Origin of the sequence: Sporosarcina sp. 6E9, assembly GCF_017921835.1 — a bacterium.
Taxonomy (GTDB): Bacteria; Bacillota; Bacilli; order Bacillales_A; family Planococcaceae; genus Sporosarcina.
Genome location: NZ_JAGEMN010000001.1, coordinates 115,344 through 170,697, shown reverse-complemented (window position 1 = coordinate 170,697; position 55,354 = coordinate 115,344). Strand labels below are relative to the sequence as shown.

76 protein-coding genes and 4 pseudogenes (1 of these 80 running past the window's edge) are annotated in these 55,354 nt (G+C 35.9%); 10 read left to right on the top strand and 70 right to left on the bottom strand.

Annotated features, from left to right (window positions below):
• Positions 1 to 778: the 5' portion of a GntR family transcriptional regulator YhfZ gene (gene yhfZ / locus J4G36_RS01065; RefSeq protein WP_210467976.1), read on the bottom strand. The gene continues 155 nt to the left of window position 1, outside the view; only the first 778 of its 933 coding nucleotides appear in the window; its start codon is at positions 776 to 778; its stop codon lies beyond the left edge, outside the window.
• A gap of 37 nt (positions 779 to 815) precedes the next feature.
• Positions 816 to 1,847, bottom strand: coding sequence for an amidase (locus J4G36_RS01060; RefSeq protein WP_210467975.1), 1,032 nt, complete (start codon positions 1,845 to 1,847; stop codon positions 816 to 818).
• A gap of 151 nt (positions 1,848 to 1,998) precedes the next feature.
• On the opposite strand from J4G36_RS01060, the gene J4G36_RS01055 reads away from it, so the two are divergent.
• On the top strand, positions 1,999 to 3,282 hold the full coding sequence (locus tag J4G36_RS01055; protein ID WP_368668705.1) for a serine hydrolase: 1,284 nt from the start codon (positions 1,999 to 2,001) through the stop codon (positions 3,280 to 3,282).
• Positions 3,283 to 3,511: 229 nt separating this feature from the next.
• On the opposite strand, the gene J4G36_RS18805 is transcribed toward J4G36_RS01055, so the two are convergent.
• Together J4G36_RS18805 and J4G36_RS01045 are read right to left on the bottom strand one after the other, a co-directional pair.
• Positions 3,512 to 3,610, bottom strand: coding sequence for a hypothetical protein (locus J4G36_RS18805; RefSeq protein WP_368668758.1), 99 nt, complete (start codon positions 3,608 to 3,610; stop codon positions 3,512 to 3,514).
• Positions 3,611 to 4,458: 848 nt separating this feature from the next.
• Entirely contained in the window at positions 4,459 to 5,946 is a 1,488-nt protein-coding gene (locus J4G36_RS01045) for an ATP-dependent nuclease (RefSeq protein ID WP_210467974.1), read from the bottom strand.
• 378 nt (positions 5,947 to 6,324) lie between these two features.
• Here J4G36_RS01045 and J4G36_RS01040 point away from each other — a divergent pair, with 378 nt between their 5' ends.
• Positions 6,325 to 6,561, top strand: a complete 237-nt coding sequence (locus tag J4G36_RS01040) for a hypothetical protein (protein ID WP_210467973.1) — start codon at positions 6,325 to 6,327, stop codon at positions 6,559 to 6,561.
• Here J4G36_RS01040 and J4G36_RS18800 read toward each other — a convergent pair.
• From J4G36_RS18800 to J4G36_RS01025, 3 genes are all read right to left on the bottom strand, one after another.
• Entirely contained in the window at positions 6,509 to 6,631 is a 123-nt protein-coding gene (locus tag J4G36_RS18800; RefSeq protein ID WP_368668757.1) for an SNF2-related protein, read from the bottom strand. The genes J4G36_RS01040 and J4G36_RS18800 overlap by 53 nt on opposite strands.
• 139 nt (positions 6,632 to 6,770) lie before the next feature.
• Entirely contained in the window at positions 6,771 to 7,079 is a 309-nt protein-coding gene (locus J4G36_RS01030) for a hypothetical protein (protein WP_210467971.1), read from the bottom strand.
• 494 nt (positions 7,080 to 7,573) lie between these two features.
• Positions 7,574 to 7,798 carry a hexameric tyrosine-coordinated heme protein gene (locus J4G36_RS01025; protein ID WP_210467970.1) on the bottom strand — a complete coding sequence of 75 codons (225 nt, stop codon included), beginning with the start codon at positions 7,796 to 7,798 and terminating at the stop codon, positions 7,574 to 7,576.
• Positions 7,799 to 7,949: 151 nt separating this feature from the next.
• On the opposite strand from J4G36_RS01025, the gene J4G36_RS01020 reads away from it, so the two are divergent.
• Positions 7,950 to 8,435 (top strand): hypothetical protein, encoded by a 486-nt coding sequence (locus tag J4G36_RS01020; RefSeq protein ID WP_210467969.1) that lies wholly within the window; start codon positions 7,950 to 7,952, stop codon positions 8,433 to 8,435.
• Between the two features lie 387 nt (positions 8,436 to 8,822).
• On the opposite strand, the gene J4G36_RS01015 is transcribed toward J4G36_RS01020, so the two are convergent.
• The 3 genes from J4G36_RS01015 to J4G36_RS01005 all read right to left on the bottom strand — a co-directional run bounded on the left by J4G36_RS01015 (position 8,823) and on the right by J4G36_RS01005 (position 11,854).
• On the bottom strand, positions 8,823 to 9,464 hold the full coding sequence (locus J4G36_RS01015; RefSeq protein ID WP_210467968.1) for a hypothetical protein: 642 nt from the start codon (positions 9,462 to 9,464) through the stop codon (positions 8,823 to 8,825).
• Positions 9,465 to 9,625: 161 nt separating this feature from the next.
• Complete coding sequence (locus J4G36_RS01010; RefSeq protein WP_210467967.1) at positions 9,626 to 9,982, bottom strand: hypothetical protein; 357 nt, start codon at positions 9,980 to 9,982, stop codon at positions 9,626 to 9,628.
• A gap of 489 nt (positions 9,983 to 10,471) precedes the next feature.
• Positions 10,472 to 11,854 carry a TcaA 3rd/4th domain-containing protein gene (locus J4G36_RS01005; RefSeq protein ID WP_210467966.1) on the bottom strand — a complete coding sequence of 461 codons (1,383 nt, stop codon included), beginning with the start codon at positions 11,852 to 11,854 and terminating at the stop codon, positions 10,472 to 10,474.
• Between the two features lie 158 nt (positions 11,855 to 12,012).
• Here J4G36_RS01005 and J4G36_RS01000 point away from each other — a divergent pair.
• Positions 12,013 to 12,387 (top strand): annotated as a pseudogene (locus J4G36_RS01000) (hypothetical protein); the annotation flags it as partial.
• A 147-nt stretch (positions 12,388 to 12,534) separates the two neighbouring features.
• On the opposite strand, the gene J4G36_RS00995 reads toward J4G36_RS01000, so the two are convergent.
• From J4G36_RS00995 to J4G36_RS00920, 17 genes are all read right to left on the bottom strand, one after another.
• Entirely contained in the window at positions 12,535 to 13,005 is a 471-nt protein-coding gene (locus tag J4G36_RS00995) for an RrF2 family transcriptional regulator (RefSeq protein WP_210467964.1), read from the bottom strand.
• A 73-nt stretch (positions 13,006 to 13,078) separates the two neighbouring features.
• A complete protein-coding gene (locus J4G36_RS00990) occupies positions 13,079 to 14,350 on the bottom strand; it encodes an MATE family efflux transporter (RefSeq protein ID WP_368668756.1) in 1,272 nt (423 codons plus the stop codon).
• Positions 14,351 to 14,447: 97 nt separating this feature from the next.
• Positions 14,448 to 15,008, bottom strand: coding sequence for a class I SAM-dependent methyltransferase (locus J4G36_RS00985; RefSeq protein ID WP_210467962.1), 561 nt, complete (start codon positions 15,006 to 15,008; stop codon positions 14,448 to 14,450).
• A 294-nt stretch (positions 15,009 to 15,302) separates the two neighbouring features.
• The gene (locus J4G36_RS00980; RefSeq protein ID WP_210467961.1) at positions 15,303 to 15,701 is read right to left on the bottom strand and encodes a hypothetical protein; all 399 of its coding nucleotides are present in this window, start codon (positions 15,699 to 15,701) and stop codon (positions 15,303 to 15,305) included.
• Between the two features lie 46 nt (positions 15,702 to 15,747).
• On the bottom strand, positions 15,748 to 16,032 hold the full coding sequence (locus J4G36_RS00975) for a hypothetical protein (protein WP_210467960.1): 285 nt from the start codon (positions 16,030 to 16,032) through the stop codon (positions 15,748 to 15,750).
• 133 nt (positions 16,033 to 16,165) lie between these two features.
• A complete protein-coding gene (locus J4G36_RS00970) occupies positions 16,166 to 16,567 on the bottom strand; it encodes a hypothetical protein (protein ID WP_210467959.1) in 402 nt (133 codons plus the stop codon).
• A gap of 55 nt (positions 16,568 to 16,622) precedes the next feature.
• Positions 16,623 to 17,030 carry a hypothetical protein gene (locus J4G36_RS00965; protein WP_246880360.1) on the bottom strand — a complete coding sequence of 136 codons (408 nt, stop codon included), beginning with the start codon at positions 17,028 to 17,030 and terminating at the stop codon, positions 16,623 to 16,625.
• On the bottom strand, positions 17,023 to 17,427 hold the full coding sequence (locus tag J4G36_RS00960; protein WP_210467958.1) for a hypothetical protein: 405 nt from the start codon (positions 17,425 to 17,427) through the stop codon (positions 17,023 to 17,025). Before J4G36_RS00960 ends, J4G36_RS00965 begins: the two co-directional genes overlap by 8 nt.
• Positions 17,428 to 17,470: 43 nt before the next feature.
• Entirely contained in the window at positions 17,471 to 17,638 is a 168-nt protein-coding gene (locus tag J4G36_RS18415; protein WP_246880359.1) for a hypothetical protein, read from the bottom strand.
• A gap of 49 nt (positions 17,639 to 17,687) precedes the next feature.
• On the bottom strand, positions 17,688 to 17,891 hold the full coding sequence (locus J4G36_RS18410) for a hypothetical protein (protein WP_246880358.1): 204 nt from the start codon (positions 17,889 to 17,891) through the stop codon (positions 17,688 to 17,690).
• 338 nt (positions 17,892 to 18,229) lie between these two features.
• Entirely contained in the window at positions 18,230 to 19,009 is a 780-nt protein-coding gene (locus tag J4G36_RS00950; protein ID WP_210467957.1) for an ABC transporter permease, read from the bottom strand.
• A complete protein-coding gene (locus tag J4G36_RS00945; RefSeq protein ID WP_210467956.1) occupies positions 19,006 to 19,911 on the bottom strand; it encodes an ABC transporter ATP-binding protein in 906 nt (301 codons plus the stop codon). Before J4G36_RS00945 ends, J4G36_RS00950 begins: the two co-directional genes overlap by 4 nt.
• Entirely contained in the window at positions 19,911 to 20,114 is a 204-nt protein-coding gene (locus J4G36_RS00940) for a PLD nuclease N-terminal domain-containing protein (protein ID WP_210467955.1), read from the bottom strand. Before J4G36_RS00940 ends, J4G36_RS00945 begins: the two co-directional genes overlap by 1 nt.
• A gap of 296 nt (positions 20,115 to 20,410) precedes the next feature.
• Positions 20,411 to 20,755 carry a YxlC family protein gene (locus J4G36_RS00935; protein ID WP_210467954.1) on the bottom strand — a complete coding sequence of 115 codons (345 nt, stop codon included), beginning with the start codon at positions 20,753 to 20,755 and terminating at the stop codon, positions 20,411 to 20,413.
• Positions 20,742 to 21,278, bottom strand: a complete 537-nt coding sequence (sigY, locus tag J4G36_RS00930; protein ID WP_210467953.1) for an RNA polymerase sigma factor SigY — start codon at positions 21,276 to 21,278, stop codon at positions 20,742 to 20,744. The genes J4G36_RS00935 and sigY overlap by 14 nt, the downstream gene beginning before the upstream one ends.
• A 90-nt stretch (positions 21,279 to 21,368) precedes the next feature.
• Positions 21,369 to 22,409 carry a serine hydrolase domain-containing protein gene (locus J4G36_RS00925; RefSeq protein ID WP_210467952.1) on the bottom strand — a complete coding sequence of 347 codons (1,041 nt, stop codon included), beginning with the start codon at positions 22,407 to 22,409 and terminating at the stop codon, positions 21,369 to 21,371.
• A 97-nt stretch (positions 22,410 to 22,506) separates the two neighbouring features.
• Complete coding sequence (locus tag J4G36_RS00920; protein ID WP_210467951.1) at positions 22,507 to 23,214, bottom strand: M23 family metallopeptidase; 708 nt, start codon at positions 23,212 to 23,214, stop codon at positions 22,507 to 22,509.
• Positions 23,215 to 23,543: 329 nt separating this feature from the next.
• Here J4G36_RS00920 and J4G36_RS00915 point away from each other — a divergent pair, with 329 nt between their 5' ends.
• Entirely contained in the window at positions 23,544 to 24,320 is a 777-nt protein-coding gene (locus J4G36_RS00915; RefSeq protein WP_246880356.1) for a hypothetical protein, read from the top strand.
• 28 nt (positions 24,321 to 24,348) lie between these two features.
• Here J4G36_RS00915 and J4G36_RS00910 read toward each other — a convergent pair whose 3' ends face one another.
• Positions 24,349 to 25,131 (bottom strand): alpha/beta fold hydrolase, encoded by a 783-nt coding sequence (locus J4G36_RS00910; protein WP_210467950.1) that lies wholly within the window; start codon positions 25,129 to 25,131, stop codon positions 24,349 to 24,351.
• Positions 25,132 to 25,319: 188 nt separating this feature from the next.
• On the opposite strand from J4G36_RS00910, the gene J4G36_RS00905 reads away from it, so the two are divergent.
• Positions 25,320 to 25,679, top strand: a complete 360-nt coding sequence (locus J4G36_RS00905) for a hypothetical protein (protein WP_210467949.1) — start codon at positions 25,320 to 25,322, stop codon at positions 25,677 to 25,679.
• Between the two features lie 57 nt (positions 25,680 to 25,736).
• Here J4G36_RS00905 and J4G36_RS00900 read toward each other — a convergent pair whose 3' ends face one another.
• The 42 genes and pseudogenes from J4G36_RS00900 to J4G36_RS00710 form a co-directional block, all read right to left on the bottom strand.
• On the bottom strand, positions 25,737 to 25,970 hold the full coding sequence (locus J4G36_RS00900) for a hypothetical protein (protein ID WP_210467948.1): 234 nt from the start codon (positions 25,968 to 25,970) through the stop codon (positions 25,737 to 25,739).
• Positions 25,971 to 26,013: 43 nt separating this feature from the next.
• The gene (locus tag J4G36_RS00895; RefSeq protein ID WP_210467947.1) at positions 26,014 to 26,772 is read right to left on the bottom strand and encodes a hypothetical protein; all 759 of its coding nucleotides are present in this window, start codon (positions 26,770 to 26,772) and stop codon (positions 26,014 to 26,016) included.
• A 45-nt stretch (positions 26,773 to 26,817) separates the two neighbouring features.
• Positions 26,818 to 27,219, bottom strand: a complete 402-nt coding sequence (locus J4G36_RS00890; protein WP_210467946.1) for a hypothetical protein — start codon at positions 27,217 to 27,219, stop codon at positions 26,818 to 26,820.
• A gap of 341 nt (positions 27,220 to 27,560) precedes the next feature.
• Positions 27,561 to 28,051 (bottom strand): annotated as a pseudogene (locus J4G36_RS00885) (GNAT family N-acetyltransferase).
• A 405-nt stretch (positions 28,052 to 28,456) separates the two neighbouring features.
• Positions 28,457 to 28,642, bottom strand: coding sequence for a hypothetical protein (locus tag J4G36_RS00880; RefSeq protein ID WP_210467945.1), 186 nt, complete (start codon positions 28,640 to 28,642; stop codon positions 28,457 to 28,459).
• Between the two features lie 51 nt (positions 28,643 to 28,693).
• Positions 28,694 to 28,819, bottom strand: coding sequence for a hypothetical protein (locus J4G36_RS18640; protein WP_256439535.1), 126 nt, complete (start codon positions 28,817 to 28,819; stop codon positions 28,694 to 28,696).
• Between the two features lie 143 nt (positions 28,820 to 28,962).
• Positions 28,963 to 29,262, bottom strand: a complete 300-nt coding sequence (locus J4G36_RS00875) for a hypothetical protein (protein WP_210467944.1) — start codon at positions 29,260 to 29,262, stop codon at positions 28,963 to 28,965.
• Between the two features lie 140 nt (positions 29,263 to 29,402).
• Positions 29,403 to 29,822, bottom strand: coding sequence for a hypothetical protein (locus J4G36_RS00870; protein ID WP_210467943.1), 420 nt, complete (start codon positions 29,820 to 29,822; stop codon positions 29,403 to 29,405).
• Positions 29,823 to 30,023: 201 nt separating this feature from the next.
• Entirely contained in the window at positions 30,024 to 30,899 is an 876-nt protein-coding gene (locus tag J4G36_RS00865) for a hypothetical protein (protein ID WP_210467942.1), read from the bottom strand.
• Positions 30,896 to 31,429 carry a general stress protein gene (locus tag J4G36_RS18400; RefSeq protein WP_246880355.1) on the bottom strand — a complete coding sequence of 178 codons (534 nt, stop codon included), beginning with the start codon at positions 31,427 to 31,429 and terminating at the stop codon, positions 30,896 to 30,898. Before J4G36_RS18400 ends, J4G36_RS00865 begins: the two co-directional genes overlap by 4 nt.
• Before the next feature lie 126 nt (positions 31,430 to 31,555).
• Entirely contained in the window at positions 31,556 to 31,732 is a 177-nt protein-coding gene (locus tag J4G36_RS00860) for a hypothetical protein (protein WP_210467941.1), read from the bottom strand.
• Between the two features lie 61 nt (positions 31,733 to 31,793).
• Positions 31,794 to 31,991, bottom strand: a complete 198-nt coding sequence (locus J4G36_RS00855) for a hypothetical protein (RefSeq protein ID WP_210467940.1) — start codon at positions 31,989 to 31,991, stop codon at positions 31,794 to 31,796.
• Between the two features lie 52 nt (positions 31,992 to 32,043).
• Positions 32,044 to 32,274, bottom strand: coding sequence for a hypothetical protein (locus J4G36_RS00850; protein ID WP_210467939.1), 231 nt, complete (start codon positions 32,272 to 32,274; stop codon positions 32,044 to 32,046).
• Positions 32,275 to 32,408: 134 nt separating this feature from the next.
• A pseudogene (locus J4G36_RS00845) lies at positions 32,409 to 32,891 on the bottom strand (nitric oxide synthase oxygenase); the annotation flags it as partial.
• A gap of 38 nt (positions 32,892 to 32,929) precedes the next feature.
• The gene (locus J4G36_RS00840) at positions 32,930 to 33,385 is read right to left on the bottom strand and encodes a hypothetical protein (RefSeq protein WP_210467938.1); all 456 of its coding nucleotides are present in this window, start codon (positions 33,383 to 33,385) and stop codon (positions 32,930 to 32,932) included.
• A 324-nt stretch (positions 33,386 to 33,709) separates the two neighbouring features.
• Positions 33,710 to 34,069 carry a hypothetical protein gene (locus J4G36_RS00835; RefSeq protein WP_210467937.1) on the bottom strand — a complete coding sequence of 120 codons (360 nt, stop codon included), beginning with the start codon at positions 34,067 to 34,069 and terminating at the stop codon, positions 33,710 to 33,712.
• Positions 34,070 to 34,353: 284 nt separating this feature from the next.
• The gene (locus J4G36_RS00830; RefSeq protein ID WP_210467936.1) at positions 34,354 to 34,824 is read right to left on the bottom strand and encodes a hypothetical protein; all 471 of its coding nucleotides are present in this window, start codon (positions 34,822 to 34,824) and stop codon (positions 34,354 to 34,356) included.
• A gap of 344 nt (positions 34,825 to 35,168) precedes the next feature.
• Positions 35,169 to 35,315, bottom strand: a complete 147-nt coding sequence (locus J4G36_RS00825; RefSeq protein ID WP_210467935.1) for a Fe3+ hydroxamate ABC transporter substrate-binding protein — start codon at positions 35,313 to 35,315, stop codon at positions 35,169 to 35,171.
• 69 nt (positions 35,316 to 35,384) lie between these two features.
• Complete coding sequence (locus tag J4G36_RS00820; protein ID WP_210467934.1) at positions 35,385 to 35,753, bottom strand: hypothetical protein; 369 nt, start codon at positions 35,751 to 35,753, stop codon at positions 35,385 to 35,387.
• 594 nt (positions 35,754 to 36,347) lie between these two features.
• Positions 36,348 to 36,518 carry a hypothetical protein gene (locus J4G36_RS00815; protein WP_210467933.1) on the bottom strand — a complete coding sequence of 57 codons (171 nt, stop codon included), beginning with the start codon at positions 36,516 to 36,518 and terminating at the stop codon, positions 36,348 to 36,350.
• A 65-nt stretch (positions 36,519 to 36,583) separates the two neighbouring features.
• A complete protein-coding gene (locus J4G36_RS00810; RefSeq protein ID WP_210467932.1) occupies positions 36,584 to 36,784 on the bottom strand; it encodes a hypothetical protein in 201 nt (66 codons plus the stop codon).
• Between the two features lie 150 nt (positions 36,785 to 36,934).
• Positions 36,935 to 37,093, bottom strand: a complete 159-nt coding sequence (locus J4G36_RS00805) for a hypothetical protein (RefSeq protein ID WP_210467931.1) — start codon at positions 37,091 to 37,093, stop codon at positions 36,935 to 36,937.
• Between the two features lie 143 nt (positions 37,094 to 37,236).
• The gene (locus J4G36_RS00800; protein ID WP_210467930.1) at positions 37,237 to 37,581 is read right to left on the bottom strand and encodes a hypothetical protein; all 345 of its coding nucleotides are present in this window, start codon (positions 37,579 to 37,581) and stop codon (positions 37,237 to 37,239) included.
• A 318-nt stretch (positions 37,582 to 37,899) separates the two neighbouring features.
• Positions 37,900 to 38,154 carry a hypothetical protein gene (locus J4G36_RS00795; RefSeq protein ID WP_210467929.1) on the bottom strand — a complete coding sequence of 85 codons (255 nt, stop codon included), beginning with the start codon at positions 38,152 to 38,154 and terminating at the stop codon, positions 37,900 to 37,902.
• 415 nt (positions 38,155 to 38,569) lie between these two features.
• The gene (locus tag J4G36_RS00790; protein WP_210467928.1) at positions 38,570 to 39,862 is read right to left on the bottom strand and encodes a S41 family peptidase; all 1,293 of its coding nucleotides are present in this window, start codon (positions 39,860 to 39,862) and stop codon (positions 38,570 to 38,572) included.
• 79 nt (positions 39,863 to 39,941) lie between these two features.
• Complete coding sequence (locus J4G36_RS00785; protein ID WP_210467927.1) at positions 39,942 to 40,415, bottom strand: hypothetical protein; 474 nt, start codon at positions 40,413 to 40,415, stop codon at positions 39,942 to 39,944.
• A gap of 126 nt (positions 40,416 to 40,541) precedes the next feature.
• On the bottom strand, positions 40,542 to 40,733 hold the full coding sequence (locus J4G36_RS00780) for a hypothetical protein (RefSeq protein ID WP_210467926.1): 192 nt from the start codon (positions 40,731 to 40,733) through the stop codon (positions 40,542 to 40,544).
• Positions 40,734 to 41,436: 703 nt separating this feature from the next.
• Complete coding sequence (locus tag J4G36_RS00775; RefSeq protein ID WP_210467925.1) at positions 41,437 to 41,982, bottom strand: hypothetical protein; 546 nt, start codon at positions 41,980 to 41,982, stop codon at positions 41,437 to 41,439.
• 437 nt (positions 41,983 to 42,419) lie between these two features.
• Complete coding sequence (locus tag J4G36_RS00770) at positions 42,420 to 42,689, bottom strand: hypothetical protein (RefSeq protein ID WP_210467924.1); 270 nt, start codon at positions 42,687 to 42,689, stop codon at positions 42,420 to 42,422.
• Between the two features lie 231 nt (positions 42,690 to 42,920).
• The gene (locus tag J4G36_RS18910; protein ID WP_483315875.1) at positions 42,921 to 43,115 is read right to left on the bottom strand and encodes a DUF6980 family protein; all 195 of its coding nucleotides are present in this window, start codon (positions 43,113 to 43,115) and stop codon (positions 42,921 to 42,923) included.
• Between the two features lie 86 nt (positions 43,116 to 43,201).
• A complete protein-coding gene (locus J4G36_RS00765) occupies positions 43,202 to 43,354 on the bottom strand; it encodes a hypothetical protein (RefSeq protein WP_210467923.1) in 153 nt (50 codons plus the stop codon).
• 444 nt (positions 43,355 to 43,798) lie between these two features.
• The gene (locus J4G36_RS00760; protein ID WP_210467922.1) at positions 43,799 to 44,029 is read right to left on the bottom strand and encodes a hypothetical protein; all 231 of its coding nucleotides are present in this window, start codon (positions 44,027 to 44,029) and stop codon (positions 43,799 to 43,801) included.
• Between the two features lie 147 nt (positions 44,030 to 44,176).
• The gene (locus J4G36_RS00755; protein WP_210470366.1) at positions 44,177 to 44,614 is read right to left on the bottom strand and encodes a GNAT family N-acetyltransferase; all 438 of its coding nucleotides are present in this window, start codon (positions 44,612 to 44,614) and stop codon (positions 44,177 to 44,179) included.
• A gap of 373 nt (positions 44,615 to 44,987) precedes the next feature.
• Entirely contained in the window at positions 44,988 to 46,472 is a 1,485-nt protein-coding gene (locus tag J4G36_RS00750; RefSeq protein ID WP_210467921.1) for a PH domain-containing protein, read from the bottom strand.
• On the bottom strand, positions 46,472 to 46,969 hold the full coding sequence (locus J4G36_RS00745) for a PH domain-containing protein (RefSeq protein ID WP_210467920.1): 498 nt from the start codon (positions 46,967 to 46,969) through the stop codon (positions 46,472 to 46,474). Before J4G36_RS00745 ends, J4G36_RS00750 begins: the two co-directional genes overlap by 1 nt.
• Positions 46,970 to 47,134: 165 nt before the next feature.
• A complete protein-coding gene (locus J4G36_RS00740; protein WP_210467919.1) occupies positions 47,135 to 47,326 on the bottom strand; it encodes a hypothetical protein in 192 nt (63 codons plus the stop codon).
• Positions 47,327 to 47,772: 446 nt separating this feature from the next.
• A pseudogene (locus J4G36_RS00735) lies at positions 47,773 to 48,303 on the bottom strand (DUF6584 family protein).
• 74 nt (positions 48,304 to 48,377) lie between these two features.
• Entirely contained in the window at positions 48,378 to 49,277 is a 900-nt protein-coding gene (locus J4G36_RS00730) for a M23 family metallopeptidase (protein ID WP_368668704.1), read from the bottom strand.
• A gap of 352 nt (positions 49,278 to 49,629) precedes the next feature.
• A complete protein-coding gene (locus J4G36_RS00725) occupies positions 49,630 to 49,935 on the bottom strand; it encodes a DUF3784 domain-containing protein (RefSeq protein WP_210467918.1) in 306 nt (101 codons plus the stop codon).
• 436 nt (positions 49,936 to 50,371) lie between these two features.
• Entirely contained in the window at positions 50,372 to 50,563 is a 192-nt protein-coding gene (locus J4G36_RS00720; protein WP_210467917.1) for a hypothetical protein, read from the bottom strand.
• A 113-nt stretch (positions 50,564 to 50,676) separates the two neighbouring features.
• Positions 50,677 to 51,414, bottom strand: coding sequence for a hypothetical protein (locus tag J4G36_RS00715; RefSeq protein WP_210467916.1), 738 nt, complete (start codon positions 51,412 to 51,414; stop codon positions 50,677 to 50,679).
• Between the two features lie 336 nt (positions 51,415 to 51,750).
• Entirely contained in the window at positions 51,751 to 52,092 is a 342-nt protein-coding gene (locus J4G36_RS00710) for an NUDIX domain-containing protein (protein WP_246880354.1), read from the bottom strand.
• A 346-nt stretch (positions 52,093 to 52,438) separates the two neighbouring features.
• On the opposite strand from J4G36_RS00710, the gene J4G36_RS00705 reads away from it, so the two are divergent.
• The 4 genes from J4G36_RS00705 to J4G36_RS00690 all read left to right on the top strand — a co-directional run bounded on the left by J4G36_RS00705 (position 52,439) and on the right by J4G36_RS00690 (position 55,194).
• Complete coding sequence (locus J4G36_RS00705; RefSeq protein ID WP_210467915.1) at positions 52,439 to 53,692, top strand: amidohydrolase family protein; 1,254 nt, start codon at positions 52,439 to 52,441, stop codon at positions 53,690 to 53,692.
• A 142-nt stretch (positions 53,693 to 53,834) separates the two neighbouring features.
• Complete coding sequence (locus tag J4G36_RS00700) at positions 53,835 to 54,254, top strand: organic hydroperoxide resistance protein (RefSeq protein ID WP_210467914.1); 420 nt, start codon at positions 53,835 to 53,837, stop codon at positions 54,252 to 54,254.
• Positions 54,255 to 54,268: 14 nt separating this feature from the next.
• The gene (locus tag J4G36_RS00695) at positions 54,269 to 54,745 is read left to right on the top strand and encodes a glutathione peroxidase (RefSeq protein WP_210467913.1); all 477 of its coding nucleotides are present in this window, start codon (positions 54,269 to 54,271) and stop codon (positions 54,743 to 54,745) included.
• Positions 54,742 to 55,194 carry a MarR family winged helix-turn-helix transcriptional regulator gene (locus J4G36_RS00690; RefSeq protein ID WP_246880353.1) on the top strand — a complete coding sequence of 151 codons (453 nt, stop codon included), beginning with the start codon at positions 54,742 to 54,744 and terminating at the stop codon, positions 55,192 to 55,194. The genes J4G36_RS00695 and J4G36_RS00690 overlap by 4 nt, the downstream gene beginning before the upstream one ends.
• Positions 55,195 to 55,354: the final 160 nt, after the last annotated feature.

The following is a 55,354-nucleotide window of genomic DNA, read 5'->3' as shown; positions in this document are numbered from 1 at the left end:
GTTGAGATTGAAAGTTAACTTGTTTAAATGCTTTTACAGATCGGCTTTCATCGGAATTCCAAACGGCCGCATCCAATGTGCCATTTTGTAGATTTTCAAATAGTTGCATATAGTTAATCGAGACAAGTTCGACGTCGATATCTTCACATTCAAGTAACGTAATTTTTAACTGGTCAAAAGAGGAGTAGTCAATGCCTACGCGCATGCCACGCTCGATTGCATTTTTCTTTGGATCGGCTAGAAACACCTTATGTGAGGATACATACGTGTTTGGGCCAAAATCCAAGGCGATCGTCAACTGATCATCATGCTTCATTTCTTCTTCGGCGGCTAATTGAGATAGCACTATGAAATCATATCTACGGGATTTTAACCCCTCTACTCGTTGCTTTGATCCACGCATGTATACGAGATTGATACCGTTCATTAATTGGTCTGAGACCTCGATTAATCCCGTAGCCAAACCTTCATATAAAGTCGAATATGGTAAAGGCATGGCGCCCATAAGATCTCCAACACCAGCAATCTCTTTTAACAAATGTAGATTTCTTTTAACGACAAACGTCCCCAAGTGACCACGTGACTCTAATTGAACGGCATGTAAACTTTCTAGCACTTTCAAAGCCCCTTGAACTGTGCCCCTTCCAATTGAAAGTTGGTTCTCAAAATCCTCTACACGTGGGATCCGTTCACCTTCATGAATGGGTATTAGCATTTCAGCAATTTGCTTAGCTGCTAGACCATTTTTCGAGAATAAAACTTCCCATATTCTGCTCATGTAGCAGCTCCTTTCTCACACCCCTGTTTTCTATCTCTTACGCTAAAAAGTAGCGTCGCCAAACTTCTGGGAGTTCAATGACTTGTTCAAACTTTTCAGCTAAGTGAATGGCCTTTGCACCATGTGATAAACCATTTTTTGCGACAATAACCAAGGCACTGGCTATATCAGTCGTTGGAATAGTTACCGCTGTTGCTTTACACATATTTGCAGCGCGTATTAAATATTTTCCGTGATCGTTGGTCAACTCTCTTCCCGCTTGACCAAACTGTTGCGGAATTGTCTCTCCATATCCGTAGACATCAACAGGTCCTTCACAAGTTAGGACAAAGTCTACTTCTTCAAAACAAGTTTGCAAGGTTACAATGGCGCGTTTTCGTTCATCAATTCCCGTCATATCCACTTCTTTAATTGTTACGTGTTTTAACTTAATTCGGTTGAGATAATTCATGATTACCGCATGCATATCTTGGCCATCTGGACGCATCACAGTTCCTTTTTGCGGAATGGCAATGGTTATTGGTTCGTCCTCATCTGTATCCAGTTCTCTTGCCAACATAATTTCAGTGATTTGTTTCAGCAAAGGTACACTTTTTCCAATCACCCCAATACTGCCCATAAATTGAATGCCATCAGTTGAGGTTTTATCTTCTTTGACATGTAAACCTAAACCCGCAGCCATAATCGATGGGAGTTGACAGCTAATCGCCGGAGCTAATACTGAGCCACCCCCATCCGTGCCAATTGCAAAATCAGTAATCCCTTTTAAAATATTGACTGGACCCCCACTTGTCGAACCAGTCATGACGCGATACGTTAAAGGATTTAATAAATCCGTATCAATCGCTCTTCCTTTATTGGCTGCTTTATCAGTCGTTAACCAACAAAATCGTTTGTGAGCACTAAGCCTGTTTAGGAAAAGGGCTGGAATCTGATCCGTATCTTTAATGCCGTAAAATAATACGCCCTCAGGAAGTTCTGTTTTATCGTTGATTTCAGCATTTATATCTATGACCGATCGACGAAGTTCCTTCTTTGCTAACTCAAGTCTTTTTTCTAATCGCGACAAGCTCACATCCCCCCTTACTATGTAACCTAATCCTATGGCTTGGATGTTTACAATATTCTGATTATACTTGTAATGAATCTACAGAATATGGTATATTGTAATTATAACGCTTACATTTAGAATTTTCAACTATAACTTAGGAGGAGAATGTGTGAGAAAACTAGTTTTCGGTACGATTATCCTATTCTTAATGACCGCTGTTATCTCATCACCGGTCAGTGCGAAACAATTAGGAGAAAAACTTAGTCAAGGTTCACCAAATGCAGTCGGGATGGATCAAAACAAACTGAATGAAATCGATCAAATTGTAGAAGATGCGATTCGTAATGGGGTTACACCAGGAGCTGTCGTCCTTGTTGCAAAGGACAATAAAATCGTCAAAGAAACCGCATATGGACATGCCCAACTCTATGATATGGGCAACAAACTACAGCAACCTGTAAAAATGACGAAAAAGACCATTTTTGATTTGGCATCGGTGACGAAAGTCATGGGGACAACACAAGGGATTATGAAACTGGCTTCTGAAGGGGTAATTGATATTCACGAACCGGTTGCGACATATATTCCCGAATTCGCGGAAAATGGAAAAGATGCAGTGAAAATTGCACATTTACTCACACATACATCTGGGTTAACACCTTGGGCACCGACCTTCTTACATGCAACCAATCCAGCAGAAGTACTCGATTATATCAATGAACTACCGCTCGAATATGAGACAGGCACCAATCGCAAATATAGTGATTTTAGCTATATGGCTCTTGGTTTTGTAATCGAGGCAGTTACTGGACAACGATTGGATGTCTATCTAGAAAACAATATTTACGAGCCTTTAAATATGAAAGATACAATGTTTAACCCGCTAGAAAAAACGAACAAAAAAATTGCGGCCACTTCATGGGGCAATCCATATGAATATAAAATGGTAGATGATCCGAACTTCGGTTATTACGTCGAGGAAGATGCGGATGACTTTAAGCATTGGAGAGAGTATACGTTAATCGGTGAAGTAAACGATGGAAATAGCTTTTATGCCAATCAAGGAGTTGCAGGACATGCCGGTCTGTTTTCAACTGCGCGCGATTTAGCCGTACTCGGTCAAACGATGCTGAACAAAGGCAGTTACGGAAAAGTTTCCTTATATAATGAAGCGATTGTCGATCAATTTACTTCCCCTCAACAATTCGGCCAAGGATACGGTTGGGAACTAAACCAAACCTGGTATATGGGCAATCTTCATTCTGGACAAGCATTTGGCCATACAGGTTTTACCGGAACACAAGTCATCTTTGACCCTGTCAACAATCTACAAATCATTGTATTAGCCAATAAACAAAATAACGGTCCTTTAGCAAGTGGTTCTTACTCAAGCACAGGACTTTTATCGAGAACGATTGCGAATACAGTTTATGAATCTATTATTAATGAATAAAATAGCGTTCGAAAAAAGCAGCACCATATTTTAGGTGCTGCTTTTTGGTGTCGGATTAATGGCAACTAACTAAATTTAAGTTATGGGGTCAGCCGTTTTGGAATCCATTTATTTCAGCGTAGCCATACTTCTCAACCGTAATTTTCTTATACTTCGTAAACTCTTCACGGATGGTTTGATCCGCCACGTTTGTTAACATCTGGTTTCGTTGGAATAATTTATTGATATTCTAATTTGATGGGAGTTTGCTGCCTTTCCTGCTATTTAACGAAGGCGTCGTCAAAACAAAATTCCAGAGGTTGTCACTATGTACAAAATTCCAGGGGATAAAATGAACCTGAAAATCATTTCTTAAATTTAAGTAAAAACTTATACGCCGAAGGATTGAATTGTAGTATTTTATCCTTTTTATTGAACCAAATATTAACCCGTCTGTATCTTTATATAATGCGCCCGTGTTTACTTGGTTTATTTATGAGCATAGCTATTCTTTTGGTTTTGGAGGTGAGGAGCGAGGAGGCTAAGCGAAAAACACCCATTTTAAAATAAGTGTTTTATTGCTATAACATAGATGTAGATTTGAATGCGTTAAATTCTGGCTAAGTATATTTATTATAAGTGTAAAGTATTGAATTTCCTGAAATGAGTGTAACAACCCAGAACTCCTTATCAGAAGCAACTGATTGTTGTGACTCACTTTTATTTTAAATTATTCATTTTAAACTTATTTTGAAATAAGTGTAAGTGGGTAAATGTAATACGAAATTTGATAAGAGGAGAAAATGATATAACTAATTTAAATAACTATATGAAACTAAAGGGGTTCATGACGGTTAAATCATATGTTGCGAAGGTTATTACGTTTGCTATGAGCTGAAGTTATATTGATATCAATATAAATCCAATTGATCTGGTTGAAATTCCAATCGATAAAAAAGTATCACATTTGATGAGTTAATTTATGAAAACTTCTATACAAAGGAACAGCTAATCGAGTTCCTAGATTGTCATAAACAAGAAAAGAATTTACGACTCCATGTTTTCTCTTTCATTTACTTGCGTATTCTGATATGCGAAAGAGTGAGGGTGAGGGTCTGGCACTTATGTGGAGGGGTATGAACTTTGCAACTGGCGAGATACGTATCAATAAAGCCGTTGCCCGCGGCGAAGAGAAACTTAATCAGTACCCTCGATATCTGCAACGTTCATGTTATTTGCGATTTTTCTATTGTTCTTCTTAGGATTTATCCCTATTTGATCTTCCAATTTTATAGTAGTGTCTATTGTACTAATATCTTGACTTATTTGTCCTTTAAAAACCTTTCTTAATGCTTCAATCGTAAAGTAGTTCTCAATAGCATATCTCTTTAATCTATGTACTGGTATATTATTATCAGTACAATTGTCAACAAAACGCTGCCTAATAACCCCACTTCCTGGATCCAAATCAATTAAGCCAATAATTTTATAGGATTCACTAAATACCGTAAGATCATGTTGATCCATGATGTCTCCTCCTAATGGCCATATTTTAATATTATAGTTTTGCATTAAATCAAACTTATATAAAAACTCTTCAATTACCGGCTTATCTGTTGGACCCTCGCAGAGGATAATTAAATCAGAAGTTAAATTATCTGAAACAGAGAATCCTAAATCATTAAGCAACCCACTTCTACTTGTTGCATCAACAATATTTATCTGATTATCAAAAGTAACATGAAATATTTTATTTACGAAAGTACTATCTAAAAATATATTGGAATGTGTAGTAATAAAAAACTGTTTACTACTTTCCCTTAAGGTATGTAATAACTTCCTTTGTAAATCTGGATGTAAATGCGTTTCTACTTCATCAATAAGAATGACATTACTATTGTCAATGCTATTTGCAAAGTACAAAATTATTAACAAATCACGTAATCCTAAACCATATTTTTCGGCATTAAGCCAATCTCCAGATGGATTAGTAAACATTAGGTTTAGAGTTCCATCACCATTTTGAATAATATCAAAATCAAACCCATCACAAATAAATTTAAATTGGTCTTTCATTCTAAGATATGCTATTAATTCTGGCGTACCTGCTAATTGATTTTTCATAAAAAAGACTTTCGATACAATTCCCTCACCAGTTGGTTTAATCTCATTTTGTTGAGTACTATAATTTACTCTCGGTTCTATAAACCTATTTGCAGGAATAGAAATTATATTATCTGGTTCTAAATAAGGGAAAATGTCATATTGTCCAATAATTTCTTGTATAACTTTATATATAGTTTCATATAGTCCTTCTTCTTTATTTTCAATAAATACTTGTTGCGTTAGTATAAGCAAATCATCAATAAAATAAAAAGGTTTATTATATTCCTCTAGTATTAAATAAAGAGAAGAGTAATATTCTTCTAATAAATTATCACTCCAATAATCTTCGTCTTGTAACTCCTCTCTTGCTTTAGTATTAACTTTAACAAAAAAAGACCATACTTCATCAAAAGAATATTCTTCCCCCAACATAAATTTCTCAGATCCACCCGATAAAGTATTTAAAATTGTGGTTTTACCTGCGTTATTTTTACCACAAAAGATATTTATTTTGCTAAGATTAAGCAATTCTACATTTCGAATATGATCACGATTAATTATCTTTAATGAATTTATCATAATAAAAATCATCTCCTCAACTCTATCTCAAACTAACTTTTTCAAGGCTATATAAACTCATTAGTTTGAGAAGTAGATAGTTTTATAGTCGTGTATAGAGTTTAGCACAATTATCCATTGAATAATTTTGTATAAATTTTATAAATTGTTGATGTATAGTATGGGGTCATTCCGGCCACACTCTAGTATTTATATTGGTCAAGCTTCTTCTTTCTCGAACTCAACGAGTTCGACCACACTGATGTCTCTTTAACCGTCATTTGAACGTAACCGCATCAATGATAGGACAGTATAGGGAAGCGAACGTTCCAAGTCACAGGAAAAACATATGAGAAGACTACGGGAAGCAAGGTTTAAAGAGTAGAAAACAGATTAAGTGTGAATGATATAGTAAAATTGAATGGCGATCTTCATTCAACTACATACGCGGATTATGCATTGTTCATGAGCGGGACACCGCTTGAAAATCGTTTGGAAGAAATGAAGCAGTTAATCGCGGTATTGCAACCTGATATTACGGAGTTATTGTCAAAGGAGTTGCATCTACTGCATCCGACAGAATTCAGAAAAACTGTTTCCAGTTCGCCAACACGCTTAAAGGACAAACAACGATAGAATACCTCTCATCATTTTGGAATAAATGATTGATCAGCGCCAATGCTTGAATCGTTTTCCCAAGTCCCATTTCATCCCCAAGTAAAGTCCGTTTATAATGCGAGGCATATTTCGCTTCGAATTTTTGAAAATGGCGTAAATCTAAATTCAACCCAGTCGTATCTAAAGGTATCGCTTGGATTTCCTCGATAATTTCATTCGAAAAATCTTCAGCTATCGCAGTAGCATCGAAACCAATTACTTTTTTCGATTTCAGTATAATAGGCAGCGTTTTTTTCGATAAAATGCTTCTTGAGTTGTTCAGGCCCCACTGAAAATTGATGTATATGTATGAGCTTCTTTTTCGCTTTATGTAAAGTTGAATGATATGTTTCCTGATTTAATGTTTTAAACGCAAGTTCCACTTGCTTTTTCTCAGCTTTTAATTGGAATAGTCCTCCTAAAAAACCTCTTTTCCTTTTCGCGAGTTCAATTTCGGTTCCAATCTGGTGACTTAATGTTACCAACGCTTTTTTCAAAGCTCGGACCGCGTCAGTAAGCTCCCATTTCCGATAAATGCTTTTCCAACAGTGCTAAAACATCAATTGATAATTGATCATAATTTCATTGAAGTGGTCTTCTGTAAAACGTTCAACTTTTCTTTGAATTCCTTTCAATTCTCGCTCATATCGCAGGATATCTCTTTTTGTTTAAATCATTCTACTCCTTCCTTTCGCTTCATCTCTTCATCGTGCTTAGTACCTGATTTAATTAAACCTTTCCCCTATGGTATTACTATGTCCATTTCTTAAGCCTGTTGTAACACAACATTGATAATTCAAAAAAATTGATCGTAATTATTTATAAGCAACACTAAAAAGATGCTTGAGGGAATTTCCAATTACTGTTCGTATCCATAACAATTTTGAAAAACATAATATTAACTTATGCTAGTTTGATTCTACTGCAGATAAATTTATTATTAAGTATAAAAAAAGAACAGCCTATATCTAAGCCATTCTTCATCCAACCACTATTTCCAATAATCATTCGCAGCAGCAACGGTTTGATAATGTGTTGCGATCACTTGTGATGACTGCGTTAGGCTATCGGCATTATTTGCGTACGCGTCTCTTAGCTGATTTCTAATTTCTGCGGAAGGTTGCGTGTAGGCGACACCTTTTCGTGCAAGTTGAATCGCGAGTTCGAATCCTTGTTGAGGTGTATCTGTTTGTAGACTCGTTAACCAATCGGACATGGTATCCCTCCTCTAATGACTCTCTTTAAATATAGAGTATTTTCCGACACTTATCAATGATGGCAACTTCCTATGAATACTAACACTCCCCCTTCATCTCGCATAACCTACATGAGGTATAATATTCATTATCATAGGAGGCATTAACAAGATGAACTTTCAATCTTTCAGCGGTACGGTAACGATGATCACTGATTTTCCAACCACTCCAAATGATGTAGGGGGTTGTTATCAATTATTTTCTGTTGAAGATGAGCGTGGGGATATGGTGAATTTCGTCGTCGCACCCGATACTTATTTTGTGGATCATCGGGTCGTGCGGGTGGGTGACCGGGTGACGGGATTTTACGATATAGATGTACCCGTTCCGATGATTTACCCGCCACAATATGCAGCAGTCGTGATGGCGAAAGATGCACCTGGTCAAAATGTGACTGTGGACTTTTTCAATCGTCAGTTGGTTAATAGTGATGGTGATCTAAGATTAAATATTTCACGGGAGACTAAGATTTTATTGGAAAACGGGCAAGTTTTTAACCGGAACCCTGCCAATCGCTTTTTAATCGTGGTTTTCGGAGCGACGACGCGCAGTATTCCAGCGCAGACAACGCCTTCTCAAATTATTGTTTTGTGCTAGATTTCATTCACAAAAAAAGCCTGGTTTCTCTTTGATAAAAGGGAAATCAGGCTTTTGTTGTTCCACAATCGCGCTCATTTATTGAGATAGTGTTTATTCATCTGAATCCCAATGTTCACTACCTACAGCAAAGTCAGCAAACTCGTCTATTTTCCTTTATCATTTTAATTAAATTAGTCTTCTTGAGATTAGATTTAGCGTACCTGTGTGACAAACAATCATGATTGTTTAAACTTTCACGATAGTTTCATGCACAGGTACGCGAATTTACGTTCGCATAAAAACTCCTTTATATTTACTTTAATTTACTGATTAAATATTATTTCTTCATAAAAAAGGTTTCTACAACAGATATTTCTGTTGTAGAAACCTTTTTTTGTACATCAACTACTCATCATAGACAGAAGTTCTCTTGAATTCTTCACCAGTTTTATCATCGACCAAAACTACTTGGAAATCAAAGTCTGCTTCACTTACACCATTCATCATTTGAAACATACTTGCATATAACGCAAAATCCATTAATACTAAGCCATTCATATATTCATCATATAGGTCTTGATTGATGCTTACAGTTAGTTCCGTTACATCTTCATTCATCGCAATCTCCGTTATCGATTCGATTTCCATCATTTCTACCATACCTTGAAGATCCGAATCAATATCATCTCTTAACTCTTGAAGATATGACACATGCCGTTCTTTTGACATCTTGATGGTATATGAACCGTCATCATTCGCGGTAACATCATCCATACCTTCCGCGTTCAAGTTAGCAATTACCTCATCTGAATCCATACCTTCGTAAAAAGATGCTGGAAAAATGATTTCAACAATGGAGGAATCTTCATTGTCTTTCTCATCTTTTTCAGTTGAATCGGATTCACTCTCCTCGTTTTCCTTAACTTCAGATTTTTCTTTTGTAATTTCTTGTGCTTCCACCTCTTTTTCATCGCCATCGTTTAATTTAACACCACAAGCTGACAACGCTAATATTGCGATTAGCAGTAACATTGAAAACTTTTTCATTTCCTATCTCTCCTTATTTTGATGTTCAAGACTAAGACCCTACCAACAATAATAAATACCAAAAGAAACGCTTAGTATTTATTCACAACCTTAGCTACCACCTTAAATAGCATGTTCCTTTCTTGCCATATAGTACGATGCTCCACCTAATAGTATAAGCATTAATCCCACCAACAGGATTGCGTGAAGAGATGTCGCTGTTTGTTGGAGTCATCGTTAAATTTAGTGACAACAGCAATATCCTTTGAGTCTTCTCTTTCTCTTACTTTTATATTTTCAGCTTCGACTTTTACTTCTTTTTCTTTAGCTTCTTCTATTATTTCTCCATCTTCGTCTTTCTCTACACCTTCATTTTCATCGCCACTACCTTCGTCATCGAAATCAACGACATTTACCCAGTAATTCAGTTTGTGATTTTGAGAATTCGTAATGCCATCCTTTAAAACAAATTCCCCACTGAAAATATATGGACCTACTTTATTTTTCTCATAAGCAGGCTCACTCGTTTTCTTCTGCATAAACCTGCCCCGTTGCTCCGTATGGACTGAACATTAATGCCATGCAAAATAAAATAAGCAAATTCTTATGCAATGGTTTACGCAATTTCTAACGATTTGAATTCAGAGCTAATTCTCCCTTCAATATTTTCTATTCAGGGATATGGGGTTGTTACGCCACTACATCTCCCTTTCCAAATAAGTGTACTCATCAAAGGTTAAGATGAGGTTAAATATTTAAAGAGTCAGTCTTTTACTTTCAGCTACACGATGACCGATAGTTTGACTTCTGCTATGCTATTTAGAAGATCACTAGATGGAGGTGAATCGATTTGAATTTAATTATGATTGTTTTACCTGTTTTCTTCATTTTTTTCATTGGCTTTTTAGGTCAAAAATTAATCGGTTTTGATATTAAATCAATTTCTACTGCTGCACTTTATTTAATGTCACTGTGCAAGGTTGAATTATGGCAACACATCAATTTCATAAGTAGTTAGACTACTTTTTCTACTCAACATTTGTCTTAACAAGCTGTTCGCCTGTTAGCTCTAACTCATCATTCCAAGCCTTTAAGTTTATTGTTTGTGCGGCAATAATCCACTGATCGTCTTCTTTTTTCAAATGAATAATTGGTTCTATATAATTTATGGTGTCTTTTGTAAGGCTTGATACGTCAGAGCCTTCTGGTATATAGAAGAAATTTGTCTTAAGCATAACTTTTAGGACTAATAGATCCTCACTTGTTTCTTCATCTATCGGATTTTCAGCATGTGAAAAGTCAATTATCGATTCTAGTAACCCTCCCTTATAGTGACCAACAAACCATGCCCCCGTCCCATATGGAAAACTTGATACAGTTAATTCACCTTTTTCCACTTGAGTTAAAATTTCAAAATCTGAGTCATACCCCGCTTTTGCCTCGTCCGTCGCCACAGCATCATCGAGATAACTAGGCTCATTTTCGGCAAGGCCTTTTAATAATTTTTCATTAAAACCCGTAATAATTTGAGCAATCTCTTTTTTACCCTCTTCATCGGTAAAAATATAGGGTGTTAAATCAACTCCATTAACTACCGAAAAGTCGCTGTTGTTATAGTTTTCCTGACCGATCATATCTTTTGTATATTCAAGTTCCTCACTTACTAATTTCCCCCACGAAAACTCATTTTCGGCTCGAAGGATCAATCCATCCACAAGCGGTTGAATACTGACTCCATCTTTTTCGCCGATATCCTGATTTATTTTGCTGTCATTAATATATAAATTTGTGTTCGGTTGACTAGAGAAGAATGTATCCGCCTCTCCCTTTAAATCCAATTCAATTTCCATGTTGAAATCCTTATCGTCAAACAATGCAACATCAGTAGTATCATCTAATGTCACATACCCATAGTCCGCGTGACCCTTTAAATTATATTGACCAGGACCAAACAAGCCGACGACTATATTTTCATCACTACCATCTTCTTTTCTAATCGCTTCATCCTCTCGAATAGAGACAAGTAATTCCTTAAATTTAACAAAACTTCCTTTATCCAATGAAACCTCATATGTTCTAACAGCTAACTTTTTTTCGTCATTGAAATAAAATAGACCTGTTTCATTTACAGGATTTTTCTTTTCTTTTAACGCATCTTTTTGACCATGAAGCAAACTCAACTGTTCTTCATAGGCTGATGTATTTTCAGAAAAATAATCAATTACATCTTCCGCTTCTTTCTCTGACCAATAAACCCCTTCCTCTATGCTGACTAACTTGAATAATTCCTCAACATCCTTTTCCGCAACAATATCTTCAAACTTTACTAAGGTTTTCGCCGGCGAATTTGTACACCCAGTAATGATAAATGCCGATAAAAGCAATAGTATTGTAAGAAATTTGTTCATCATGTCACCTCTCCCTTCTATTTAATTGACTGAAATACTAACCTTTAAATATCCTTACTTATTTACTAACAGTACAAGTTGAAGGTTTAGATTAGGTTAAGACTAGGTTTATATTAAAATGATTCACCACTTTGGATAAAAATCCACAAAAAAAGTGCCAGTCACTGGTGAATTTCGTCATCGCACCGGATACGTATTTTGTGGATCATCGGGTCGTGCGGGTGGGTGACCGGGTGACGGGATTTTACGATATAGATGTACCCGTTCCGATGATTTATCCGCCACAATATCAAGCCGTTGTGATGGCGAAAGATGCATCTGGTCAAAATGTGGATGTGGACTTTTTTAATTATCAGTTGGTAAATAGTGCTGGTGATCTAAGATTAAATATTTCACGAGACACTAAGATTTTATTGGAAAACGGGCAGGTCTTTAATCGGAATCCTGCTAATCGTTATCTAATCGTGGTTTTCGGAGCGACGACGCGAAGTATCCCAGCGCAGACGACACCTTCCCAAATTATTGTTATGTGCTAGATTTCATTCACAAAAAAAGCCTGGTTTCTCTTTTATATAAAAGGGAAATCAGGCTTTTGTTGTTCCACTATCGGGCCGTTTGTTGAACTAGGAAAAGGATTAGCTGTATAGGATTTAACCATAACTAGAAATAACACCGTTCACGTATTACGTATTACGGTCTTTTTTAGCCTTTTCTAAAATAGATTGTATGGTTTGATTCTCCAAAAATTGTTGTAAGACACCTTCCGCATTGTCCATGACCTCTTTAATTCTACAAACACGTTGATTTTCTTCTTGATTCATTAATTGGCCATTGCTTTCATCAGTCAATGACGTATGTTGTCTAGAATCTGAATTAGAACAATTAAACATGTCTTGTCTACCTTCAGTGGACAAAATAACATCCAAAAATGTGATATGACTAGCTGAACGTGATAATTCATATCCACCTTTTACACCAGGGACAGCCCTTATGATTCCATCTTTCCGTAACTGCGTCATAATTTTCGACAAATAACTCTCCGATACGTCTAGCTTATTGGCTAATTCCTTAATACCTATTTTGTCTTCGCTCTCTGAATTAGCCAAATATACTAAGGCGTGTAGCGCATAATCAGTGCTTTTCGCAAATTGCATGCTTTCAACCCCATTTATTATATTATATTAAAGTCTATCCATAATATCTATAATACACAAATGAAAACCCGCTTTATTCGTTTATGCCTTTAACTAGGATTGTAACTCTATCCCGATAAAGCATATAACTTGCTAGAATAAATGTTAATAAATCAGCGATAGGGAATGCAATAAACACCCCGTACACACCGAAATAAATAGGTAAAATTATCACTAACGGTACCAAGAAAAACACTTGTCTGGATAGAGAAAGAATCAAAGCTTGTTTAGGTTTCCCTAAAGCCTGATAAATACCTCCAGCAATAATTTGTACGCCAACAACAAAATAAAGAGAAAAAATGATTTTCATTGCATTTGACCCGATTTTTATAAATTCTGGATCACTTGTGAAAATACTCATGGCATACTCGGGGAATAATTGAACGAGAAGAACGACGACTATAGAAGTAAACACAACATATCTAAATGATAACCATATCGTCTTTCTCATTCTTTCATATAGTTGTGCACCGTAGTTGTACCCTACAATTGGTAACATCCCTTGCATGACCCCATTAATAGGTATGATAGCAAAGGCAATGACGCGTTGTGCGACACCATAGGCTGCCAAATGCATATCTCCTCCGTATTTTATCAACATCGTGTTGATCAATATCGCGATTATGCTAAATGATGCAGTGTGCATAAATGTTGGAAACCCAATAGCGACAATCTCTTTTATAGTAGAAACCTTCATTCTTATATTTTGAAGAAGAATTGTAAGAGCGCTATAACCTTTATGATAATAGATCAAAATGATTATACTCATTATCCCTTGTGAGATTACGGTTGCTATACCAGCACCCATAACGCCTAACCCAAAACCAAAATCGAATATAAGGATAGGATCAATAATAATGTTAATGATTGCAGGGATAATCGTTGCATACATGGCAAATTTCGCATTTCCCTCTGCCCGTATCACAATATTTGTGGCCATTGAGAAACTAACAAAAACGAAACCTAATAGGATTGGTAACATATAAGCAGAAGCATAACCAATAATATTTTCTGTTGCCCCAAATAATATCAAAAGATGATCCAATAAGAAAATACCAACGAGTATACTTACTACACTAATGAGTAGGATTAAAAATATAAAAGTCCCGAAAATCTTGTTGGATTCGTCAATTCGTTCTTCTCCTAACCGTCTAGCGATTACCGAAGCCGTCCCCACGCCTACAGATGCTGCTAATGTCATAACAATCATCATCACAGGGAAAGAAACAGTTAATCCTGCAACGGCATCGACCCCTTCTGCAAGTGAAATGTAGAACATATCAACGAGATTATATAGCGCTAGAATTCAGCTTTTCTTTTGTACTCATTTTAATACTCCTTTTTTACAATAAAAGATAAAACTAGTTGTTAAGTTTGATCTTAACAACTAGTTCAATACCTTATTATTTGTTTTTTTGTGCAACAACTATATAAACAGATTGGTTAGCCAATTTTGTTTGCGGATAAAAAGTTTCGACATGATCAAACCCAGCATTTAAAACTTCTTCTCTCATATCTTTCGATGAAACTCTAGGTCCAGTAGATATCGCAGACTTTTCTAATTCGATGCAAAGAAACACGCCTTGATCTTTTAGGACCCGATATATTTCGCTTAATGCAAGCGAAATTGGTTGAACTTCGTGAAGTGAAATTGATGCAATCGCCTTATCAACTTCTTCGTTACCAAGTTGTAAATCTTTGAAATCTGATACAAGCGTTTTTATATTGGTCATTCCATTTTCCTCTGCTTTTGTTGCCAAGTACTTCAGAACATCTTCATCAAAATCCAGTGCAATTACTTCATCGACATACTTGGAAAATGGAAGGCTTATATAGCCAACGCCTGCCCCGAGATCTAATAATTTGTCCTCTTTATTGAGAGATACAAACTGAAATAACTCTTCAGCAGGGCTTCTCTCTATATTCTCCAGATTATTTATTTTCCTCATTAATTTTTCATTCATTTCTTTTCCTCTTTTCATTATAGATATTTTGAATCCACAATAACTATAATTGGTTTATTATTATTTGTAAACACTTTTGTTTCAAAAAGTATTAAGGTATTTTAAACGATGGAAATCAAAAAGGACCTTTGCTTAGTTCTGCAAAGGTCCGGTCTATTAGATATATGAATCATAATCTATCGGTTTCGATATATATTTTTAACCATTCGCACCGGATACTTATTTTGTGGATCATCGTAACGGAGAAGATATTTAGAGGTCCATACAGTTACGGGGATATGAAAGAAGATATCATTATTCGCCATTCCAATAGATTACTTCAACCCCATCTAAGTCCGCGGTTAACACTTCCTCTTTTTTGTTTAACCTGAATGTTTTAGGGTTATGCCCGACAGTGGCATCTTCTACTTTAGATAAATCAGTCATTGAAAAACTAATCGTATTCTTCTCGTTTACATCAACGGAAATACGCCATGAAGTATATCCAACGCCTTTTATTTCATTAATTTTATGAAACTCAATCTTTTTTACATCTATATAATTTCGAACTAAATATAATGCGATTTCCTCTTGAGCCTTGTGGATTTTCATATTTTTCTCATTCCCCTTTTGAGTATCCATAACAACTTTCGCTCCAATTCCAATCACGATTAATACGCCTATTGCAATAAACAACCCTCTAATTTTCTTCATATATTATCCTTCCTGAAATTCATATACATGCTGCAGTAACATAACATTAGACTTCTTCTTCATCATGATTTGAATAAATGACTCGGACTTTATTTGTTGTTACACCTCTAACTTGTACCTTCCTGTCCTTCACTACATTTAATCCTATTTTCCCTGATTCTTTCCAAAAGCTATATCTAAAACTAACAGATTCATTTTTTTGATTAGTCATTTTTATAAACATGCCATATGAACCTGTCATTTCATCGTAGACACTCTTTTCAAATTCTACAGACTGAATGTCTGCATATCTGTTCTTCAGCGCTATGACCGACATTCTCTCTACTTCCATTTGATCTTATGTTACTTCTCTCTCCCTTTGATTATCCAGCACCATTATTCCGCCTATGCCAATCACCAGTAACAACCCGATTCCAATTAGCAGCCATACTCTTTTCTTCATGGATTTAATCCTTTCTGTGACTTTAGATTTCTTCTTCATCTTCATTAGAATAAATCACGCTAACCATACCAGTGGTCATACCTTCTCTTTGAACCCCATTTTCATCAACAACTTTATAATTAGATATTTCTTTACTACCTTCAGAAAATGAGTAATCAAACGCCACTGAATTTCCTTCTCTGTTACTCATTTCAATTTCCATCCCATATGAACCCGTCATTGCATTAAAATCGGTATATATAAATTTTATAGACTTTATATCTGCAAATGTATTTTTCAGCGCGACGACCGACATTCGCTCCGCCACAATTATTTGATCACTTGTTACTTCCCTATCCTTTTGATTATCCAGCACCATTATTCCGCCTATGCCAATCACCAGTAACAACCCGATTCCAATTAGCAGCCATACTTTTTTCTTCATGCATGTAGTCCTTCCCGCGATCTATTTCCAACGCTCCGCTGTTACTGATTTTGCATTAAATTTCGTCTTTATCTTTATTTGAGTAAATAACATGGACTTTATTTGTTGTTACGCCTTCAACTTGCACCTCTTCATTCTCCACTGTATACCCACCAGTTTCACGAGATTCTTTCCAAAAGTTAAACGAAAAACGAACGGATTCGTTACTTTGATTCCTCATTTTTACATACATTGCATACACGCCCGTCATTTCATTAAGGACACTTTCTTCAAACTCAATAGACTTTATATCTGCAAATGTATTTTTCAATGCTTCTACTGCCAATTTCTCTGTCTCAATTTTCTCTGCCGTAGGTTGCACATTGCTTTGCACTTTTGCATCCTTCTGGTTATCCATAACCACTTTCCCGCCAATTCCAATCACGATTAATAAACCAAATATAATTAGCAATTTTTTATTCATTCTTATCCCCTATGTAAATCACTTTGATATGCGATAAATCTGAGTTATCTGGTTCCGCTTTTTCAACAAGTTGAAATTTATCTGGATCATAACCAATCCTTGGATTCTTAATAGAACGAGACTCTTCTAAAGAGAATTTTAATAGATTACTTTTATTGATAATTGCGGATACATGCCATGTTCCAGTTTTTTTAACTTCATATGTATTTTCAAACTTAATTTCTTTTACACTTTCATAATTTCGAGCAATATATAAAGCAAGTTGTTCTTGTTTGAGTAATGAGTTCGGATCCGATTTCATATGTACGCCTTCATTATTATCCATGTAAACTATCCCACCAATTCCGATCACGATTAATATGCCTATTCCAATAAACAACCCTATTATTTTCTTCATATATTAATCCTTCCTGTGATTCATATACGCGCTACAGAAAGCGTTATATTTCTTCTTCTTCTTTATTCGAATAAATGACTTGGACTTTATTTGTTGTGATACCTTCAACTTGTATCTTTTCGTCTTCCACTACATAACCACCTGTTTCACCAGGAGATTCCTTCCAAAAACTAAACGAAAAATTTACAGATTCATTTTTATGATTTGTCATTTTAACAAACATTCTATATGAGCCAGTCATTTCATTATATCCAGTCTTTTCAAATTCTACAGACCTTATATCTGCAAGTATTTTTCAGCGCGACGACGGACATTCTCTCTGCTTCAATTAACTCCTCTTCTACTTTTTGCTCACTTGTTACTTCCCTATCCCTTTGGTTATCCATAACCACTTTCACTACTATTCCAATCACTAGTAATAAACCTATTACAACAATTAACAGCCATACTTTTTCTTCATGCATTTAATCCTTCCTGTGATTTATTTGCAAGAAAAGCTTATCAAAATACGGTTCAAAATAAACCAAAAATGAAGTCAATCATTCTAGACTTATTTTCTATCGTTTACTTCTTCTAATTATCACCTATAAACTTAATTCTATCAAAGGTATGAGGAAATTAAGCTTATAGGAAGGGAATACATAGTGGGTAGAATAATTCTAACGGCAGTAATGGGTTCCTTTTCAATCTTCATTTTAATTATCATTATCATGATAATGATAATTAAAATGATAGAGCGCCTAGCAATATCCTTTTCCTTTGATCCTTAAACAATCCGTATTCACACGGCAGTATACCCTTTTTATTCCAATAACTCTTTTTGCTTAAAGATTTGTATGGATGAGATAAGAACGACGATGATAATCGCAAAAGTTGTAATAAAAGCTAGCCAGAAACTAGAATCTAGTTCTCCTGACAGCAGGACCTTTCCTGTGTGCTCTGTCATCGTAGCCGGACTCCATTTCATATAGCTTCCTAGAATGGATGTAACCGTCGAAATGGCAAAGACCATAAAAATTGTAACAAAAGCGACACTGCCATTTCCTTTCATTAACGTACTAAAAAAGAGCGTCAATGTAACAACAAAAACTAACCATATGCTGTAGATCGCTACACTTTGAAAAACGCGCTCAAAAGCAACTGTTTCAATAAGTAAACTCGTATAATACCATGAAGCTACATATCCGATAAACAATGAAATGAGTGTAATTGTAAGTAACCCAGCCCATTTCGATAATATATACGTGGAATAAGGAACTGGTTTAATCATAACCATACCTGCTACTCCACTCTGTCTTTCTGCAGCAACAACACCCATTGCACTCAAAACAAGAATGAGTACACCAAGTAACCCATATTGAGATAGAACGCTCATTAATACTTCTTCCCCGGATGGCGTAGGCATTTCAAGGATTGTACCTTCTGGAAGACCGCCGAAATTGGCCAAAATTTCCGGCATATAATACGAGCTAACCGGCTCCATGACACCTAGCAAAATAAAGACGATGGGAATCCATAAAAATTTATAATTTCGCACCATTTCCGTCATTTCTTTTCGATAAAGAACAGTCCACTGCGTCATGCCTTCACCACTTTCATAAATAAATCTTCTAATGTCGTTTGAGAAATCTCGAACTTACGAATCGGAAGTTTTCTATCTACGATATCTTTTAATAATGTGTGCTTCCCATTTACCATATCTTTTAATACGATGCTTGTTTTATTACCTTGAGTGTTTACTTCAGAGACAAAGCTATAACTTTCTATGCTCTTTAGCCAATCTGTAGCCTGTGATTCGAATTCAATTTGTAAAATAGGTTGTCGATACTCTTCCATTACACTTCCCAGACTACCTGATATCGCAATTTCCCCGTCATGCATGATAAGAATGTCGTCACTTATTTCTTCTGCATCGTGAAGGACATGAGTTGAGAAGAGAATTGTTGTTTCCTCTTTAATCTCTCTCATCATTTCCAACACTTCCCGCCTCCCAAGTGGATCGAGTGCTGAAACAGGCTCATCTAAAATAAGTAATTTGGGACGATGAATGAGTGCCTGTGCCAATCCGAGGCGTTGCTTCATTCCACCAGAATAACCCCCTACTTTTCTTTTCTTCGCATTCGTTAGGCCCACGCGTTCAAGTAATTCTTCACTACTTTTTTCTGCTTCTTTACGATTCAGTTTTGCTAATTGTCCTGCGAAAACAAGAAACTCCTTTCCACTCATCCAATTATAGAAAGCAGGATATTGAGGTAAATACCCAATATACTGCCTTAAATCCTTTGCTTTTTCCCCTTTGATATCAATACGGCCTGAAGTCGGTTCCAACAATCCAGATAACATTTTTAATGTCGTTGTTTTTCCAGCTCCATTTGGTCCAAGTAATGACACGCACCTGCCTTCCTCAATATGAAAATTGATTCCTTTAACAGCATTCGTATTTCCAAACTTTTTTACTAAATCGCTTGCCTTTAATAATGCCATTAATCATTTCTCCTTCCTATAACAAAATAAAGCACTGGTCCTATTATGTGGATAAAGAGAATAATAGGGATCCACAACCATTTTGGTCCGTTCGTTTTTTCTTCTTTAATACAAGAAACCAATGCGATAATCATAAGAATTAATTGTAAGACAAGAATTGGCACAATCGCTCCCCATGGGATTTCATTTAACAGTTCATTCATTCTTTTCCCCTCCTACCCTTAATACGATTACATTCGTCTAATCGTTCACTCACGAAAAAAATAAATAAAAAAATCTCAGGAATTTGATCCTGAGACCTTTCTTTTAAATACTTTTCTTACGAAAATTAGATAGATAATAAGATGCGTTGGAAATTGAATAAGACCTAAAAATCCCCATAGCCAAGCATTGTGCCCCCTCTTCCGTGCATCCCAAAACATCCATGAGCCCTGGCAAATCAGAATGAATGCAATCAAGATCAATAACCAAAGCGGTGTGCTACTAAGTTTGTTTAAGTTCATTCATTACTGACCTTCTTTCTAGTGTTGTTAAGGGCGAAGGGCAATAAGATAATCCCCACAAGCTGAAAATAGAGAAAGAGAATTGGCTGACGATAAACGACCGTAATCACAACCGAAAGCACAAATATTGCAACAGAGATAAACGCGAAGAGCTCTTTCCGTAGTTTTTTACGTATCTTTTTTTTCTCCAATTCAACATTCTGTTGAAACCACTGTAAGTTTGGAGTGGATACTGGATTCCATTGATCCAGTTTTTCTAAACCATCTATTAATTGATGAGCCGTTAATTCATCTTCATCATCCAACATAGAATTACTATTTTTAGAATCATACTCGTTCAAGTTTAGCCAACTCCTTTCGTACCCATTTTAGACCATTTGAAACTCGAGATTTTACGGTTCCTTCTGCAATACCCATCATTTCCCCAATTTCTTTATATGAATATCCATAATAATGCTTTAAAACGATTGCCATACGTATTTCTTCATTAATTTGAGCAAGTACATCAAGTACATCGGGCCATTCTTCTTTCATATTGGCTACATTCCATTTCATTTTTCGGAGCGCTTGCGCTTGTTCCTGCTCTAGCCAGTTTTTTTCCCGCTTCTTTCTACGCTGTTGATCGATGAAAAGGTTCTTTGCGATTGTGATGAGCCATGAGGAAAACTTAGATTCACCATTGTACAGTTGGATTTTTTCAATACACTTCATCATCGTCTCTTGTGCTAAATCTTCCGCGATTTGTGGATGAAGGGTAACTTTCATTAAATACTTTACGAGGAACGAATAATTCTGTTGTAGCAGTTTCGAAAGCGCCAATGTATCTCCTTTTTTCGCCTGTCGAATTAAATCCTTTTCATCCATGGCATCTACTCCATAAAATAATAGTCTATATGTAATACGACTAACTGGTAAAAATCGTTCATTTAAGAGTAAAGAATCATATCAGTTTTCTTATCTTATAGACATAGCGAGCCGCATCACCAATCGTACGGGAAGTGCAGGCTTTGCCATTTGATTGACATCTCCCACAAAAAACAAATCCGATGCAGGATGATAAAACGCAAATGAACCTGTTGAACCTGAATGACCCAATAATTCACCTCTACCCATAAATAGTGTCACAAGACCACCCAAAGAAATTTTCATAAATCCGGCACCGTAATGAATGGGGGACATGGCGACTTGCAACTTGTTACTAATTTCCAATTCGTTAAAAACAGTTTTATTAAACAACCTTCCTCCAAAAAAAGCCTTGATAAATATCATTAATTCATGAGCCGTCGAAATACAACCGCCACTGGCGGGAATACTTCTAACCGTTTTCGGAAGATAAAAGGAGGTGTCCTTATAATAAACATTAGGAACAAAATCATCTTCATCTATCGGAAGATATGTATTTTTGAGTCCTAAAGGGTCGAAGATGAATTGCTTATAAACATCTCCTAATGTTGAATCAGTCACTATTTCAATTATTTTTCCTAGTATATCAAAATTTATATTTGCATAATGGGCTCTTTTGCCAATACCCGGTGCAAAGTGTGGTTTCAATTGTTTCGTTCTCATGATGGTTTCATCAATACTAATTTTCCTATCCTCGTTGATTGCACGTTTTTTTGCCTTATTACTGCCTTCTTCTATGGCATCCGACAATCCACTTGTATGAAATAATAAATGAGAGAGCGTAAGATCCATGGTATACTCTCGCCCCTTGTATATATGAAGGCTTCCCAACGTATCTTCTTCAAAGTAATTTGCTATTTTGTCGTCTAGTGACAGTTTTCCTTGTTCTTTCAAAATAAAAATACAAGTGCTCGTGAACAGCTTTGTAATGCTTGCCATTAGGATCGGTGTATCTGTCTTCTTACCTCCGTACCCAAGATGACATGAAAAATCTCCACTAAAGTTTTCTATAAGTAGCACTGATTCATATATTTGTTTGTTTTTAGTAATTTTTTCAAAGACTTTTTTGATTTTTTGTTTTTGAACCTCCATTATATACCCCCTATAAATAAAGGTTGGTACCGTTAGGAAAATGCGGGTTTACAACGCTAAGTCCCTTCCTGACGGTACACCTTTATGCGGTTTTAATTTATTCCCATTTATCAGTCTTTTGAAATCTTATTCTATCCTTATTTGTTGGAATCCCATTTTTTACTTTTTTCCATATGCCATTTTTAAATACTTCGTATTGTTCAAAAGCAACAGGCAATCCGTTTGCAATAGTTATGTCGCTACTATCCATAAGTTGAAAATGCAAATGCGGAGCAAAGGAATTACCTGAATGACCAACTCTACCAATAACTACACCTTTTTTCACACGCTGACCAACTGAAACCTGAATTGACCCTGTTTGAAGATGGACTAATCCAGCATATACATTGTCGGCATATTCTATAATGATGTAGTTTCCAGCAACTGATTGTATATCGTCTTTTTTCGGGTCGAAATACTGAGCGTTTTTATAAGCGTTAGACATATCTGAAAGCAATTTAGTTCTTGCCCGTTCTTTATAACCGTCCTTTGCTTGGACAATGATTCCGTCACAAGGAGCAAATACTTCTTCCCCCCAACAATAATATTCATCTAAAGGAACTCCAAAAAGTAAATATTGCGCCAAACTAGTGCGATAGGCGGGCCAGCCCTTTCTTTCCCAATCCACTTGAATAAAGTCATAAGCATATCTTGATCCTAATTGGTTTGTGCCGTGACTCGGAATTTTTGTCCCTGGCGTGTTAGGAGAGTACCATTCACCTCTCAAAGGAAACTCTACGATTATCGGCTCACGTGCGTCCATCATCTCATATCCCTCCTCTGTATTTTGAAAAAGACTAGTCCTACATGGGCAAGTCCTAGTACGATACTGATACGCGTTTAAGGTACCTGTGCAAGGTTGAATTATGACAATTCACGACTTCAAATAAAAATTCATTAGAATTTTGACAAAGTGTTATTTAGTCTGCACTCATTTCCCGTTTTATGCAATTGTAGTGAATTAATTGAATATTTCCTTGCACAGGTACCTAACAATCGTTACCTAACAATCGTTCTGGAAGTAGTTCCATTACTAAAGGGTGCATTAGTATAACTCCTTCATAAGAGCAGATAATATGGTGAGGTGATTAGAATATGCTAAAAACAAGGATCGGTTATATAATTTGTTTTTCAATCATTTTAATCTTAGTTGTTTACAGTATGTCCATACATAAAAAAGTGACGGAGTTAACTTTCTCGCAACCGAATAGCGATAAAGGTGAACATGAACGAATTCAGGAATTGGAACAACGTTTAGATAGCCTTGAACCACCTGAACCTACCACAATTCTTGATTCACCTTTTCCATTTGAAAAAGGAACAGAGGTGCATTTCCCTACCGATGTCATCCCTATTTCTGAAGTGTTAAAAGAAGGAACAAGAATCCCTTTTGAAGCAATAAAAAGCGAACCGGATTATATTCGGCCAATCTATGAAGAACACTGGCATAGCACGACTGGAAGATGGAGCTATATGCCTTCTCGAATATACTATTCTCTCCACCGAATATTCCCTTATTACGCCATTGGAATTTCAGCCGAATTAGACTTTACACAGAATGTAGGTATTGCTGCGAATACTGCAACAAATGAAACAGACCTTGACCTCTATATAGTTGTGTTTCAAACAAATATCACAGATGTTTATACAAAAGGAAATCAAGTTGTTGTTGTTGGAACACCTAAACGAACAGGAGTAGAGGTTATAAACATAAAAACAGCAGCTATACACCCGAGTAATAAGGAGAAGTTTTTGCTAATTCAGTTAGCAACTGATGGAGATGAACTTGATTATTCTTTAATTCATTATGAAGCTCCCGATTATTGGTTAAAGCAAAAACAAAGAAATGAAAGTGAAAAACCTGAAAAGTAGTGAGCCTCTGCCTTATCAAGGAAGTTGATCAACCAATAAATTTCCTTAATAGTTTGTTAAATTTATCACGTTCTTCCCAGAAAAGACCATGCCCGCTGTAATGAAACGGAACAAGCTGTGAATTTTTTATTTGCTGATTTAGTTCATGGGCTTGTGCAAATGGAATAACTTTGTCGTGGACACCATGAACGATTAGGGTAGGGACAAGTATTTTTGGCAAATCTGCATAAAGCTTCTCATCTCTTAGTGTAATGATGATTGCTGCCGTTGACCAACCTGCCGCTTGTAAGCCCATTTGAAGAAACCACTCAGAGAATGGGTCTGTAATATATTGAAAGAAAAAGTTCTCTGTCACTTCTCGCATCATCTTAGGACGGTCATTTAACGCCCCGGTAAGGAATCTAGTTGCAGTTTCTGTAGAAAATCCGATAGGAGCTGCGGCGTCAATTAGTACTAGGTTGGATACTCCGTAACCATTATGTCGAGACATATACCGAATCGCAATCGCCCCACCTGTAGAGTGACCTACAAGAGTGAAATTGTCTAATTGAAGTCCATCAACTACTGCACGTATATCATCAGCCAATCGGTCAAAATTGTATCCACTGATTGGCTTATCCGAATCTCCAAATCCTCTCCAGTCAATTCCGATACAGCGATAACCCATAAAAGGAAGAACATTAAATTGATATTCAAACTGTTTATGGCTTAAAGGCCAGCCATGTAAAAACACGATCGTCTTACTGCCCTCGGGATTTATATCTTCTACATATAATTTTACGCCTGGTTCTACAGTAACATAGTATCCCACACCGATTCCCCCTAAAAATAGCATTCCAAATAAGATATTCATCTAGGCAAATATAGGTGAATGCCTATTACTTATTAAGAGTTTTTGAAAACAATAATGTTATACTTGTAATATAGTTTTGATTAATTTCAACGGACAGGATTGATGAATAGAGCTGACGGGTTAGATAAGTAAAGTGAGGTAGTAAAATGACGAATTATTATTATTTAGCATCAGACCAGAAATTGGGATTAGGTAATGCTTCGCTTGATTTTGTAGAGACAGAACCGTGGATGATTCCAGGTTTCTATTATCCAGTTCAGAGAGAGATTTTTAATGGTGTTGAAAAAGCGTGGGAGCTACGTGAATTACTACAATATATTCGTAATTACACCGCAGCTCATAAAGTTTGTACAGTGCAAGTAGCTCATTTATTAAATTCGAATCTAGTTGAATTAAGAGTACAGAAAAAGTCTAACTTACAATTACACGAGATTGTTGATCCAAAGCAACTTTTACTGCAAGAAGGACATTTGTTGACTATCAATAAAGTACCGCTCTCTCAGTAGATGGGTTTTTATATTTTTCTGAAGTCGAATGTGATTTAGAATGGTTGGTATCCCAAGCTATAATACATGCCATGTTCCAGTTTTTTTAACCTCATATGTATTTTCAAACTTAATTTCTTTTACACTTTCATAATTTCGAGCAATATATAAAGCAAGTTGTTCTTGTTTGAGTAATGAGTTCGGATCCGATTTCATATGTACGCCTTCATTATTATCCATGTAAACTATCCCACCAATTCCGATCACGATTAATATGCCTATTCCAATAAACAACCCTATTATTTTCTTCATATATTAATCCTTCCTGTGATTCATATACGCGCTACAGAAAGCGTTATATTTCTTCTTCTTCTTTATTCGAATAAATGACTTGGACTTTATTTGTTGTGATACCTTCAACTTGTATCTTTTCGTCTTCCACTATATAGCCACCTGTTTCACTAGGCGATTCTTGTGAAAAACTGAACGAAAAATTTACAGTTTCATTTTTTTGATTTGTCATTGCAACAAACAATCTATATGAACCTGTCTTTTCGTTATATCCAGTCTTTTTAAATTCTACAGACCTTATATCTGCAAATGTATTTTTCAGCGCGACGACAGACATTCTCTCTGCTTCAATTTGATCACTTATTACTTCGCTATCCCTTTGTTTTTCGATAACCTCCCATCCCCCATAAAGTACTTTGACCTTATCTTTTAAAGCTAATAACTCTTTTCTATCAGTCAATTTTACTTCTCTTTCTTTAATTTCTTCTATTACAATCGATTCATCTCCATACATCTCATTCTCTATAAAGTAGTATGAAAATCCTTTAACACCATTTAATTCAAAGGCATAATGTGTCCCGCCAGTCATTTCATTTTCACCAACATCTACGAACTCTATCGTATCAATTTCTTTGTATGTAGCTAATACATCCATGACTATTTTTTCTTCGTTACTTTTATATTGAAAAATTGCTTCTTCACTTTTATCTGTTAGACCTTTATTATGTTTTTGTTCCTTCTGGTTATCCATTACCACATTCCAACCTATTCCAATCACTAGTAGTAAACTAACTACAAATAGCAGCCACACTATTTTCTTCATATATCTAATCCTTCCTGTGAATTATTTACTAGATAAGGAGCGTCATTATATTTCTTCCTCACTTCCGTTAGTGTAAACCACTTTTACTTTGCTATTGGTTTCGCCTCTTTTCTGAACTTTTTCTTTATCAATAACTCCCCAACCTTCAATTTCATGGGGCCTGTTCGTCGTGAATATATAATCAAATACAACAAAGTCTGCGTCAACGTTTGTCATTTTAACAATCATTGAATAATAACCGGTCCTTTTATTATATTGACTCTTTTCAAATTCCACAGATTTTATATCTGCAAAAGTATTCTTCAGTGCTACTACGGACATTCTTTCTGCTTCAATTAACGCTTCTTCTGCTTTTTGATTTCTTTGGTTGTCCACAAATGTTTTGCCGCCTATTCCGATCGCGATCAATAAACCGATTACAATAAACAGCCACACTTTATTCTTCATGCACTTAATCCTTTCTAGCGGTTTTAGTCAATTTCTCACCAGTAATAAATCGGCAACCCTACACCATCTAATTCCACATTTATATGCAAGTGAGGTTCAACATACTTTCAGAATACCCGACCTTTCCAAGTAATTGGCCTGTTGTTACTAGTTCACCGTTAAAAAAATCCCCAATTGACACATGAATTGGGGGCTTCGCCTTACCAATATACCAGCAATTAGGGATGTAAATCTTAATTTGTAAGTTAAAAACATATTAATGTAATTTGTTAACTTACAAATAAAAGGGTTTATTAATTAGATGCTATCAAATTTTTTATTCAACAATCGCACCCGTTAGCTTAATAATTAAACTTTTTTACCATTCGTACTTGTTTTAAGATATGTCCATCGAACTCTTTATCAAATTCTTTAACTATTTCAAACCCTTTAGCTTCATAAAAGTTCATGCCAATCTTATTATCTTTTTCGACGTTTATATAAATTTCTTTTATACCTTCTAATTCTTTAACCGCTTGTTGTATCAAAGCAGTACCAATCCCTCTACCCTGGAATTCTGGATAAAGATAAATAGCCGCCAATTCGACCTTTCCACCATCCCTTACTGTGGAATAGTTTGCAAAACCGACAACTTTCCCTCAACTTCTGCAACATAAACAATAGAACGTTCTATACGTTGTTTCATACTTTCATCACTGTAATTTAATTTTAAGAAATTTTTTTGTACTTCTAAGGGAATTATGCCCTCATATGTGGCATTCCAAGTTGTTTTCGCTATGCTTTGAACTTGTTTTGTATCATCGTAGTGCATCTTACGAATGGTAATATTCATCTAAAGCCCTCCTTTAATGCGTCTGTATAAAATAATTAGACTAAAAAGTATAAATTCCTTCTTCAACTAAACTGGCCCGATTCTAGTACACTGCTATGCTGCAAACGCGCCCGTTTGCTTAATTATTAATGCCTCCTGCTAGCATTGCAATGCTCCACATAATAAGAGTAAACGATATTGTAAGCCAAAAAGTATTGACTGTAGTTTTCTCTTCGTGTTTTACCTTTTTCAATATAGAAACCAAATTCAAACAAAATACAATGCACAAAACAGGCATTAAAAACGCCCCTGTGATTAGAAAGATATAATCCATATACTTGCTCCTTTGTAGTTATTTATCATTGTTCAGCTAAATGGCCCGTTAATGGCATAAAATTTGTACAACAATCGCACCCGATTACGGCATTATTTAATTGCTTCTTCTATTTTTTCAATCCTTTCTTTCAGTTTTTCATTCTCCTTTTTTATTTCAGAGGAATAGAGAAACGCTCCCCCAGAAAATAAAAGTGCAACAGATACCAATAACAAATCCATTTTAATCCCCCCAAATAATATATTATCTTCTTGTGCAAAATGGCCTGTTAATGGCATAAAATTTCTTCAACAATCGCACCCGATTGCAGATAAGTAATTCGGCTCCTATTAGCGATATAAAATTGCCGCAAAGATACTTCCAAAGCTGGCGGTAAATTTAATATCAATTACTTCGATTCCAGAATGAGAATCAAGAAAGTCGTTAACTTTACGATCTAAACTTTTGTTCGACATAGCAGTAAATGATATAAACTTCATAATAATCTATCCTCCCTTTTTCCTATTCTAAAAAAATTAGTCCTTGCTCTGCTAAATGCCCCGTTAATGGCATAAGTTTTGGGCAACAATCGCACCCGTTTAGTGAATATCAAGTGCTTCTAAATAGATTTGTTTTTCTTATAAAATCTACTGCTGATAAATCTTATTATCAAGTAAACTATAATTACATTAATTGCAAAAGTACCAGGATTTATTGCCAAACCTGTATTTCCATTGAAAAAATTATCGAAAAACCAGCCACTGTTTGGATTCTGCTGATATATCGTTACATATTCTAACGGAAGTCCATACACATAACTTTCCTTCCCATCGGTAGATAAAGAGCTCGGTATAAAAAGTGGTACTAAAAAACAAAGCAATAAACTCAAGACAATATGATTCTTGTTTATTTTATTCAAAGAATAGCCCCTCCTTAAATCAACATTCAACAATTTGTCCCTGTTAGTTTAAGTAATGATTCAATAAAATGGCCCGTTAATGGCATAAAACTTGTGCAACAATCGCACCCGATTATTGAAAGCCGTTAATAAAATAATGCTTACTCATTTAGCTTTTTAATAGATAAGAAAGTCATAATAATCATAATTAAAGAAGCTATCATTATTATTACAGATGAAACTAAAAAACTTTCAGTAAAAAAAGTAATACCATACCATTGAGTCAAAAACACGATTGCAAAAGGTATTGCCCAATCGACAATTGCATTTGTGATATAAACATACCCCGTAATAATGGCGGAAAGTAATGTTAATATCCAAAACATAGCATAAAACTTCATTACTTTATCATTTTTACTAGTCGAATTAATTTTAAAAATGAGTGTCCAAACGATTATATATATAAGTGTGACAATTAAATTCTTAATAGATGCAGGACTTCCCATTAAAAACTCTGGAAAATTCAATACTATGCCAAAAATAACAACAAGTATCGATGAAAGAATTAGTGTTTTTCTCAATAACATACCTCCTTTCAATTCATCACAAACTAATTTACTTATAAAGTATTGTTGCGTAAAATGGCCAGTTAATGGCATAAAGTTTGTACAACAATCGCGCCTAGTTTGCTGAATAAAGTAACTGTATATTATATAAATGGTATGTCACATGATAAAATTAAGATAATGCTCATTTTGCGAAAGATGTTCTTACTTCCATTTTTAATCGTAATGGGTTTCCCAAAGGAGCTTTCCATCAGCAGAGTAAATTTGCTCGTGATCTATTATTTCATCAGGAGAATTAGTACCTGCAACCCACTGCTCTACAATATAGTGATGTTCAAAGCCTATACTGTCGTTGGCTATTACTTTCATCGTATAAACCTGCCCATTACTGATAGGCGTTTCCTCTTCCAATTCGTAACCGTTCGAGAGTGCATAGTTTGGGATTGTCTCATCAGAAATCAATTCATCATCTACATCAATTACAAGGCGTATACTAGTGAACTTTAATTCTGCGACCACTTCATTGACGTCTGCAAAAAGACTTCCTTTTCTTCTAAACGTATCATCGCCATAACTCATTTCACCTCCGAAACTTGGTATGAGCGTTGGGAAAATTGTCTCTTTAATATTCCAAATACCGATTCGGTCGTCTTGTGTGATTTTTTTTAGACCACTATCATTAATTATAATTTTAGGCAATGCATCTTCAAAAACATCACGGGAAACAGTTGTGAGGAAGGTGTCACCATTTCTCTCCATAGGAAATGATTCACCATTAAAATCAAGCGTGACAGCAGTGCTTTTACTGACTTCTTTTGGTGTAAGCGTAAATGTAATAGGCACCGTAACTTCTTCGACATTAATTGCGCCTATATCGGTAGTAGCACTTTCAATAAGACTCACCTTTTGTTTTAACATCTCGTCAACATTTGCGTAAATTGTATCCACATTTTCATTTATACTGTACCTTAAGTCATTCATTTCAGCATGTGTGTTTTCTATTTGTCTTTGCAGGTTGTTAATTTTCAAAAATGATATCATATTGGATATGATAAGTATTGCAATTAAAATATGCACAATATTTTTCTTCATTTTATTCCCCTCCGATAGAAATGCTTAAAATCTTGGTTTAGACAAGAGCGTTTCAATTTCTTGGTTTTTATTAAATACCTTAGATCAGACCTATTATCATATGACAATTGAACATAGAAGTAATTTATAAATTCTAGGAAGGCAAAGAGCAATATAAACCCGCTTAGTAATAATCCCTTAACCGGTAAAAAAGGATAATGAATATAGAGATCGATTAAAAACATAATAATAGAAAAAATTATGATACTTATATTTATTGGTTTTAATTTCTTTAAGTGTTTAATAGTCCTTACAGGGGTTATTGACTTCTCCTCGGTGGTTAGACGCTTCCACTTGGAATACCAATAATACGTCCCCTGAATGAGTATAAATTCCAATAAGAAAAACGATGTCCAAAAAGAAAGCAGTGAATATAGCTGTAAATCAGGGTATGCATAAGGAATTAATAAAGCTGGTGGGATGAACATAATAATTGCAAATCTTTCACCTTTATATAAAAATTCAAGTCTTTTTTTCAATCTCTCTTTCATAGAAACAGCCTGCTTTCTAAAAACTTTTAAATTGATTCAATTCCATTCTTTAATTTATGCCTAACAATCTGGCCCTATTGCGGTATTGAGACGATTACTTGTGAAGCAATCGCACCCATTAAAGAATTAATCTTGAGCGTAATCTCTTTTAACTTTTTTATATAAAAGTATATACACTAGAGAAACTACTATCCCGATAATTCCTAATATGTTGACTGCCGTTGAAGAATAAGAGCTAACCATAATAATCGCGATAAACAATAGTACCAAGAGAACTTGGGTAGTTCTAAGTAAATTTTTCATTATCCGTCTCCCCCTCTTCTATCCAAATAAAATGGGTCGCTTGCGATACAAGTACGATCACTTATACAGCAATTGCTCCCCATGGTTTAAGATGGTCGTCTTTTTTTTTCTTGTCTTTGACAATAAGACCAGCAAAGAAAAAACATCCAACCCCTATAGATTTCATAATTATATACCCTACAATTCCCAAACCATCAATGGTTAATGAAAATAAAAAAGCCCCTAATATAATAAATGGTATAGCAAAGATCCATCTCAAATCATTAAGCCCCCCTCTATCGTCGAATGTTTCAGAGTCCAACAGTTCTATTTTACGTATAAACAGAAAAAGACCATACGATTAAAATGATGCTTACGATTCCCCAAAGAAAGGATCCCCATATCCACCGAATAATAGGTTTAGGTGAAATCTGTTCACTCTCCATACTTATCTCGTTTTCTTTTATTAAAGCAAGCTTCCTTTCCATACCTTTTTTCATAGAAAAGAGAGCAACAAATCCGATTACGATGAAACTAACAGTTATCCAGAGTAACGAATCCATTTTCACACCCCTTTTTATAAGTTAGAGTTCGACCCAACACAATATCAATAATTACTAAGGAGTCTTCCACCTCTGTTAAAATTGAAAGAGCACCCAGTATATTAGACTCCACTAATAATCGCCCTAATTTACTATTAGTTTTCTGAAGGAGCAGCTTGAATAAAATAATTAGGCGTTACAATCTCATTGTTATACGGTTTATGGAAAATGTCAGTTGATGCAGGTGATATCGGTGGAATAAGCCATACCCAATTACCTATAAGCGGTCGACCACTTTTCCTTTCATTTTCTTCAAAAGCTTTAAATTGTTTTGCAGCTGTATGATGGTCTACGAGCGTTACCTGAGCTTGTTGGTAAGAATGGATTACTGCGATATTTAATTCCACTAAAGCTTTGTCTATCCACAGTGAACTGTTTAATTTAGTATCTAATTCCATTATTTCAGCGACTTTCGGCAACAAATTATAGCGGTCTTGATCTGCTAATTTTCTCGCACCAATTTCAGTTCCCATATACCAACCATTAAATGGAGCCATCGGATACTCAATGCCACCTATTTCCAGAAGCATGTCTGAAATGATTGGAACAGCATACCATTTCACGCCAAGCTTATTTATTCAACAACTTCCCACGTTAATTTAATACTCTTCATTCCCTATTTAATACTAAATTCTATCCTTTGAAGACCGAAGTCATATTCATAGACCGCTGGGGATATAGTCATTTCATATTCACCTGCGGGATAACCACTTAAATGCAACCTATATTCAATTCGCTCATTTGGTTTTAATAATAACTTTCTAGCCTCTTCATTTTCTTCTTGCAAATCAATATGTTCTGTTGTTCCATTAAAAGTGTCTAAATCCTGGCCATTCAAATATTCCAATGAGTAATTATATTCTAGAGCGGTTAAGTATTGGAACTCAATTTCATTTTTGTCTACATTCTCAACACTAAAAATAAATTCTCTTTTTCCATCAACAAAACCATTATCCTGTAATTTAGACACTATTTCCGGTGATTCTTGAGGTTGTTTCTTAGGGTTGAAAATTAGAATGTAAATAAACCCAATAATAAAAAGTAGTGCTAGCACTATTAGTAACTTCCTCAATAGACACTCCCCTTTGCCACTTCAGTCTAATAAAATTGTTTTTCTTATGTATCATAAACCAGATTGTTATACGATTCCTTATTCGTTTAACGCACCCATTAGTTGCAATTTGACCTTCAGGATAGCCATCTAATTAAGCTTATAATTAACCTAGGAATGTAAAGCACAACGTTTAGCACTATCTCCACAGCTATATCTAAAACGACATGATTGTCTTTGCTTTTTCTTCTTTTTCCCATTTGTGAATTTCCCCCATATGGCCCGATTCTTGCACAACTTTTATTCAGCTAAAGCACCTGTTAGTTTAAATGTAATACAAAACCTCTATTTAACATCAAGATCAAATACCAAGGTTGTTTCACCATTTTTCCATTTTCCGACTACTTCAAATACATAATAGCCTTCTTCCTCGGGAACTGTTAATACATTATCTTCTAATAGAACTTCTTCAACTCCACCATTCTCATTCCATTTATGAACAGTTAAATTAGTTGTTTTATCTTCAAGTACAATTTCTATTTTACTATTTTTTGCAACTGCTAAAGTTTCGAATTCGTCTGCTGCTTCCATCGGGGAGAAAGGGTCTAATTTATTAATTTCTATTTTTTCATCTTTGTATGCATAATATCCGTGTATCAAATTATACTCTTTATCATCAACAATAATAATTCCATCTAAATACATTGAGCTCGCTTCATTCTTAGTAATTTGAGTACACCCAATAAGAATTATTGATGTTAAGAATAAAAGAAAAAATCTACTCATTAGAATCACCCTTTTTATTCCTCCTCACAAATTATTTCTCCATTCTCGATTTTTTACTGTATATCATTGGAAAGACTATTTGTCCTTATTGAAGAAAACTTCACCGTTAATCGAATAAAAAAAAGGGGCATAGCCTCTAATAGAAGTAAAGCACCCGATTCTGGTACAACACTGTACGATTAAAGTACCCTATCCTGATTTATTTAATTATCAATGAGAACATTTAAACCACCAGACACGCCAAATGGAATTTCGGTATCTCCTTTTTTAAAATAACCTTTCAATTTAACACTCGGGTTCTCAAAATCGAGTGAATTGGTATCAGAAAAAACCTCACTTATAGGAGCATATACTGAAAACGTTGTTGTTTCTCCTGATTTAAGGTTTACTGATTCTGCTGAATTATCTACTGTTCCTTCAACTACAAAAGGATTATCTTTTGAGCCATTTGACGTTTTTATTGGGTAACTTAAATTGAAACTAAGATGGGTTAAATCAAATCCAGTTGTGTTTGATATTTCTATCCTATAAGTTTGGAACTCATTGGTAGATTGAGTATCAACAACATTGAAAACAATATTTCCATCATTAAATTGTTCCTTTTTTGTTGAGCAACCAAATAGTATTAAGATTAACGTAATTGAACTAATTAAAATCAAATACTTTTTCTTCAACTTCTCTCCCCCAATTTGGCCCGATTGCTTTATAATTTTCATCCAAAGTTTCTATCCAAAAACAGCAGTAGAAAACTACCTGCACATAGGAAAAATGCAACTCTAGTTATGATGTAAATGGAGAGTTCAACTCTAGTTAATTTCCTGTTCTTCTTAATCTTCTTGAAATGAAAATAGTAGTAAATGCCACATATGAGCAGGACAACACCTGATAACTGATAAATGTTTTTTAACAACTCAATCAAGAAAATTCTCCTCTCCTAAATGGACCGATCGTGGCAAAACGGTATGCTATAATCGCAGCCGATAACTTGCCTTTGTTCACACTTTTTGTTTAGAACAATCTAACAAAGGATTTTGCTCTCGTTTTTCAAATATGCTTTAATTTCTACCATCCCTGCATATTGTGGCACTCTCATTTTTGCATATATTACTTCTACTGGTTGAACTTCACGATTACAATTAGAATAATACAACTTACGTTTAAACAATTACCTACCTCCTGTTGCTTTTAGCTCATTCCTATCGCCTTAAGGCGATCTATTTAATAATCGCGCACGTTAGTTTAAGACCCAATCGTCCAACGAATCTCCAATAATGTTTTCTGTGGTGGTAAATGGGAGTGTGTGATATTCCCAGTCCAGGAAACCGTTTTTCGAGGCTCTGGTTAAAAAAATCATTTCAAGTTTATCTTCAACATAGACTTGTGTTAAATAAATATTTTTTCCGGAGTATTGTGTATAAAAGTTAAGGTCAGTTATTTCTAACATACTTTGCCCTTTTCTATCTCTTTCAGCATTTATTTCACTGACGTAGTAATCTTCATTACTCACATTACTTTCTTGTAACTTTAGGTACAATGTATCTAAATTCACTAGAATAACAACGACTAATATTACAAGAACAAAAGTTATAATTATCTTTTTCATAAACTCACCCATAAATTAAGTCATCTTCTTCCTCTATACGCTACTGCCCCTTTAGCAGAAGAAGCTAAGTGATTCTTCAACTCATTAGCCTCGCATTATATTTGTGCAACAACCGCACCCGTTAATTGAGTATGAGCCAATCTTTATGCTAGATTTCAGATTTTCTATCAACTTTTATGCACCTACTAGTTGAAAATATGTTTCCTCACCATTTATATATATAATTTATATTTATCGTTTAAATCCTTAACATCAGAGGCTTCGGTCGAATGAATATTCAGTGAATTCCCATCAAGTTTCAGATTCAAATCTCCGAATTGTTTTTTACTCTCCAAAAAATCTTGGGTTAGGTACAGATAGCTAACTTTTGCCGAATCATTGAACATATAAATACCATTTCCTTCATCATCTTCAGTAGTTGCAATATACTCAGTAAATTCTTTTACATTTTTATTTGCTTTGTCTAAACTGACTTCTTTAAAAGATATTTCATTGTCACCACATCAATGAACCTTGTTCAAACATAATCCTTCTAATACAAAATGGCCTGTTAATAGCATATGATCTGTACAACAATCGCACCCGTTAGTTGAGTTATCCTAATGCACCTAACAATACGAAAAAAAGTGCTCCCCCACCACATATAGATGCAAGAATGGTGTAGATCATAAAATAATGTTTATGTTTTTCGTCAATAATCGCTCGTATTGCAAAAATAGTGAAGTAAATCATAAAAAATCCAAGAAATGAATATACGAAAAGCATTTCAATTTCCCCCTTCCAATACGGCTTTTTTTCTCATCCTATTTAATAAAAGCATCCGTTAGTGACTAAGCATATATAGGAGCAGTTACTCCGGCGAGAATTATTAAAAGGGATATGGAGGCAAAGATGGTATGTTTTAATGACATTTTATCATCTTTTACTAAGGAGTAAATCGCAAGAACCAATGAAATAACAAATACAAAAGGCCAGATAAACCAAGTTTCATAATATAAATAGCCTAATTCTTGCATCAAACTATGCAACATACAATCTCCCCCCTGCTTTATTGAGCCTACTTACTTATACTTACTCGTCTAATTCAATGGTCCATATTCTTGCACAACTTTTATTCAGCTAAAGTACCGGTTTCTTGAATAAATACCTACTACACATTATGTTCGAAATGTGCATCAAGTTTATCTTGTAAAAGCATAATAGATTACATAAAACCAACTAAAAAAACCATGAATACATGCCCATAAAATTGATTTGTGTAAACTCCAAGATATTGCGATTGCCAACGCTGAACCGAATGTAATACCCGTTTTAGCTACTGATTTACTTGTATCGTTCATTTTCTTTTTACCCCTTTCGTTACCGTCGCAATTTGTGTCAAATGCGACATAAAAGCCCCCATTTTATTCTTCAACTAAACGAAAATGGCCCGTAATGGCATGAAACTTGTGCAACAATCGCACCCGTTTGGTAAATTAACTAATCATTTCACTTTAAGTATATTCAAATGTTTCGTAGATGAAATCAAATCTATTTTTCTATTCCCTTTCGTATAATGAACTGAAGCACCTTCTCTTTCCCCCTCTTTCCATCCATTCGCTTTAATTGCCCATTTATATCCATATGGAATTCCGTGTTCTTCAGATGCTAAGGACCAATCATAACTTATACCATAAGAACTTTTTTGAATGAGTTCAGCGTTTTTCGGGATCGGGAATTCATATAACTCCTGCGAGGGTTCGTATTGAGAAACTGCTAAGAAATAATAAATTAGTCCCCCAATTAAAAGTACAATTAAGACAAGTGGCAAAAAAACCTTTTTATTCATTTTATACACCCCTTTTAGTTTTTTCACCTTGACTTTATACTTAATACACTCTGTTGCTTGAAGTGCAGGCGCCGACTCCGAGAGGATCAGCGTGAGCCTTGAGACCCTCGACGGAGCGCAGCGAAGGAAGCGCTCAAGCCACGCCCTCCGGAAAGCGTGCTCCGGAACGGAATGCAACAGTTATATGCAGCAAAGTGGCCATATTGCGGTATTGAGGCGATTACTTGTGAAGCAATCGCACCCCACTGTATTATATTTTTGTATTTTACGTTTCCGTATTCAACGCACCCGTTACCGGAAGTAAGACTTGCTTTTTGTTCAAATTATTTCCTTAATTACCCTAACTAAATATTTCGCTACATAGTAACATAATGGAATACCTAAAAACAAAACCAGATAACTCATAAAATAACTTTCGAAAAAATATTCATTTGACAAGTAAGCAGCTAGTTTAAAGTATTGAAGAAAAAGTATTATTACTATTACTGCAAAGCCTGCTTCTCTCATCATTAACTTTTTTTCGTTAAACTTCTTCTTGTTATTCCGATATTCTTCCTCCATATCTGAATCCACTACCTCCCCACTAAATCAGGTTGCGCTCCAAAATTTCCCCATTCCAGAATATACTTAGCGCTAAATTTAAACGTAAAAAGTTTAAACTATACACTTGGTGATGACCTATGAGATAGAAGCCCATCGGAAAATAGATATTAAATTATCAGCTCATGTAATGCCCCATTAATAAACATAATTAAGCCGATCAATGAAGGTATTATACCTACGTAAAAAGGCCAAGGATTATCTTCTTTTTCTTTATCAAAAGTAATATGGTCACTACGTAAAAAACGAGTGTTATAACGGAAATTAAGCCGTACTGCGGGCCAAAAGTGAAAGTAATTCCTCGTATTGCCATTCCACCTATAAACATCACCATAGTGTTGTAAAAACCAAGAACCCCGCGCCAAATCCACTTAGAAACGCCTGCAAATCATCCTTCTGCTATCTGGCTTTCTCCTAACATCTCTATTGCATAAAAAAGATCCAAATCCTCATCTATATGCTTAGGTGTCCAAGGGATATAATGATCAGGTCGGATCCCTTTTCCGTGCAACGGGTCGTTCAACGTCTTATGGATACGGCGAGACATCGGGTAGTAGAGTGCGTACGAGTCATCCCATTCTTTTATAATTAAATCGCTGTAGTCATTGACGCCCATTGTCGCGCGTCCGATTACGGTGGTTTTGGACGACTCCATGCAGATTGCCACAAAGTATTCGGCGGCACTTGCGCAATAGACATCCGTCATCACGATCACATTCTTAGGGAATACAGTACCTTCAAACTTTAAGGCTTCCGCCTCCATTTCATCTGAAAAGTCCATTGTCACAAAACCTTGACCGCGATACTTTTCACATTTCTCTTCAATCGAGTCAAAGAATTTCAGTGTCTCTTCATCAGTGATGTCTTTTCTTAGCTGCTGGCAGAGCTGGATTAACAGCTCCGAGTTTAGGTCGGTATAATTAAACTCCTTCAACTCACCGTCCGTACTCGGGTGTTCATCTGGCGGGAAAACGTACGGCAATAAGTTCGAAATAGATTTCCCGTTTCCTCCATGATTCCTGCGTACGTCGATGATCAGATTTGTACATACTTTCAGCTTCTCTTCATGTTTCTTCACAAAGTCCATAGTTACGTCAACGTTGACGAAGCTTGGTAAAGTGATCCTTAATGTCTCCTCATCAACTACTTCCATAGAGGGTGCTAACTTTTTGGAGGCGGGTTCGTATTCTTTCAAATCGAACGTTAACAGTTCTCCGTTCTCCTCTATTTTAATGGATGATGATTTATGGAGATGATGTGTCCAATCCTCGCGTTCTGCACTTGTCTCTCGCAAGAAGCTTCGATCCGAAGTGATGATTTTGCCGATTTCCTGTTCATCAATCGAAACGATCTTTGAGCCGGCTGGAAACCTGTCCTCCTCGCGAGTCTCCACGACATAGAGGTCATCCTCATATCTTCTTGTCCGGAAACCGCGAGTGCTTGCCTTTACGTCATCCGACCCTTTCAGATTGAAATACATATGCTCATCTTGAAAATCCATGAGATATTCGCTGATGAGGTCCGTAAAAACATGCGGTGTGATTTGCTGTGCGGATATCAATCTCTCAATTTCTTCAAGATAATGTGCAGGATCATCCCAGCCTCGTTTTTCATCATATCCTGCGTAGTCATGGTGTACGACATCGACAATCTCTTTAAATATTTCCACATAGCGAATCATTGACGCTCACCTTTTCCTTTCTATGGTTCGTTGATGGCAGAAAGTTTGTGTTCCAATTGCACCCGATTATTGCTTTAACTTACATTCGTTTAGCTATAAGTATTTGATAACTATTTTTTATAACAAAATAAATTAGTATCACAAATGTGAATATAAAAGGACCTATAAGCAGCTGTGTCATATTTCCTGAAGGCGCATCCAAGATCCAAGCAAGAATAAGGTTTACCGAATAAATAGATATTAAAAATGTTAGTTGTATGACAATATAGCTTTTTAAGAGTGGTTTATACTTGCCAGTAAATACTAAAGCGGCACTGACAATTGCTAAAATAATAAATATAACCTCAAAAGTTGAACTGTAATTAGACAAATTTACAAGTTCGGAATACTCAAGTTTGGTTATTTCAGGTTTACCTAATAACGGCTTACTGATTTTAGATTTATAAATTTCAATTGCCACATAAATCACATTTGAAATGGCCATCAATACAATAATTAATCGAAACATGCCACTCCGTTTAAAAATATTATTTTCAATGTTATTTTGCTCCATGCTATTACCACTCACTTCCTCACTATGGTCGGATTCTGGTACAGCGGTGTCCTAGAGTCGCACACGATTGCTTAAAATACTGTATTGTCAATGTTTGTATAAGCTAAGTATCAATAATGGCTAAAATTATTCTTCTTTTGATTTCCTCTTTGTGTAAAGTACATAAATAGCATTCACAATCGTTAAAATTATTGCTACGGTTAAAAATCCAAGTACTGAATATATATTATAATCAAATAAAAAGTACAAAATAGCTGTTGCAACAAACACTACCCAACCTCCGACGGCTAAACGCCAGGGGTGTTCGTTCAATTGCATAATGATTCCCCCCTTACTCGTGATACTATCTGGCCCTATTGCGATACAAGTACGATCACTAATGTAGCAATTGCACCCATTCGTATTGTTTAATAGTCTAATTGACTTAGATACAAAAGTAGATCCTTATCTTGCTTTTTAAGTGTATATTTTCGGATTCTACTGTCTATCTTCTTCTGTTGTTTAGTATCTTTACTAAGCCAGTTTATTAAATGAAATATAGGACTGCTTAACAGGTTTGCCTTACCACGCAAACCTAATTCGAATCCAATTTGCTCAGTTTCCGTCAAAGGTATTTGCGTGTTTTTTAAGAATTCATCTTTGAAATGTTTTGGAATCAATATATACGATTCCTTTTTCTCCCAAGGAAGAAAGTAATTCCGCCGCATTATTAACAACGTAGCAGTTATACGATTCATCTTTGTTCATTTTTTTACACCTCCTCCCTAGAATCTTACTTTTCAAGTTTCAGCAACCGAACCCATTTATATTAACTATTCTGTTTTTTTATTATCTTGTGCTACACATATTGAATGGGATACCCTTTCGTCTAATTTTTGAGCTTCAAGAATCGCTCCCAATTGGTGAATAACACTAATTGGATGCAATTTCCAATCACCATTCAAAACCACTCTTGCTTGTTGTTATTAAAAGCACAATTCTACTATGCAGTGCTCAATCAAGTGAAATTAGTTGACACGAATTATTTCCATACTGACGCATATTTCCTTTTGTATTTTGTATCCTCTTCTTTTTCAATCAAATCCAATGCAAGTTCCTTAACTTGCTCGTCTTTTATTTCATCATAAAGCTTCTTAAGGCTTTCAATAATATCAAAACGAATTAAAGTGTAGTTTTTTTCATCAGTTCCAGTTATGAATCTGTCTGTGAGATTGTTTAAAACCAACTTTTTTTGCTGAGAACCAGCTATGGCAATTTTCCAAATGGATTTCAGACTATGTCTTGCCGTTACAAATTTCTTGTCTTTTGTCACAGCCCAAACCGTTGAAAAATCCCTTAAAATTCTTTTTTCCGGATCGCTTTTCGCCAAATTGCAAAGGAATTGTGCAGCTCTTGATCTCTGATGGTTATCGCCTTCTGTTAAGTCCTTCAATAATTGATCCCAAACCTCATAAGCCCAGTTTACTTTCTCATTCGTAATATCCAACAAATTCATAAATGCTTCGTATTGTACGTCCTTATCATCATCTATAAGGTTTTCAAATAGTTTTTTTATTGTACTATCCATTGGACTGGCTCCTTTTTAATAATTTATATCCGAATTTGCTCCCACTACCAAATCTTCAACATATATCCTTAAACAAACTAGCCCGATTGTTGAATAGACACTTTATACTTAATACACTCCGTTGCTTGAAGTGCAGGCGCCGACTCCGGGAGGATCAGCGTGAGCCTTGAGACCCTGGACGGAGCGCAGCGAAGGAATATAAAGGCTGCCTTAATTTCTGCAAAACCACAGAAATACGGCAAAGCGAACACTTCGCTGTTCACTTGGCTCAAGCCACGCCCTCCGGAAAGCGTGCGCCGGAATGGAAAGCAACAGTTTATATGCAGCAAAATGGCCCGTTCGTATAATGGCACTAAATTTGTGCAACAATCGCACCCGATTGCTGAGAGTTGTTGTATTATTTCAACCTGACTCATACCCAATTAGTTTGGTAGTATTTAATCACTTGTTTTAATTTGAGACGAGTAAACCAATACATTATCAACAAAGACTTTACAGTGGATACTAAAAAATCCTCCTAGAGTCACTTTTATGCTCTTTGATTCATTTTCTTTTTTCCTAATACGCCCATTTAAAGTCCCTCTAAATGCTAAGCCTAAATTTTCATCTTGCAATTCTCCATCTACATACAACTTCTCGCCTGTAAACCATCTATTCTCAACTTGTATTCGATGACCGTTATAGATAGCTTCAAATACCTTCTTCATTCCGTCACTCCTTTATCAGTCTTTGTCCGGTTATAGAAAAATGGCTTATTCTACGATTACATCCAATAACTATATTACTTTGCTTTTTCACCCTTAAATTTTATACAGATAAATGCCCTATAGGTTTCATTCAATTAAATGGCCCGTTAATGGCTTAAAATTTGTGCAACAATCGCACCCGATTCTAGCAAAGCATTGTACGATTAATCGGTACGTCATTTGATCAGCAAGTTATAATTTCGAACTGCACCAAGGACAGAATTCAATCGCTATGGTTGATGAACCACCATCATGAATTATCAACCCATAGTCATTATATTTATTGTCAAAAATTAAGATTTTATCAGGACATTCAAATGGGTCACTATGCATATCACATTTGAAATTTGCATGGTAATCCATATCTTCACAGCAGTGTCTCTTCATATTTTCTCCTTCTAAAAAAATTGGCCTATTACTGAAAAAGGGCACCATTCTTCTTGAAGAATCGTACCCTCATATTGCGAACATCATTATTCTTTCACTGAATCAACAATTTCTTTTGCGTCTATTAGAGATAAACCATACTTTTCTCTTAACGATTTAATAGTCTTTATTTCTGGATTGTTCTTTAATATCTCCTTCGCGTCAGCTTTCATATCTTCATATTCACCAGTCTTTCTCAAAAGTCTAGTATTTTCTTTTTTTAGACGACTATTTTCACGCATTAAACTGATGGTCCAACCTAATAGTAGAAGCATAATCAATATTGAACTTATTTCTGTCAATTGAATTTTAACCACATCCCTTTATTTGATTTGGGCAAATTATTATTCCTTAATTTTGTCGGTTTCAGGATCAGTTCATTTTCCAAAACTGCACCCAAGTCCAGTACAATGTATTATTTCATACGAAATACAAAGATAAGGCTCACTATAAAATAATATAGAGCTAGGATTGATAAAGAATCTGTTAATACAATCCATAGATCATTACTCCGAATGATAAATCGCCATAAGAAAGAGCTAATTACGAAAGTTGTTGGGAATACTAGAAAATATCCTAGAAAATACAGCTTTGCTTTTGACACTATACTTCACTCCTCGTGCTATAAAAACGAACGATTATCCTTATTTTATAGGCATCGTGTAAGTCACATAAACACCGTTACTTTCTTCAATCTTCTTGAAAATTTCCCCAAGGATTTCTAATGCTCTTTCCTTAGATTCATATTTTCCCAATGTTTTTTTCCATTGATCTAAAAAACTGTTTTCAATAAAACCTTCTATACTTTTCCCTTTTACAGTAACATCTTTTACGTTCATTAGACTCTGCTTATCCTGTGACATTACCCACAACATTGAAAATCCATCCTCCTTCCCAATCAAAAACATCTGCAATAAAGTCCGATTCTAACATAACTACCTTTAAACGATCGCACCCGATAATAGAATAAAGTAAAAAGGTAAGGGAATTACCCCTCAATAAATATAGCTATTAAATTGTATTTATACAGGCAACTTTTTTGTCATTAATACATGTGGAATACCATCTTCCATAAAAACAGGTGATGAAGTCGTATAGCCCAGCTTTGTATAGAAGCCTTCAGCCTGTGTTTGACCATGTAGCTTGACATAGGTGAATTCTTTTTCTATTGTTGTTTCTTCAAGTGTGTTTATAATTACTTTTCCAAGACCGAATGAACGGAAAGGCTTTAAAACACAAATTCGCTCTAACTTTCCAAAATTATCAACCCAACGTACTCGACCAGTTCCAGCTGGTTGATTATTGTAATAAACTAAAATGTGCTCGCTAAGCCCATCTAGTGTGTCAAATTCGTCAAACTCATCCTCCAAAGGGATCTCCTGTTCCTCGACAAATACTTCTTTTCGAATCGCAAATGCCTTTTTCAAGTCTTCTTCCACTGTAATTACTTTCGTTAACATCATAAAAACCCCTCTTTTTCTTCAGCAAAATGGACCGTTATTAGCATAAAACTTGTGCAACAAATGGCACCCGATTGTTTAATCGAATTTCTAAAGCAATACCCGCTATAATTGAGCAGAATTCCTATTTTTAATTATTAAATCCGAAACTACAAATGATATTACGGGAACTAATGGCAACAAAATTATCCAATTTCTGAAACCAAAATAAAGTAAGGGCGCAATAAAAGCAATAGCGCCAAAAAATATAGTTAATCTGGACTTTCTCTTTAGCCCGAGAAACAGAAAAATAAGTGATATGAAAATTATTAATCCCAAGAAAACATTTAACAAAACATACATCCCTTTCGCCTTTAAATGTCCCTTTACGTACTTATTCCAACTGAACTTCTTCTGCCCTTAACACATACCAGTGGTAAAATCGGCTCGCTTCCTCGACAGTCACATCGGGCAAACTTTCATGTCGTACAGGTTGCGCGCGGTTGACGAGCCCGATTGTCGCGAGTCCTGTCCATTGCTGCAATTTCGTCCGTTTAACGGACACTTCGATGATCTTATCGCGACGCGTCAAGTATGTGGTCTTTCCTAACGTACCTTCACTTACTTGGATGAAACGGTCCGTTATTGCATAAGATGTGTTCCAATAGTTTACGATACGTGCAAGGACGAGCGCTGCGAGAAAACTAATCGAAATGATCCACCATAGATTTGGTTTTTCAAATAGGTCATTCCGGAAATACGTAAGCGCTGCGGTTACAATGAGCCAGAACCAATACGGCTTCACGATTCTCACAAATAATGATTTGCGTGGAAGTTGTTTTATATCAGTACTCACTTCGTAGTCCGGCAGCATTTCCTCAATCATTGAATACGCACGTTTTACCGGCAGGAAAGGATAGAGTGTACTCACTTCATCTTCGTCACTCCCAAGACTACCAGCGCTGATCAGTTTCACTTCCGCTAACCCAAGTAGCCGTTTCATAAACGACTGTGAGATTTCAATCCCTTGAACACGTTTCTTCAGTATCGAAAAAGCGGACTCATCCAAAACACCTTTGGAAATGTAAATCCGTGTATCATCCGAGGCGATTTCATACTTACCATATGTGATGAATGTCCGGATATAGCCGATTGTGAAAGACAAGATGATTAAAACCGTTGCAATACCAGCAATGATCCACCCAGAGGTCAATAAGGATAAGACCCATCCCTCTACAGCTTCTTCAACGTCAAATAATGCGCTAATTTTAGAAAAGGCAGATGCGACAATGACAATCAGGAACAAAAAACTGAGGGAAGTGAAAGACGCTTTAACGACATCTATACGTGTAGGTGTGAAATGGATGACTCTTTGCACTTCTTCTTTATCCACTTCCACTATATGAGCATCCGTATCTGGAACTTCAATTGGTTTAGAACCTGCTTCTTTTACTAACAATTCCAATCGATCAGCTTCTTGTTGTGTCACTGCTTTAAATTCAACTTTAGCATCCACCCCGGTTGCACCAGTCTGGAAAGAAATCGATGTCATACGGAAAATCTTATGTAAAAACGATGTGCGTCGTTGGACATTTTGAACCTTTTCATAATAAACGATGCGTTCCGTCTTTTGGAAAATGCCCGCTTTCAAATGAAATGCCTGTTCATCCGCAGCATATCGGTTAGAGAACCATTTCATCAGTAATGAAACAAGCGTCAAAATGGCCCCGAATAAGAAAGCCCAGCGTCCAATACGGATTAGCATTGATTCCGAACCATAATTAAAAACGAATAATATCAATGCGAAAAAAGCCACGTTTTTGACAAATCCGTATATGTCAAAAAGGATTGTCAATGGATGATAACGTTTAAATTCCATTATTCATCCACCTCCCGAATTTTCGCCAGATGTGCAATCTGGTTTCTTACGTCAATCGCTACTTGTTTGGGCAACCCTGCAATGGCGTGAGAGGATCCCATCGTTTCGATAGCAATCGAATATAAGTTAAATCTCCGTAAAATGGGGCCTTGATGCGTTGAAACCGCCTGGATCTTCGTCATCGGAACCAGCTCATAAACTTCGTGGAATGCGCCCGATTTTAATTGCAAAAATTCTTCACTCACTTCATAACGCGTGTTTTTAAACACAAAAAACGGTCGTAATCCAATCGACCAAATAGCGCCGGCTACAATTACGACAGCCACAAATAGGAGAATCCAGTTGACCCAGTCCGGCCATGCAAAATAGATACTGACTCCATATAGAATCCCTGCGATGACAAATTCGACGGCAACGCTGATCAAAGCGCCCCATCTCATCGAAGGAATGATTTCTTTCGATAACCGTTTTGATGGTTCTTCAATAGGTGTATACATAAAATGACCCTCCTCGAGTAAAACTCTCTACCTTTATTACGGTTGGAATGAGAAAAAGATTCAATGAATGGGAAGGAGGATGAAAAAATACTCTTGCATCCGTTAATGGAATAGTCTTAAAAAATCACACCCATTTGTAGAAGTCCAAAGATAGTTTATTAAATATTAAGAAGTCATTTCCACACTACGTTTATTTGATTTTATAGCGAAATAAGTAGCAGCAAAAAACAATACGGCTCCACCTATCAAACCTATTGATGGTGAGTAAGTAACAATATTTTTCAACATCATACCAGTCGCAATTAGAAATGCTCCTAAAAATCCACTTATCATTGCATAACCACGATATTTATTCATTATTAATCCCTCCTTTTTTAAAAATTCACTACTTCGAGAGTTAAATCTAAACAAAATGGCCCGATTGCGATATAGACGCAATCGCACCCATTTGTTTAATAGTTTAATTGTAAAACTTTATTTTCTTTTTAGTAGCAAGTATAAAACCACCGCATGCTCCTCCACAGATTATAAAAATAATCATAGGAATTACATTATCAAATATCACTATACCAACCACTATCCACACAAAAAGATATGATAAAAACAAAGTCCAATTTATCTTCATAAGTTATCTACTCCTTTACATACATTATTAAATAATTTATCCCGTTAATGGCATTAAATTTGTGCAACAATCTATCACCCGTTTATCCAAGAATGCCTTCCAGAGGTGATTGCAATTATGCTCTGAAACTAGATTTCCTCCAGGAAGTAGTTCTGCAATCCATTCTTTAATTTTTAAATTAAAGAATCCATTTTGTGAATTGGTACACGCCGAAAAATGTAAAGAAAAGGGTTATAGTAATAACCAATATAATTCCCAACAGTTCCAATTTACCTACCCACGTCTCTTCATATACCTCAGCTTCTTCAAACAAATCTATTTCGGATTTGTTTTGTATCTGCAATATTAATAGACGTAACTCCTGATCTTTGATGACTTCACAATCACCTTTAAATTTCAGGGCTCTAGCTATTCTTATTGGATCGTTCCCCATAGATTTTTCAAAATCAATGCATGCTAACCTCATTTCTGGTGTCTTGTTCTGTTCTAAATACCAGTACAATCCAGCCCTTGAAGGATATCTTAACGCTGAATAAATATCTCCTAATCTTTTCCGAAGTTCTAATTCATTGGGTTAGGTTAATATTAACCCGTGTAGTCTATCTCTCGCTTTCCCCAAGTCATTTTGTGAAATATCCTTCTCTATTTTCTTCAAAGTCTTTTCAGATACTTCTCCTATAGCTAACACCCCAATATATTTTTTGTTCATTTGTTCAACATCCTCAATAATTTGGACTTTATTTGAATACCACGAACACACTTAATTCACTGATAGTATACTTTTTAACGCACTATACTATTTCTCACAAGAAATTTCCCTTCAAAGGTAATGGGTACCCCTACACCATCCAATTCCGCATGGATATGTAAATGAGGTTCTGACGTGTTTCCTGAATTCCCGATTTTACCAAGTAATTGACCGGTTGTTACTTCTTCCCCTTCAGTTACAGAAACACTTTCTTGTTGCATATGCATTAGATAAATGATTGCCTCGTGACCATTACAGGTTAAAGCGACATAATTACCCATCGTATTTTCTGGATCCATTTCAGGTGGCGTTAAGTCAGGTATGTCATTTCTGGTTTCAATAACAATTCCATTACATGGGCTATACAGATTATTTTCGTATATTTCATATTTATCGAGGTCCTTTGGATATAGACCGGTTGCACGTGTTCCGAGTTTATTCAATCCGAGAATATCTAATGCGTATTTTTGCGGTGGATGTGCTTGATGATAATTCATATGCACATGGTTTCCACCATGACCCACATAATAAGTTCCATCTTTGAGAGGAAAGGCCAAGTCTATTGCTTGATCTTTAACTGAATAACTTGTAAGAACAAATCCGTTAAATACAGTAAACACTAGAATAAGCAAAATATTTATACCGATTGACACTTTTTGACTGCCTGTATATTTGATTCGAAAAGGTAGGTCGCGCACTCTTCTCCAAGAAGTTACGATTGCGATGACAAGTAATACGATCCAAATGTAACGCCAATATGAACCAATCGAACTCCAATTTGCTGTTTGAAAGATACAGGCGATTAATACCGTTGTTGCTAATACATCTAGCAGCCATTCCAATTTACTTTTAAAAGCTGACTTCCATATACCAACCAGTAGTCCTGCCGGTAAAACAATTAAAATCCCCAACGAAAGAAGCATTGGAAATATCACTTATACAACCCCCTTATTTTTCACTCTTATTTTAATTACGAAGAGTCCGTACAAGTAGTTTCACTTTTCGCACAATTCGTAGTCGCGACCGTCTGAAAATATGTTGCGCTTGAGACAAAAAACAAGGGGATATCGACAAAGTGTTATATAGTCGATATCCCCCTTCTTTACTTTTGCCATTGTAGTTAATTAACTGAATAGCCCTTCGAACACTTATTTCAATGAATACAACAATAATACTATTGATGAACCGCTATTTTGATATGTATTCATGTCTTAGGATAAACAATTCCATTTAATATGGGAGCGTTTAATCCTGTCCGGTTTTGAAGTCTTAAAACAGCCAATGTCATCAATATCCTATTTGATCTAGTGCGATTACCATAATAATCATAACCACATCAATAATAACCAAGACCCCAGAGACTTTCCCAGCTGTAGCCCCAAACCATATGGTAAAAACAGATGTAAAAATGGCAATAACACCGATAATAATTAAGAGAATACCTACTCTGTTCCCTAGTCTTTCTTTATTAACCGGTTCCCACGACTCCCTGAAACCCGCTAGAAAGGCAAGTGCCTGTTTTGTCCGAACAATATAGCCAGCCCAAATTAACAATACACCGATAACTAGACCGATTATCATATCAATTCCCATTTCATTTGCCCTCCTATTACTTGGCAATTATGACTGTACAACTTATAGTTATTACTTTTTCAAGAATGGTAAATAAAGAGCAAGACTCAAAAACACAATTAAACCGAATATCAAAAAGTAAAATAAAAGCCCCATCTTATCTCCTCCCCTAAATTATTTATTAACTCTAGTATTCCCTGAAATGATAAAGCGCAAATCTCCTATACATAATGGTCCGTTTCAGGCATAAAGATTAAGCAACAGCTGCACCCTTTTTCCGAACAACAACCAAGAAACCGATTTATCTTTTTTTAGTATCCTTTTTCTTTTTTGTTCCTGAAATTGCACTGACAATGCCAATGATTGCACCAGAGAAAATTATAAACATTGCTGCAACATTCATTTTAATTATATCCCTCCATTTATTTAATTAGTGAAAGGTACCTGAATATAGGTATCAAGTAAAGATAATATCCACAAATAAACCAGTCAGTATTAGTAAGACTCCGAATGTATTCAAACCTAATTTTTCAAACAACATGAAAATAAGAACAATCCCCCTATATATCCCCAATGAAATAAACAATAGAAATATCACTGATCCATCCCTCTTATTTGGTTTACGAAGTGCCTGCGTAAATAGTTTCACTTTTCATACAAAAGGAGGTCCCTTTATACATTTTCTTAAACACAAATGACTGATTGTCTAAGATGCGTAGACAATCAGTCATAAAAAAATCCCTATCAGCCAGTATTAATACCCTAGTTCATTCTAATTCTGGACTTGCGCAATTTCCTAACTGCAACAACAAGTAATATAATTGCGCCAAACGCGAAAATGAAACTACCGGAAAATAGTCCTAGCCATGCATAAGTTACTATCCCACCTCCCGCAATCGCAATGCGGTGTATATCTCCCCAACCAATCCGACGTGACCAACGAAATACAATTATGAAAAATACCACAACTGTTATTACACAGACAGCGAAACCATCCCAACCATAGGATGAATCGGCGAGCATGAAAACGCTTGAAGCAACTAAAGAAAATATACCTAAAAACCACGGTTTCGGTGCTGTCGTTGTAGAAGTACTCGTATGACTACCAAAATTAAATGAGAGAATTATAAGTAGTATTACGGCTATAGTAGTACCAAGCAGTTGAAGCGTGGAAGCGAAAAATTGCTTTTCTATATAGGTATCATAACTAAGATATACAGATCCTAAAATAAAAATTGAAGTAACTATTCCTAACCCAGATTTACTAAGCCAAGGTTTAATTCCTTGTTTAGGGAAGAGCGCTTCGACAATGATAATTGGTATACAGGTACTCCATATCGCATGCATTGCTAGTACGTAAACAGTTAGCCGACCATCAATTCCCAGAAAAGGGATAAAAGACTTCCATTGATCTTGATCAGAAAGATAAAAACGATTGAATAACATTTGGTCGATCAAGCCTTCCTCAATCAGTCCGTAGGCGATTCCAAGTACTAACATGGTTATTATTCCGCGACTGGTTCTGCGGGTAACCTCTCGTATAAGTAGGGCGCCACCCCCATACATGGGAGCCAGAAAAAGTATATATCCAATCTCTGTTATTGATAAAATGCCAATTAAATATTCTGCGAAAAACATTTGTGGTTAACGTATTACCATTATAATAAACCGAGTATTATACTAACTCAGTAATTTTATTTGCGTAATACCATTTCAAATAATACATGATTCCAGACTTGTCCACCCAACTGAAATCTATTAACTCTTGCTCTAGTGAATTGTGTAGCTCATCTACAGATATCCACTTTATATCTTCGGTCTCGTCGCCTTCTTCAACTAATTACCAGCGGCTTGACATCGAAAATAAACGCCTAATGAATCTACTGGACCGGTTGTCGTTTGATAAACGGCAAAAGGCTTTATAGCTTCAACATTCGAATCCACGGTATACGTTTCAATTCTAGTTTCTTCCCCAAAAAATTTTGTAATAAGAAGTCCCGTTTCTTCGTGTACTTCTCTTTTAAGTCCTTCTAGAAATGACTCGAATACTTCTAACCTTCCCCCAGGTAGCTCATAAGGTGTTTTGTTTTCATTAGATTTAACCCTTTTTTGTATAACGATTTCAGTTCCATCCGGCCCATTTCTTTCAATTATTGCTCTAACATTTACATAGATCATGCAAATCCCCCCACTTGTATTCGATAAACCTTATCTTGTAAAAATCCAGATTAATACAAGTACAATAGCGATTACAGCCCAAATAATGGCTTGTCTATTTTTTTTCATTTACAAATCCCCCTTTGAAATAATAAATAGTTTATTTGCTTCATTATACTGCCAATATTTCCAACTTTCTACAAATACACATATTTCCTGTCACTTTTGTTATCCATAATCGCAGTAGATTCTTGAATAGGCTTATATCTAAGTTTGAGCGTAAGAATTCTGCCTTCGTTTCACAACTGTTATAATAGTTCATGTAATCATGATAGCTATCAGAATGGGTAAAGGAGTCATGTATTGTATGAAAAAATTTATTAATGCGAATATCTATGGGGCGCCAGAGTCCCGTGAATTTTTAGTGGGAAACGGTCAGTTTACAGCCATAGGTAATGATTTAGAGAACGCAGATGAAGTAATTGATTTAGAAGGACGTTTAGTATTACCCCCTTATGTTGACCCTCATTTACACTTAGATTATATCTTTTCAGGGCTAGGCGAAGGCAATGCGAATGTATCCGGAACGTTATTTGAAGGGATCCAGCGTTGGAGTGATAATAAAAAATCACTGACGGAAGAAATGGTACGTGAGCGCGCGATTAAAGGCATTCAGAAAGAATTGAGCAAAGGTGTTCAATTTATTCGCACGCATGTAGATATTACGGATCCTAACTTAACCGGGATGAAAGCATTAATAAAACTGCGCGAAGAATTGAAGGATATCGTCACGCTCCAACTTGTTGCATTTCCTCAGGAAGGTTTCTTCCGGTATAAAGGTGCAGAAGCTTTAATGGAAGAAGCACTTAAAATGGGTGCTGACGTGGCTGGTGGGATTCCTCACTTTGAAATTTCTTATGAACATGGTGTTGAATCTCTGAAACGTATTGTGAACATGGCGATAAAATATAACGTGATGATTGATATTCACTGTGATGAAAACGATGATCCAAATAGCCGATTTTTAGAAGTGTTAAATGCGCTTGTTATGGAAGAAAACTATGGTCCCTATACAACTGCAAGTCATACAACTAGCTTTGGATCTGTAGAAAATAGTTATGCCAATAAGATGCTAGGTCTATTTAAAGAATCAAAAATCAACTTTATTTCTTGTCCAACTGAAAACGCACATTTACAAGGACGTGGCGATAGTTATCCGAAACGCCGCGGCTTAACGCGCGTAAAAGAGTTGTTGGAAAATGGAAATACTGTGGCATTTGCACAAGATTCTATTGCGGATTACTGGTATCCACTCGGTAACGGAAATATGATGAACATTTTAGACAACGGTATACATCTAGCGCACTATACACACATCGATGAGATCAATAAAGCGTTGGACCTAATTACATACCACGGTGCAAACCTTATGAGAGTTAACGATGAGTATGGTATTGAAGCAGGAAAACCAGCTAACTTTATCGTTTTGGATGCACAAGATCCTTACGAAGCCATTCGTGAGCGTGCAGAAGTACTAATGTCAGTTAGACAGGGTAATTATTTATTTAAACGTGAACCACGGAAAAATGAAGTTGAAATTGACTTCTTAAAACAATTATAGGTTCTACTGAAAGCACGTTTCATTCAAACAATGGATGAAGCGTGTTTTTTTGTGTTTTTAGGCATATAAATTGTACTGATAAAGTAAATCGCTTAAGATTGAATCGTACACGATATAAAAAACAGAAAAGAGGCGTTTTGAAATGAAACCACTTTACGAAACGACAATTATCAATACAGGCGGACGAGATGGATCTGTTTATTCACCGGACAATATATTCAATCTGGACGTTGCAAAACCTGCAGCGCTTGGCGGTGAAGTAACGACTGCATCAAATCCTGAGCAATTGTTTGCTGCAGGATATAGCGCATGTTTCAACAGCGCACTCGAACTTCAATTAGACAAAGACAAAGTTGAGTATACAAGTAGTGAAGTGATCGCAACCGTGGCACTGTATCCAGATAAAAAAGATGGTGGCGTTAAACTGGGCGTCAAGCTCGAAGTGACAATTGCTGGTGTAGATCAGGCAGTCGCAGATGAATATGTACATAAGGCACATAATTACTGCCCGTATTCTAAAGCAATCAATGGCAATGTTGAAGTCGAGATTACTGTAAAATAAAAGGAGGAATTCGTTTGGTATCCGTTTATGATTTTGAAGTGAACAAACCGAATGGTGACAAGTTGTCTTTGGAAGCGTATAAAGGGAAGCCTTTAATCATCGTAAACACGGCAAGTAAATGCGGCTTCGCGCCGCAGTTTGGTGGACTGCAATCGCTATATGAACAATACAAAGATGACGGCCTGATGATTCTTGGTTTTCCTTGCGATCAGTTCAATGATCAGGAATTCGATAATATTGATGAAACGACTGAATTCTGCCAATTGAATTACGGCGTGACGTTCCCGATGATGGCGAAAGTCGATGTCAATGGTGATGATGCAGAACCGTTATTCAATCACTTAACGTCAGAACAAAAAGGGCTGTTGTCGAAGAAAATCAAATGGAACTTCACAAAGTTCCTAGTAGACGGCAACGGACAAGTCATTAAGCGCTATGCACCGCAAACAGCTCCCGAAAAACTCGCAGAAGACGTGGAAAAGCTGTTATGATGAAAGACTTTCTGACGCTTGATAAACAGCTATGTTTCGCTGTTTATGAAACTGGAGCGGCGTTCACCAAGCTTTATACAAGTGTGCTGAAACCATTCGGGCTTACGTATCCCCAATACCTGGTGCTACTAGCCTTATGGGAGCGTGACGGAATCACAATGAAAGAACTGGGCGAACAAGTCGATCTCGGTACGGGTACACTAACGCCGATGATTGCCCGCATGCAGGAAAACGGTTGGCTACGCAAAGACCGGTCAACAGAAGACCAACGTAGAGTATATGTCATGTTGCAAGAGAAGGCGTACGTCGAACGAAGCAACATCACGCAGCAAGTCATGCAAGAGATTCAACTGTGCCAGATCAGCTTGACTGAGTATGATGAGCTGATGGCAAGACTGGATGAACTAAACAAGAAATTGAAAGAGCGGACGAACCTTTCTACCGTCTAAACGTAAATCACAAAAAATCAGAGACCCAGCTGACGGGTCTCTTTTTTTAGCCTGTGCATCCAGGAAAGCTTCCAGTGAAAGGTAAAGGTACCGTACCTTCAAAAAGTATTCGATGCCGAAACTTTTTCACCTTATCTCTTCTATATTCATAGAGTACAAC

What these genes read in the sequence shown, in the direction of transcription:
- J4G36_RS01045 (WP_210467974.1), bottom strand. Translation starts at nt 5,946, where the DNA reads ATGATAAATTCATTAAAGATAATTAATCGTGATCATATTCGAAATGTA.
- J4G36_RS18800 (WP_368668757.1), bottom strand. Translation starts at nt 6,631, where the DNA reads ATGGGACTTGGGAAAACGATTCAAGCATTGGCGCTGATCAATCATTTA.
- J4G36_RS01025 (WP_210467970.1), bottom strand. Translation starts at nt 7,798, where the DNA reads ATGTCCGATTGGTTAACGAGTCTACAAACAGATACACCTCAACAAGGA.
- J4G36_RS01020 (WP_210467969.1), top strand. Translation starts at nt 7,950, where the DNA reads ATGAACTTTCAATCTTTCAGCGGTACGGTAACGATGATCACTGATTTT.
- J4G36_RS01015 (WP_210467968.1), bottom strand. Translation starts at nt 9,464, where the DNA reads ATGAAAAAGTTTTCAATGTTACTGCTAATCGCAATATTAGCGTTGTCA.
- J4G36_RS01010 (WP_210467967.1), bottom strand. Translation starts at nt 9,982, where the DNA reads ATGCAGAAGAAAACGAGTGAGCCTGCTTATGAGAAAAATAAAGTAGGT.
- J4G36_RS01005 (WP_210467966.1), bottom strand. Translation starts at nt 11,854, where the DNA reads ATGATGAACAAATTTCTTACAATACTATTGCTTTTATCGGCATTTATC.
- J4G36_RS00995 (WP_210467964.1), bottom strand. Translation starts at nt 13,005, where the DNA reads ATGCAATTTGCGAAAAGCACTGATTATGCGCTACACGCCTTAGTATAT.
- J4G36_RS00985 (WP_210467962.1), bottom strand. Translation starts at nt 15,008, where the DNA reads ATGAATGAAAAATTAATGAGGAAAATAAATAATCTGGAGAATATAGAG.
- J4G36_RS00980 (WP_210467961.1), bottom strand. Translation starts at nt 15,701, where the DNA reads ATGAAGAAAATTAGAGGGTTGTTTATTGCAATAGGCGTATTAATCGTG.
- J4G36_RS00975 (WP_210467960.1), bottom strand. Translation starts at nt 16,032, where the DNA reads ATGGAAGTAGAGAGAATGTCGGTCATAGCGCTGAAGAACAGATATGCA.
- J4G36_RS00970 (WP_210467959.1), bottom strand. Translation starts at nt 16,567, where the DNA reads ATGAAGAAAAAAGTATGGCTGCTAATTGGAATCGGGTTGTTACTGGTG.
- J4G36_RS00965 (WP_246880360.1), bottom strand. Translation starts at nt 17,030, where the DNA reads ATGAATAAAAAATTGCTAATTATATTTGGTTTATTAATCGTGATTGGA.
- J4G36_RS00960 (WP_210467958.1), bottom strand. Translation starts at nt 17,427, where the DNA reads ATGAAGAAAATAATAGGGTTGTTTATTGGAATAGGCATATTAATCGTG.
- J4G36_RS18415 (WP_246880359.1), bottom strand. Translation starts at nt 17,638, where the DNA reads ATGACAAATCATAAAAATGAATCTGTAAATTTTTCGTTTAGTTTTTGG.
- J4G36_RS18410 (WP_246880358.1), bottom strand. Translation starts at nt 17,891, where the DNA reads ATGCATGAAGAAAAAGTATGGCTGTTAATTGTTGTAATAGGTTTATTA.
- J4G36_RS00950 (WP_210467957.1), bottom strand. Translation starts at nt 19,009, where the DNA reads ATGACGCAGTGGACTGTTCTTTATCGAAAAGAAATGACGGAAATGGTG.
- J4G36_RS00945 (WP_210467956.1), bottom strand. Translation starts at nt 19,911, where the DNA reads ATGGCATTATTAAAGGCAAGCGATTTAGTAAAAAAGTTTGGAAATACG.
- J4G36_RS00940 (WP_210467955.1), bottom strand. Translation starts at nt 20,114, where the DNA reads ATGAATGAACTGTTAAATGAAATCCCATGGGGAGCGATTGTGCCAATT.
- sigY (WP_210467953.1), bottom strand. Translation starts at nt 21,278, where the DNA reads ATGGATGAAAAGGATTTAATTCGACAGGCGAAAAAAGGAGATACATTG.
- J4G36_RS00925 (WP_210467952.1), bottom strand. Translation starts at nt 22,409, where the DNA reads ATGGAGGTTCAAAAACAAAAAATCAAAAAAGTCTTTGAAAAAATTACT.
- J4G36_RS00920 (WP_210467951.1), bottom strand. Translation starts at nt 23,214, where the DNA reads ATGATGGACGCACGTGAGCCGATAATCGTAGAGTTTCCTTTGAGAGGT.
- J4G36_RS00915 (WP_246880356.1), top strand. Translation starts at nt 23,544, where the DNA reads ATGCTAAAAACAAGGATCGGTTATATAATTTGTTTTTCAATCATTTTA.
- J4G36_RS00905 (WP_210467949.1), top strand. Translation starts at nt 25,320, where the DNA reads ATGACGAATTATTATTATTTAGCATCAGACCAGAAATTGGGATTAGGT.
- J4G36_RS00900 (WP_210467948.1), bottom strand. Translation starts at nt 25,970, where the DNA reads ATGAAGAAAATAATAGGGTTGTTTATTGGAATAGGCATATTAATCGTG.
- J4G36_RS00895 (WP_210467947.1), bottom strand. Translation starts at nt 26,772, where the DNA reads ATGAAGAAAATAGTGTGGCTGCTATTTGTAGTTAGTTTACTACTAGTG.
- J4G36_RS00890 (WP_210467946.1), bottom strand. Translation starts at nt 27,219, where the DNA reads ATGAAGAATAAAGTGTGGCTGTTTATTGTAATCGGTTTATTGATCGCG.
- J4G36_RS00880 (WP_210467945.1), bottom strand. Translation starts at nt 28,642, where the DNA reads ATGCCATTAACAGGCCATTTTGCACAAGAAGATAATATATTATTTGGG.
- J4G36_RS18640 (WP_256439535.1), bottom strand. Translation starts at nt 28,819, where the DNA reads ATGTCGAACAAAAGTTTAGATCGTAAAGTTAACGACTTTCTTGATTCT.
- J4G36_RS00865 (WP_210467942.1), bottom strand. Translation starts at nt 30,899, where the DNA reads ATGAAGAAAAATATTGTGCATATTTTAATTGCAATACTTATCATATCC.
- J4G36_RS18400 (WP_246880355.1), bottom strand. Translation starts at nt 31,429, where the DNA reads ATGAAAGAGAGATTGAAAAAAAGACTTGAATTTTTATATAAAGGTGAA.
- J4G36_RS00860 (WP_210467941.1), bottom strand. Translation starts at nt 31,732, where the DNA reads ATGAAAAATTTACTTAGAACTACCCAAGTTCTCTTGGTACTATTGTTT.
- J4G36_RS00850 (WP_210467939.1), bottom strand. Translation starts at nt 32,274, where the DNA reads ATGGATTCGTTACTCTGGATAACTGTTAGTTTCATCGTAATCGGATTT.
- J4G36_RS00835 (WP_210467937.1), bottom strand. Translation starts at nt 34,069, where the DNA reads ATGTATTTAGATGGAATTATTATTGTTGATGATAAAGAGTATAATTTG.
- J4G36_RS00820 (WP_210467934.1), bottom strand. Translation starts at nt 35,753, where the DNA reads ATGAAAAAGATAATTATAACTTTTGTTCTTGTAATATTAGTCGTTGTT.
- J4G36_RS00815 (WP_210467933.1), bottom strand. Translation starts at nt 36,518, where the DNA reads ATGCTTTTCGTATATTCATTTCTTGGATTTTTTATGATTTACTTCACT.
- J4G36_RS00810 (WP_210467932.1), bottom strand. Translation starts at nt 36,784, where the DNA reads ATGTTGCATAGTTTGATGCAAGAATTAGGCTATTTATATTATGAAACT.
- J4G36_RS00805 (WP_210467931.1), bottom strand. Translation starts at nt 37,093, where the DNA reads ATGAACGATACAAGTAAATCAGTAGCTAAAACGGGTATTACATTCGGT.
- J4G36_RS00800 (WP_210467930.1), bottom strand. Translation starts at nt 37,581, where the DNA reads ATGAATAAAAAGGTTTTTTTGCCACTTGTCTTAATTGTACTTTTAATT.
- J4G36_RS00790 (WP_210467928.1), bottom strand. Translation starts at nt 39,862, where the DNA reads ATGATTCGCTATGTGGAAATATTTAAAGAGATTGTCGATGTCGTACAC.
- J4G36_RS00785 (WP_210467927.1), bottom strand. Translation starts at nt 40,415, where the DNA reads ATGGAGCAAAATAACATTGAAAATAATATTTTTAAACGGAGTGGCATG.
- J4G36_RS00780 (WP_210467926.1), bottom strand. Translation starts at nt 40,733, where the DNA reads ATGCAATTGAACGAACACCCCTGGCGTTTAGCCGTCGGAGGTTGGGTA.
- J4G36_RS00775 (WP_210467925.1), bottom strand. Translation starts at nt 41,982, where the DNA reads ATGGATAGTACAATAAAAAAACTATTTGAAAACCTTATAGATGATGAT.
- J4G36_RS00770 (WP_210467924.1), bottom strand. Translation starts at nt 42,689, where the DNA reads ATGAAGAAGGTATTTGAAGCTATCTATAACGGTCATCGAATACAAGTT.
- J4G36_RS18910 (WP_483315875.1), bottom strand. Translation starts at nt 43,115, where the DNA reads ATGAAGAGACACTGCTGTGAAGATATGGATTACCATGCAAATTTCAAA.
- J4G36_RS00760 (WP_210467922.1), bottom strand. Translation starts at nt 44,029, where the DNA reads ATGTTGTGGGTAATGTCACAGGATAAGCAGAGTCTAATGAACGTAAAA.
- J4G36_RS00755 (WP_210470366.1), bottom strand. Translation starts at nt 44,614, where the DNA reads ATGTTAACGAAAGTAATTACAGTGGAAGAAGACTTGAAAAAGGCATTT.
- J4G36_RS00750 (WP_210467921.1), bottom strand. Translation starts at nt 46,472, where the DNA reads ATGGAATTTAAACGTTATCATCCATTGACAATCCTTTTTGACATATAC.
- J4G36_RS00745 (WP_210467920.1), bottom strand. Translation starts at nt 46,969, where the DNA reads ATGTATACACCTATTGAAGAACCATCAAAACGGTTATCGAAAGAAATC.
- J4G36_RS00740 (WP_210467919.1), bottom strand. Translation starts at nt 47,326, where the DNA reads ATGAATAAATATCGTGGTTATGCAATGATAAGTGGATTTTTAGGAGCA.
- J4G36_RS00725 (WP_210467918.1), bottom strand. Translation starts at nt 49,935, where the DNA reads ATGGGAATTGATATGATAATCGGTCTAGTTATCGGTGTATTGTTAATT.
- J4G36_RS00715 (WP_210467916.1), bottom strand. Translation starts at nt 51,414, where the DNA reads ATGTTAGTACTTGGAATCGCCTACGGACTGATTGAGGAAGGCTTGATC.
- J4G36_RS00710 (WP_246880354.1), bottom strand. Translation starts at nt 52,092, where the DNA reads ATGATCTATGTAAATGTTAGAGCAATAATTGAAAGAAATGGGCCGGAT.
- J4G36_RS00705 (WP_210467915.1), top strand. Translation starts at nt 52,439, where the DNA reads ATGAAAAAATTTATTAATGCGAATATCTATGGGGCGCCAGAGTCCCGT.
- J4G36_RS00700 (WP_210467914.1), top strand. Translation starts at nt 53,835, where the DNA reads ATGAAACCACTTTACGAAACGACAATTATCAATACAGGCGGACGAGAT.
- J4G36_RS00690 (WP_246880353.1), top strand. Translation starts at nt 54,742, where the DNA reads ATGATGAAAGACTTTCTGACGCTTGATAAACAGCTATGTTTCGCTGTT.